Genomic DNA, 57,671 nt, shown 5'->3' on the forward strand with positions numbered 1-57,671 from the left:
TTATTTTATCACTTAAATTACGCTACCGCTACGCGTCGATTCTTTGACGCTTACGCTTTTTTATGTTAGATTAAATTAATTAAGAAGTTGTATAATCTCTTCCTTTGGAACAGGCTTGCTTACTAGATAACCTTGAAATAAATCACAATTATAACTAGAGATATAATCTAACTGTTCTTCGGTTTCAATACCTTCAGCTATGACTGTAAATTCAAGTTGTTTCATAAGTGTTATTATTAAGCCTGTAATACAAACTTTTTCATCATCGATTAAAATATCATCTGTAAAAGACTTGTCAATTTTCAATACGTCAACAGGAAGATTTTTTAAATATGTTAATGAAGAATATCCACACCCAAAGTCATCTAATGCAATTCGTATTCCTTTATTTCTAATTTCTGAAAATAAAATAGACATATCTTCAAAAGATTCCATAAAGACAGACTCAGTAATTTCAATAAGTATACATTCAGGAGGTATTTCAGCTTCTTTTATTATATTAAATAATATATTTTTGAAATCTTTTTGCATAAGTTGAACTGCTGAGACATTGATTGAAATATAATAATTAGTATATCCAAGATCTAAAAGTTCTTTAGCGAAATTACAAGCGTTTTTTAAAACCCAAGTTCCAATTTCAATAATTTGGCCTGATTCTTCAGCAACTTTTATAAAATTATCAGGCGAAATAAATCCATCTATAGGACTATGCCATCTTATTAAAGCTTCCATACCAACTATTTGACCAGTGATCACATCTGTTATTGGTTGATAATATAAAATAAATTCATTATTCTGTATAGCATTATGCAAGTTGTTGTGTAAATTTATTTTTTTTAAGGTATCTTCACCCATAAATGCATTAAAAAATGTATATTTATTTTTACCCGATTCTTTTGAATAATACATTGCGGTATCAGCATTTTTCAATAATTCATTTTCATCAGAACCATTATCAGGGTATATGGATATTCCAATACTTGAACTGATATGAAAATGACTTCCGTCTATACTGTAAGGTTCTGATATTTTATTCAAAACTATATGGGCTATATTTTCAAGCACTGATTTTTCTGTTGAGCCAGTATAAACTATAATGAATTCATCACCGCTAAGTCTAAAAGCAGTAAATTCATTTTGGTCCATTGAACTTATACGCTGCCCAACAAAATTTAATAATTTATCACCAATTGGATGACCAAAAGAGTCATTTATTATTTTAAAATTATCTAAATCTAGAAAGAAAAGAGAAAATTCTTTACTTGATTCGATTAAATTTTTAAGAGTATTATTTAGAGATACTCTATTTGGGAGTTTTGTAATTGAATCATAATAAGCTAATGCATTAATTTCTGTTTGTTTTTGCTTTAATTCAGTTACATCTTTATAAGAACCATACATTTTAATCAATTTTCCAGTTTTGTCATATTGCATTTTTACATTAGCAATTAGCCATTTATATGTTTCATCTTTACATTTTACCCTGTAAATAACATTATTATTAATAAAGCCATTTATCTGGTGGACGCTTCTGGTTTTGATTACAGAGTCCCTATCCTCAGGATGAATAATATTTAACCAATCATCAAAACTTGGTAATTCTTCGTTTGTATAACCAAGGATTTTAAACAATTTATCAGAGTAGGTTCTTTTATTTGTTTTTAAATCTTCTTCCCAAATTATGTCCAGAGAGGATTCCGCAACCAATCTGTATTTTTCTTCACTTAATAGGAGCTCACTTTGTTTATTAGTTAATTCAATATAATTTTCATTTAAAGATTCTTCAGAAGCAACTAGTTCTTCATATAGAGTGCTAATTTCTTCATTGTTTTCCATAAGTGTATGTTCAACTTTAATTCGTTTCTTTATATTTACCATGAGATATAATATTAAACTAATTAAAATTATAAAGATTAAAGCGACAATATGAAGTTGAAGTTTATAGGTTTCATAGAAAGAAAAAGGCTTATTAATAATTGTACTATTTTCAGGAAGAATTGCTGAAGTTAAGCTGTATTTTTTTAATACATTATAATCATAAACAGAGTGGACTGATTTTTTATCTATAAAAGAAATTGAATTTATATCTTCACCTTTAAGATATCTAAGAGCAAGGTTACCTATATCAGTTCCATGAACTTTTGGACTAATAACACTTCCTCCAATGCAACCTTGGCCAATTAAAGGCTCTGAAGTAGTGAAAATGGGTACTGAACTACTAGTGGAAATAATATTTAGTAGTTTATTAACAGGAAGTACAGATTCTTTTGAGTCTAAACTGTAAGCATCAAGAATGATAATGCTATCATCCTTTAAGGAGGAAGAGATCCTAGATATTTCTTCAATAGAACTGGTACTCAAATTATAAACTGTAAGATTTTCATTAATTGAGGCTGCTGTCTTTTTAGCTAAGTTGTAATAACTTATTCCAGTTTCAGTATTTTCAAGAATCATATAGACATTTTTTATTTTAGAATTAATTTTTAATGCAGCTTTAATAGTACCTTCTGGGTCAATGGATTCATAAATGCCAGCAACATTTGTAGTGTTATGCAAAATTTTATCGGCAGAATCTTTATGTACCCCCCCAAATATTAGAGGTGCATCTGAAAATATTTCTTTTCTATGTTTTATTGCAAAATTTAATGCAGCATCGTCCGTTGTTATAATTAAATCTATTTTTTTGTTTGAATACTTGTATTTATAATATTCGTATAATTTTTTTAAATGTTCTTCTGAATTATATCTTTTCCAATCCATGTATTCTACATACTTAACTAAATTTTCTTGAGTTTTTAAAGCATCCAATATACCTTCAAATTCTCCATTTGTCCAATAAAAATCTGTATTATAAGAATTCAATATAAGCACATTTTTATCAGCAACATCTGCTTTTGCATTAATTGGCTGAAAGTTGCTTAAAACAAAAACAATTAGGAAAAGCAGGAGAAAAATTTTATTATTTATTTTAAGTTTTTTTATGTATATCATGTAATAAATCCTCCTATTTTCTTCTTTGGAATACTTATTTGGCATATTTTAAGTCATTTGGTATAAATATAATTATAATTCAAAGTTTTCTGAATTTCTATATAAAATAGATAATCATTAAATTTTATAATATACATATTTTAATTGTAATTTCATTTATTAACATAGATAATTTGCTAAAGTATTTACTAGACATGTTATAATAAATTTGGGAAAATAAAGTAATAAAGTTGATTTGCTAATGTAAATTTTTGTTAAAGAGAGTAAAGTAATTAGAGGATTAAATAATTTTTTCTAGAAAAGAATTCTAATAGAAAATATATGGTAAATATAAAGAAAAGGGGAAAATTATATGAGAGAAGATATTGAAGAAAAAATAAAAGTATTTTGCAAAAAAGGTAATATGAAAATGGAGAAGCTTTCTATTAAAGCTACGGAAGAGGGATATGTTGCAACAGATGGCTATATGTCAATTATTTTTGATAAAGAAGGAAAAGTAACTTCATTGCCAGTACACAAATTATACGGAAATAAAATGACAGGGCCAGTAAACAAAATACTATCAATTTATACCTATGTTATTATTGCAATATTTATTTTTGGAGGGATAGTATGGTTAATAAGTGTTTTAAAAAAATAAATTTAGAATAAAAACTTCATCTTATAATTTTTTACTGAGTAGAATAAAAATAGCTTTTTGTCATTAAGTGTTAGCTAACATTATTATTAGAGTAAGGTTAACTGTTTATATAATAAGTATTTATATAAACAAGCATTTGGAATAATTCCAATTGAAACTTACTAGCTTTTAGGAGGAATTATTTATGTACAATTTTGAAGAACAAATATATTTAAATGAGGAAAAATGCACAGGCTGTAATAAATGCTTAACTAATTGTCCAGTTGCAGGAGCTAATATTGCATATCTTGTAGAAGGGAAAAATAAGATAAGAATAAATTCAGAAAAATGTATTCATTGTGGTAAATGTATTAAAGTATGTGATCATAATGCAAGAGATTTTAGAGATGACACTGAAAGATTTTTTAATGATTTATCTAATGGGAAAAAGTTATCAGTAGTTGCAGCGCCTTCTCTTATTGTTAACTTTAAGGAGTATAAAAAGCTACTAGGTTTTCTGAAAAAATCTGGAGTGAATTTTATTTATGATGTATCATTTGGGGCGGATATAACAATTTGGGCATATTTAAAGACAATAGGTAAGAATAAATTAGATACAATAATAGCTCAGCCTTGTCCTTCTATTGTTACCTATATACAAAAATATCAACCTGAATTACTAGACAAGCTTGCACCTATACAAAGTCCTATGATATGTACAGCTATTTATATGAAAAAATATAAAAAAATAGAAGATGAAATTGCATTTTTGTCTCCATGTATAGCAAAGGGTGATGAAATAAATGATAAAAATACTTATGGATATGTTAAGTACAATGTAACATTTAAAAAACTTACAGAATATTTACAGAAAAATAAAATTCATATATCTGAATTTGAAGAAATTGATTTTGACTATATTGATTGCGGATTAGGTTTTCTTTTTAGTAGACCAGGAGGTCTTAAGGAAAATATTGAAGCGAGACTAAAGGATGCGTGGATAAGACAGATAAATGGACCACATCATGCATACAGCTATCTTGAGGCGTATAACAAGAATATAAAAATGAACAGACAAATGCCATTAGTTGTTGATATTCTTAATTGTACATATGGATGTAACTTTGGTACAGGAACCTGTAATAAATATGAAGATTCAATGAATATAGATGAAGCAGAATATAAATTTCAAAAATTAAAGAATATTAAAAATACACATAGTGATAAATTTGATTTGGAATATAATTATTTTGATGAGAATTTAAACCTTGAGGATTTTAAGCGGTTATATAGCAAAGATGATGTTATAATTGACATTATTGAGCCAACATATAATGAATATGATGAGATATTTAGAAAAATGAATAAATTAACAGAAGAATCAAGAAATATTAATTGCTCAGCTTGTGGTTATGGGTCTTGCAAAACTATGGCAAAATGCATTCATAATGGACTTAATATTTTATCAAACTGTATTGATTATAATAAAAAGGAAGTAATAAATGAGCATCATCTGTTAGAAGAGAGAAATGAATTTTTTACAAATATTTCTCATGAATTAAGAACACCACTAAATGTTATTTACTCTGTTTTGCAAATGGAAATGAATTACTATAATAATTTAACTGCGGAAAACATTGAAAAGTATAATAAGATAATTAAGCAAAATTGCTTAAGGTTAATAAAACTAGTAAATAATATTATTGATATATCAAGAATAGATGCAGGATTTTTTAAACCTTTGTACAAGGTTGAAAATATTGTTAATGTAATTGAAAATATAACTATGTCTATTGCAACATATGTAAAAAATAAAAAAATGAGTTTAGTTTTTGATACTGAAATAGAGGAATTATACTGCAACTGTGATAGCAATTTAATTGAAAGAATAATTTTGAATTTATTATCTAATGCAGTTAAATATGGAAGAGAAAATGGAACTATTACAGTATTGATTTACAAGAATGATTTTAATGTGGTTATAAGCGTGAAGGATAATGGAATTGGAATACCAGAAGAAATGCAGAAGAAAATTTTTGAAAGATTTCAAAAAGTTGATACAAGTTTATCTAGACAAAGTGAAGGTAGTGGGATAGGATTATCCCTAGTAAAATCATTAGTAGAAATTCAAGGAGGAACTGTAATTTGTAATAGCAAAATAAACGAAGGAACTGAATTTTTAGTAATGCTTCCTTTAATAATAGAAGAAGATGGCTTGCTGTCAGATATAAATAAACATGTACTTTATGAAAAAGACAGAAATGAAATAGTAAAGATTGAGTTTTCTGATGTGTACTAAAAAAGTAACACCTAATTTTCAGATTTTGTTTGAAAATTAGGTGCTTATTATTTTTATAATAATTATTAAGTTTATGTTTAACTAATTACTCTTTAAAAAAATAAATAAGTCATATTTTTTTGAAAGTCCTAAATAAATAACTATTGTAGTTATGCAAGTTAATGCCATTAATACTAGGCTGCTTTCAAATGACAGCATAAGGTTTAAAAAAGCAAACTTTGTTTTTAATAATGATATTAACACAAATGGAAGTAATACAATTATTAATATTGAGAGAAGTTGAATTTTTGATTTGCAAATCTTCTTAAATCTTGAAAGTGTGCTTAAAGTGAAATAACCAGCAAATACTAACATACAAGTGATTAATGTGCTTATTAATATTCCTTTTTCAAATATGACATCAAGAGAAGTAAATAAAAACATCAATAATGAAAAAGTAAATATTCCTTCAAAAACCTGCTGTTTAATTGAAATAGATTTATTATATTTATGTATTAAGTTATCGCAGAACTTATTTATATCTTTATGACATTCTAATTTTTTTGTTGGAACTTCTTGCTCTTGGGCAGTAAGCATAATATCAAAAACTTGATTTTCTATTTTTCGTGGCAATAAAAAACTAAAGTTATGCTTTAATAAGCATCTTTCCATTTTACGATAAGCCTCTAAGTAAGTAGTTTTTAGCAAAGACGTATTAGGTCTATTATTCATATTCTCACACCTCTAATAAATTGAACCCTTTAATTAAAATTGCTATTTTTTAAGCCTATTTTTATGACCAATATTATTTTAGCAGAGGACAAGCGATAAGTAAATAATATATCTATGCCTAAAAATCGAAAAAATATCTTAAAAGATTGTATGAAATTAGCTTATAATATATAATTTATAGTAGATTTATGTAATTTTAAGTGTAAATAAAACAATAAAGGTTGGGTTTAGATGGAATTAAAAAGATTTAATCAAAAAGATATAATTTTTGCGTTAGATATAGGAACAAGATCCATTATAGGGACAGTAGGGATTATAAAAGACAAGAAATTTCATGTTGTATGTGAGAAATACTTAGAACATGAAGAAAGAGCTATGGTAGATGGTCAGATACATGATATTACCTTAGTTGCATCAGTTGTTCAAAAAGTTAAATCCTACCTTGAAGATGAACTTCAAATTCAGCTTAATGAGGTATCTATTGCAGCGGCAGGTAGATTTTTAAGAACAATTGATATCAAATCAGATATTGAACTTAATGAAGAAGAAGAAGTAGATAAAGAAATAGTGAGAAGTCTTGAATTAAGTGCTGTAAAGAAAGCTGAAGAAGAAATAGCTGCAACAACTGAAGGAAAATTATATTGCGTTGGCTATTCTATAAAGAATTTTTATTTAAATGGATTTTTAATATCTAACTTAATAGGACACAAGGGACAAAATATTGGTGCTGAAGTAATAGCAACTTTCCTACCAAGATCAGTAATTGATTCACTTTATTCAGTTATGAATAAAGTAAATTTAAAAGTTGTAAATTTAACTTTAGAACCAATAGCAGCAATGGAGGCTGCTATTCCAAAGAATTTAAGACTATTAAATATTGCTTTAGTGGATATAGGAGCAGGTACTTCAGATATAGCAATAAGTTCAAAAGAAAGTATTTCAGCATATGGAATGGTTCCTATGGCTGGTGATGAAATCACAGAAACTATTGTACAAGAATACTTAGTGGATTTTAATACAGCTGAAAATATAAAAAGGTCTGTAGCTAAAGAGAAAGAAATAACATACATTGATGTTTTAGGAATGGAAAATACTATTTTATCAGAAAATGTATTCAAATTAATAAGCTCAATTGTAAATAAAACATCAGAAGAGGTTTCTAAGAAAATTCTAGAATTAAATGGAGGGAAGGCTCCAAGTGCTGTTTTTTTAGTTGGAGGCGGAGCTCATACTCCAGGAATTTTAGAAGCAATAGCAGATAAGTTAAAACTGCCACCTCAAAGAATTGCTATTAAAGACAGACAATCTGTTACTGAATGTGTTTCAGATAACGGTTTGGGTTCAGCAGGGGTAACTGTGCTTGGAATTGCTTTAACTGCATTAAGAAGCTTAGGGAATGATTTTATTGATGTTGTGCTAAATAATGATCCAATAAGTTTATTTAATTCTCATAAGCATACTATAATGGATGTATTACTTCAGGCTGGGATTAACCCGTCTTTACTCATAAGCAAAAATGGGAAAAGTGTCAGATTTAATTATAATGGCTGTAAAAGAATTGTTTTTGGTGAATATGGAGTTAATGCTAAAATAACAATAAATGGAGAAGCTGCTACTCTTGAAACAGAAGTTAAAGCAGGTGATAATATTGTATTAGAATATGCTCAAAATGGGAAAGATGCAGCTCCAAAATTATCAGAGCACATTAGAAATATAAATTCTATTTCTGTATATTTAAATGATGAAATTATAAACATAGATCCAGTGATTCTTGTAAATGGAAATAATGAAGGTGTAGATTATACAATACAAAGTGGAGATGAAATAGAAGTATTTTTACCAGCTAAAGTTTCTGATTATAAAAAGTATATATTAAAAGAAGAGGTAAATTTATTAAAGGATAATATTTTATTGGAGGACAATTATGAAATTCTTGATGGAGATCATATTGTTAAAGAAATTAAAGTTCATGAGGATTCTGAAAAGACAGAAGAAATTGATCTAGAAGAAAAACAAGAGAAAATAGAAGAGACTGATAAGAAAATAAGTTATGATAATGAAATAGATATTAGCTATGAAAATACATATAATATAGAAAAAAATGAAAGTGTATTTGAAAATCAACCCGGTATTATTAAAGAAGAATTTTCAAGTATAGTAGTAACAGTAAATGGGGAAAATATAACTTTAATAGGCAAAAATCAATATATAATTGTTGATATATTTGACTATATAGATTTTGATTTAACAATAGCAAAAGGAATAATTAATTTAACTTTAAATGGTGAAAAAGCATCATATACAGCTAAGATAAGTAATGGAGATGTAATTGAAGTTTTTTGGAGTAATAATTAGTTAATTAATTTTAAGTAGATATTAAGCCTTTTAATAATTAGTAATAGCAGTATAAAATAAGCAATATAAATGGAGGAAATATAAAAGTGATAGATTTTAATAAAGAAGCTAATGAAATAAAGGAAGAACTTATAGAAATAAGAAGGGATTTTCATGAGAATCCTGAAATAGGATTTGAAGAAGTTAGAACTTCAAAAAAAATAAAGGAATTCTTAAAAGCAAATAATATTGAATATATTGAAATTGCAAAAACAGGGGTATGCGGTATTATAAAAGGAACTAAAGAAGGTAATAATAAAACTGTGGCTTTAAGAGGTGATATTGATGCGCTTCCAATTCAAGATATGAAAACTTGTGAGTTTAAATCAAAGGTTGATGGTATGATGCATGCCTGTGGTCATGATGCCCATACTACAATACTTTTAGGAGCAGGAAAGCTTTTAAATAAGCATAGGGATAAATTCTCTGGAACAGTTAAATTATTGTTTGAACCTGCAGAGGAAACCACAGGTGGAGCAACACCTATGATAAATGAAGGTGTTTTAGAGAACCCAAAAGTAGATTGTATCTTTGGGCTTCATGTTGATGAAGAGACGGAGTGTGGAACTATAAAGATAAAAAAAGGTGTAGTTAATGCTGCATCAAACCCATTTAGTATAAAAATTACAGGGCAGGGAGGTCATGGTGCATCACCTCATACTACTGTTGACCCAATAGTTATTGCAAGTCATATTGTAATAGCGCTTCAAACAATAGTAAGCAGAGAAATATCACCAGTAAATCCAATAGTAATAACTGTTGGAACTTTACATGCGGGCACAGCTCAAAATATTATTCCAGGAGAAGCTACTTTAAGTGGAATGATTAGAACTATGACTAAGGAAGATAGAGCATTTGCTATAAAGAGATTAAATGAAATTGTTAATGGAATTGCAGAAATGTCAAGAGCAAAGGCTGAAATAAAAGTAGATGAAAGTTATCCTTGCCTTTATAATGATGATTTATCTGTAGATTTAATAAATGAAAGCGCAAGTGAAATCATAGGAAAGAAAAATGTATTAGAACAAAAAGCTCCTAAAATGGGAGTTGAAAGTTTTGCATATTTTGCAAATGAAAGACCAGCCGCATTTTATTTTCTAGGTTCGGGTAACAAAGAAAAGAAAACTACAGAGCCTGCTCATAGTAATTTATTTAATATAGATGAAGACTGCTTGCCTATAGGAGTAGCAATTCAAGCATTAGCAGCTTTCAATTATTTAACTAAGTAATTTTATTTGACAACAGCAGATATACAAGGTACAATTCACAATGGATTATAAAGTCATTTATTTATAATCCATTGTGAAAATTTACGCATGTATAAGGTAACTATATTGTAATTAAGACCTTAATAAAAAACGTATCTATAAAAAAGAATGTAAAGCGTAATGCAGAACATATTAAGTGTAACTAATAACTTTTAAGGAATTTATAATACTTCTCCTTCATGTTGTATTGTCGATTAATATTTATTAATACAGCATGAAGGAGTAAATCTTATTAAATAAAAAATATGAATAAGAAGTGAGTTACCAAAATTGTTAACTGTAAAATTGTAAGGTGTTAACTGAATTAAAGGGGAGATTAGATTTGAAAATAGAAATAGGACCAAACGAAGCAGGTCAGAGATTAGATAAATTTTTAAGAAAACTTTTAAAGGATGTACCATTAAGTGCTATTTTTAAAGCACTAAGAAAAAAGGACATAAGAGTTAATGGTGCAAAGCAAAATGAAAAGTATTTCCTACAAGAAGGCGACTTAGTAGAAATTAAGTACATACAATCTAAGAAGGAAGATAAGACACAAAAATTTATTAAGGTTGATCCTAAAGGACTAAAAATTGTATATGAAGATGATAACATAATAATAGTTGAAAAATGGATTAATATATTGGTTCATTCTGATAGTAATGAAGGAAAAGAACCAACTCTTACAGATTATGTTCTTTCATATTTAAATGATAAAGGTGATTATGTACCTGAAAATGAATTGACTTTTACGCCAGCAGCGTGTAACAGGTTAGATAGAAATACCTCTGGTATTGTTATTTTTGGTAAAAGTTTTGAAGGGCTAAAATGTATAAATGAAGCTATTAGAGAAGATGAAATAAAGAAATATTATTATGCTTTAGCAAAAGGTAAGGTAAAAGATGGTCTTTATGAAGCTTATATACTAAAGAATCCTGATACTAATACTTCAACAGTTCATGATAAAGAAGTTAATAATTCTAAAAAGATAGAAATGGAAATAAGCACAGTAGAAACAAACGGAGCTTATTCGCTTTTAGAAATTAATTTAATTACAGGTAGAAGTCATCAGATAAGAGCCCACTTAGCTCATTTAGGGAGTCCTATAATTGGAGATAATAAATATGGAGATAAGAAATTAAATTCATTTTTTGAAAACAAATATGGCTTAAATTATCAATTTTTGTATGCATATAAATTAAACTTCAGAAATATTAATGGTAAGCTTAATTATTTAAAAAATAAAACAATAGCAATAGCATTACCTCCAATATTAAAAAAAATAAAGCAAGATGTGTTTAAGTTTTCACTTAGATAGGAGGTAAATATGGAGGAAAGATCAGCCCATAGCAGTAATAGAGGGTTTTTAATTCTTTCAATAGCAGGACTTTTAACTAAGGTAATATCAGTGTTTTATATACCTCTTCTTCAAAGGATAATTGGACTTGATGGATATGGAATATATCAAAATTGTTATGAGGTTTTTTTGTTTGTTTATGCAGTTACTAATTTAGGTACTCAGCCTGCCATTGCAAAAGTAGTTGCTGAGCTTACTGCTTTAGAAAAACCAAATGATGCTATAAGAACTCTTAAAATAGCGAGAACTCTTTTAGCTTTAGTTGGTGCTGTATTGACTATACTTTTAATGTCATGTGCATTTCCTATTGGAAGATTGATTGGAAATCCAGCGGCGTCATATGGAATATTAATGTTGGCACCAAGTATATTTGTCACCTCGCTGTTATCTTCCTATAGAGGATATTTTCAAGGTAGAAACAGCATGACTGCAATAGCAGTATCTCAAGTTTTAGAACAAATTATAAATATACTAATCAGCTTAACTTGTGCATTTTTCTTAGTGAAAATAAGTGTTGAATATGGAAGTGCAGGGGGAACTATAGGAACTTCAGTAGGAGCCTTGGTTGCCTGCCTTTATATGGTTTATATTTATACTTTGAAAAATTTTGAAGAAGATTCTGTAGAAGGTCAAGGTAGTAACAAGAGGGTTAGAACAAAACATATAATTAAAAAGTTATTTAAATATGGATTACCAATAACCTTAAGCGCTGGACTTCAAAATTTCGGAAGCCTTGTTGATATGGTAAATGTTAATGCAAGACTTGCAGCAGCTGGTTTTAATTTGCAGCAATCACAAGTGCTTTATGGAGTTTTAGGAAGATACAAAACACTATTATCTGTTCCACTTATAGTTGTAACAGCGCTTGGGACAACTGTATTGCCAGCAGTTTCAGCTGCTATGGCTTTAAAGGATAAGAAGGAAGTAAGAAGAAAAACTACATTTGCATATAGGCTAACATTTTTAATAACAATACCAGCAGCAGTAGGTCTTTCAGTACTTGGTAAAGAAGTATTTGAATTGCTTTATGGTACTGACCAAGGCTTTGATTTAATGGTGATGGGATCAGTAGTTCTCGTACTTATGGCAATTGTTCAAATACAAACTGTAATTTTACAAAGTATGAATAAACTTTACTTCGTACTTGGCACTTTTAGTATTGGTATAGTTGCTAAGATAATTGCAAATTATATTTTAGTAGGAATTACTGAAATTAATATTTTAGGAGTTGTAGTAGGTAACTTTTTATGGTTTGTAATACCTATGTTGTTAAATCAAAGAGCATTGAGAAAGGCTCTTAGAGTGAAAATTCCTTTATTTAGAAATTTGACAAGACCTTTTATTGCTTCGGGGTTAATGGCAATGACAATATATGCGATGAAAATGCCTATAGGAATAATAATCCAGATTACAAATGGAGGAATTGTTTTAAGAGGAATGACAACAATATTTATAATTGCAGTTGGTGGATTTGTTTATTTATATTCAATTATATTAATTAAGGGAATTATAAGGAATGACTTAGATAGTATATCTCCAAGAATATTCCATATGCTTCCAAGATTTTTAAGAGTAAAGCTTAAAAATTAGTTGATAGAAATATGATATTATCGTAATTAAATCATAGATTTCTTTATCTGCTTAAAGCAGGTGTTTACTGCTGTTACTAATTGTAAAATGTAACAGTAATAAATACCTGCTTTTTAATTATCATTTTCTCCAAAGGTGGCCAAGTAGGCAAAGATTATAAATACAAGACAAATGACTATAAAATTATTTATTATTATTGAATTTGCAAATATATGCTTTGAAAATATGTTTATTATTATAAAAGTTAAAAAACCAAGTAAAGTATAAATAATAATATTAGATTTGTTTAGATTGAGTTCAATATGCTTGTTTACTTCACACATATTAAGGAAAAGACTTATTGAGCAAGCTATGAGCATGGTTAAACTATATCCGAAAATATTAATTGAAGGAATTGCAGTAAATATGTATAAGCATATTAATTCCACTATAGCTTCAATTAATGAATTTCTAAGGATTATGTTTTGTCTATTAAGTCCATTTAAAATCCCAAACATGGTTACTGCAGGGAAAAATATTGGTGCAGTGGCAGAAGCAAATCTGATGTATTCTCCTAAGTCATTCCTGTTATAAAACATTTGCCCCAGATTATTTGGAATTACATTGCATATTATGGTGGTTGCTATTCCAAGTAAAAAAGCAAGTTTTATAACTTTTTTAATTCTAATGGAAGCTTCATATTGTTTTCCAAGCACCAAGGTCTGAGACAAATCTGGAATTAATAAAGTATTGATTGTACCAACTACAATTAAAGGAATTGTAATTATACTTAAAGCCATACCATTGTAACGTCCTATCATACTTAAAGCTTCATTATAATCAAAACCAGCAGCAAGTAAACGCCTAGGAACAATTAGTGTAGCAAGAGTTCCCAAAATATTTGTTAAAAAACCATTTATAAGTAGAGGAATAGATATTATTACAACATCAAAAAGAAGTTGAAAGCCACTTTCGGGAATTTCGTGTGAAGCAGGCTCTTTTTTAAGAGAATATTTGTAATAAATATAAAGAAAAAATAAGCTTTGAAATTCACCAATGCATAATGCAACAGTAGCTAAAGTAACCATAGTTTCAAGACTGTTTGCTTGTGTTAAAAAAATAAGCAAGCTTACAGTTAGAATTCTCATAGCTTTTTCGAAAATGTCAATTACAGCTGGTACAGTAATTTTTGAAGTGCCATAAAAGTAGCCTTTAAGTATGTTTGAAATTGCAATGCACACCATAGCAGGGCAAATAACTCTTATGGCATTTATTGTTCTGATATCATTAACCCCATAGGTACCTATTAATGGAGCTGAAAAGAAGACTATAATTCCTATTAAAAATGCCCAAGATATATTAAATAATGAAACGACTCTTATAGTTTTTACAATATTTTTATGTTCGCCTTTTTGAGTGTATACAGCAGTGATTTTTGATATTGAAGCAACTATTCCGGCGGTCATAAGACATATAAATAAATTGTAAATAGGCATGACTAAATTATAAAGTCCCATTCCTTCAGCACCTAAGACTTTGGAAAGATATATTGAAAATATAAAACCAAGTATACCAGTAGTTATGTTAGATACTATAAGTAAAAAAGAATTTTTTAAAAAATTATCTTTATCCAAACCTTATTCACTCCTTTAAATTACTATAAAGCATATTCAAATTAATATTTAAATATGAATTTATAGACTTTTTAAGTATTCAACAAAAGAGTACAAAAAGTAAGAAGAGTTTACAAATTAACTTAAAAAAGATATAATTGTTAAAGTAAAGAATATAACAAATAATGGGTATAAAGGGGGATAATATAATGGATAGAATTTCTGATAAAGAAATGATAAATTTTTTCTATAATGCAATTCCACTTATAGAAGTTCTTTTTGATGATGATATTTCTATGGCAATAACAGATACAGAAAAATACTTATATACCAAATATAGTAAAAATTTAGAATTAAGTGCTAGAGAAGGCGAAAGAATTTCAGAAGGCGGTGCGGTAGTAGAAGTTTTAAGAACTGGAAGAAGTGCTATAAAGGTTGTACCTGCTCATGTATATGGAATGGAATTTAAATCTTATGCTATTCCAATAAAAGAAGAAGGCATAATTGTTGGAGTTTTAGTAGTAGCAAAAAGTTTAGGGAAAAAGAATTCAGTAACAAATATTACGAAAAAGTTAACGGAATCACTTTCGCAAATATCAATAGGCATAAATGAAGTTGCTAAAGGCGTTCAAGAATTAGCAACTATGAATGAAAAAATCTTAGGAGAAACCATAGAAGCAAATGAAAGAGCTAAAAATACTGATGATGTATTAACTTTCATTCAAGGGGTTTCAACTCAAACAAACCTTTTAGGATTAAATGCTGCTATAGAAGCAGCGAGAGCAGGTGAAGCTGGAAAAGGCTTTAATGTGGTTGCTCAAGAAATTAGAAAATTATCTAATTCATCAAATGAATCTATTAAAAAAATTGATTCAGTTATAAAACACATTTCAACTTCAGTTGAAAGTATAAATTCTAATGTAAATAAATCAAACGATATTTCTCAAAATCAATCTGCAGCTTTAGAGGAAATAGCTGCATCTATTTCAGAATTAAATACAACTGCTAAAACATTGGAAGAATTAGCAGATAAATTATAGAAAAATATAGTGCATAGAAATATGAAGGAGGAAAATTAACCTCCTTCTTTTTGCTTGATTAAAAAGCCTTCCTTACAGTTTCATATTGGTAATGTGATTTAGAAATATATATTTCTATGGGATTAGATTTGAAAAATAACATTCCAATATGTCTTTTAATTTACATATATACAAAATGTATTATTTTCTTTTTTTCTAAATATAAATAGATAAGAAGATTATTTGTGATACATAATTGAAATATGGAAGTTTTTAAAAGGATTAATAAAAAGCAGTAAGGAGAGAGTTGATTGAAGAGGTTTCTAAAGTTTATTTTTTATTCAGTTATAATTGTTGTTTTAGCTTTTGGTTTATATAAATTTTCTAACCAATACAAGATGAATATTTTAAAAAATAATATTAGTTGGAGCGTTGAATGTAAGAATTGTAAAAATGCAGTAGCATTTGTAAAAGATGAATATAAAAATACTTATATAGCTTATGATGATCACATTAAAGTAATTAAAGAAGATGGAAGAGAAGAAGTTTTGCTTCAATCTAAATTATTTAAAATCCAAGATATAATCTTTTGCGATGATAAATTATATTTTATTACAAAGGATCAATTATATAAATATGATTTAAAGAGTAAAGATTTAAAATTAATCCTAGAAAACATACCCTCTGAAGGAAAATATTTAGACCGAAATTTAATTATAAAAGATTCAAAGCTTTTATTGTCAATTGGAAGTGCAACTAATTCAGGAATAGCTTCTGATTATGGAGTTTACTCAAAAGATAAAATTCCTTATGATAAAAGTTCTATAGATATAACCTTAAATGGAGTTAATTATGGAGAAAATAAAACAGGAGCTTTTATGCCATATGGTAATACATCAGAAAATGGACAAAAGGTAAGGGCGGAAAGTTTGGCTAATTCTTGTGTGATCGAAATTAACTTAGAGAATAATAAGCCAGCTTTATATGCTTCTGGAATAAGAAATATAAAAGGCTGGGATTTTGATAGTGAAGGAAGGCTAATTGGTATTGTTGGAGGTATGGAGAATATAGGTGAAAGGCCTATAAAAAGAGATTTTGATTACATTTATAAAATTGATAAAGGAAAATGGTATGGATGGCCTGATTTTAGCGGTGGAGATCCAATAAGTTCACCAAGGTTTAAAGGAGATAATACAGTTTTGCCACTTATAGCAAATCCTCCTAATAAAATAGTATCAGCACCTATTTACCAATATAATAATGTAGGATGTATAAGATATTTGGCTATAGATAAGGAAGGAAGAATTTTAGATAAGGATACAAAAATATATTATGATGATAGTGAAAAAACTATAGGTGCAATAACAAAAGATAATATTAAGTTGGATATATTAAAATTGAGAGATGAAAGCAAAATAAGAGGAATAAGATATTCAAAAGGGGATATCTTCATATTAGATAGTGGAGTAGGATGTATTTATAAATTGCAGTCAAATGATTCTAATTATAAATTTAACCTACCTAAACCAGTATGGGTATTTATTGGGGGATTTTTATTTATATTAACTTGTTTATTTATAGTTAGATCGTATTTAAAATATAAGATTAAATAAAAAATATTAAAATAAAACCACTGATTGTTAAGGAAATATTTGAATTAGAACAATGACAATATTGACTTGTAATACAGCAAAATATAGAACATGAAACTGCTTTATAGTGATTTAATAATCACTTTAGGGCAGTTTTATTGTTTTTGGAAATAGAACAAACAAATAAAGTTTATTCTGATGGTAAAAAATGTTAAAATGGATTTATAAGATTAATATTATTTTTAGATTAGTTTTCATAAATATTAATAAGTAGGGAGGAAAGGTAATGGGGAAAACGCTAGTAATTGATTTAGAGGATATTATTTTAAAAGGCGATATATTAGATGTTGGAGAAAAAAATCTAGGAGTTATATATAGTATTTCAAAGGAAGTTAAAGAAGAACTATCTTTAGATTATGTATCTGGAGACAGTAAAATAGAATTAAAAGATAGAAAATATGATGCGTGTACTTTCTTTTTTGAATTAAATAAATTATGGACCAATTTAGAAAAAGAAAAATTAATAAAGGAAGTAAGCTCTTATTTAAATGAATTTGGGGAGATTTATATTTGGGATATAAATAAGGAACGAGGAAAGGTATTTAATAATAAGGTAAAAGTAATACTTCCTAATGGAAAAATCAAAGAATTTGTTTTCAAAAATTTAAACTTGCTTTTAAATTCAAATCTTGAAGAAATAAAAAAGATATTACAAAAACATTTTGAAATAGTGGAAACTAAAGCATGGGAAGATGTTTTTTTTATTAAAGGAAAAAAATTAAGCAGGTAGTAAAAAAGAAATATTTAACTATAAAACAGTTTAAATATTTTAGTAGATAAATACGAAAATAGATAAGTATGAATATATAAAAATATGTATATATGAAACTAGATAACAATAAAAATATGAATATATATAAATATTTATAGATTTTATGAGGGTTAAAGAGGAATTGCATAATTTTGTAAAAGATTTGTTTTGAATATTCGAAAACAATGTAATATTGAATTAAAGCATATTTATATATTTTAATTATTTTTCTTACTTAAAGTAATTTACATGGATATAAATATTTAATGGCGGCATACTTGAAATAAATACAACTTAGTTCTTTTTATTAAAAACTTAATAATGTATACTATTAAAGTGATGAAAATTATTATTGTTTTCAAGTTCAAAGATAAATGAAAGGACGAGTTATAGATGAAAGTATTGATTACAGCAATTGACTCTAAATTTATTCACAGCAACTTAGCTGTTAGATATTTAAAGAATTTTACAAGGGATCTTAATTATGAAGCTAAAATAAAAGAACTTACTATAAATGATAGAGAAGAGAGAATATTAGAAGAAATAATTAAAGAGAAACCAGACATTGTTGCATTTTCAACTTATATTTGGAATGTTGAACTTATTTCAAGGGTAGCTAATTTAATAAAAAGAGTAAATCCAAAGATAGAAATTCTTTATGGTGGACCAGAAGTTTCATTTGACTCAAGAAGCTTTTTGAAAAATAATGTGGGAGAATATGTTATTGAAGGTGAGGGGGAAAAAACTTATAGGGATTTTATTTTGTATAAGTTAGGTAAAATTAAGCTAGAAGAGATTAAGGGGCTTCATTATAAAATAAATGATGTAATTTATTCCAATGAAAAACGTCCACTTATGTCCATGGAGGAAATAGTTTTTCCATATGAAGAAGACGAAGATCTGAGCAATAAAATAGTATATTATGAAGCATCACGGGGCTGTCCATTTAATTGCCGTTACTGTCTTTCATCTACAAGTCATGGAGTTAGATTTTTGGATATAGATAGAGTCCTAAATGAGCTAATGTATTTTATAAATAAAGAAGTCAGATTAGTTAAGTTTGTTGATCGTACATTTAATTGTAATTCTAAATTTTCTATGGCTATATGGGAATTTTTAATAAACCAAGATACAAATACTCAATTTCATTTTGAAATATCAGCAGATATATTAAATGACGAAGAAATAAAACTTTTAGCAAAGGCTCCAAAAGGAAGATTCAGATTTGAAGTTGGAGTACAAACAACAAATGATGAAGTGTTAAAAAATATAAATAGATTTGTTAATTTTAGCGATATTAAAGAAAAAGTTTTAGAAATTGAAGCATTAAGAAATATTGATCAGCATTTAGATTTAATAGCAGGACTTCCTGGAGAAGATTACGAATCTTTCAAAAAGTCCTTTAATGATATGTATGAAATAAAACCAGAGGAAATACAACTTGGTTTTTTAAAACTGTTAAAAGGTTCTTCTATGAGAGAAGATGCTGATAAATATGGAATGGAATACTCGCCATATCCACCATATGAAATTTTGAAAACAGATAAACTTTCATATGAAGAGCTGCTAAAGCTTAAAAAAGTAGAAGAAATGGTAGATAAATATTATAATTCTCAAAAATTTAAGCTTATTATCAAGTATTTTGAAAATAAATTTGATTCTCCGTTTGAGTTTTATTATAGCTTAGGAATGTTTTTTGAAAAGCAAGGATACTTCAGTAAGAACATAGGAAATTCTGAATACTATAAGGTATTTTTAGACTTTAATGAGAGTGTTTTAGAAGAAAGTAATGAATACTTAAAAGAAATTATAAGGTTTAATTACTTAATATTTAATAAGAGACGTGGATTGCCAGAATTTTTAAGAAGTGATATGGAAAAAGAAGAAGAAAAGAGCATTAAAGAAAAGCTTAAAGAAGAGTATTCATTTAAAGAATATCATTTAGAAAAGTTTGCTATAAGCATAGATAAATATATCAAAAGTGGAGAGATATTAGAAAAAAAATCATATTATATGTTTAACAATAACAATGAATATGTTTATTTAGAGAATATATAAAATATGTTAGATTCCTTTGCAAAAAAATGAAGAATAACCTCTGGAGGAGAGTATACTTATTAAATCTTGGGCATATTAATAACGTAATATAATAAGTAAACAAAGGAGGAGAAATATGGATAGTTCAACTATGACCATTTCAACAAAGCAAAAGTTAGAACATAAAGATAATAATGCTATAATAACCAATTCTACATCTGAAACTTTAATAGTATATGGACCAAGAAGAGAAACTGATGGAGGAAACTATGATAATTCATGGTATGTTCTTCATCCAGATAAGAGCACTTCGAAAAAATGGCAATGTGATGGCGTTTTTATACCAAAGGATAGAAAGCTTATGGAGATAAATGGGGAAATAATCCAAGGTCCAGTGGCTGTAAAGTACAGCAGTTTAATGCCTGTTACAATAATACAAGATGGAGATAAATATATAGAAAAGAATGGGCATAATGAGGGTGTATTTAGATCTGAAGAAATAGATTGGGATGTACCTGATTTTAGTGCTGAATATTGTCAAAATATAAGCATGGAAAAGTATCAAATTCCTTAATAGCTAATTAAACTTAATTTTTATACCTAAAATCATTTATAAAAATAACTATCATAATTATTTTAAGTTTTGTAAAGCATAATATGATGACTTTATATTATTTTTGAATAAATAACTCAGTTTATAGTTTGATTTTAACTTTATAATTATTAGTTTTCTATATATTTCAAAAATACATAATTGCTATTAAGTTAAATCTTGAGAATTTTCATATTCTTCTTGAAGTTGTTCCATAGGTTGTTCTTGCGCAGGATACCAACCTCTGTCTATAACTATATCAGACAGATCAAAGTGTTCTGTTATAGATTTGTCTAATTGTTGTTTTAGCATTGTTCTTAATTCAGGATTAACAGCTTCTGCTACAGCAGCAGATAAAGAAGTTGCACCAAACTTTGAATCCTTTATCATGTCTAATGCAATATCTTTATCGTTTAGTTTATTGTCATTTCCAAGTAAAGCATCTAAAAAAGACATACTATCACTCTCTTCCTATTCTATATTTGTATTATTTTCAATAAAAGTTTGCATTAAATTTATATTTTCTTTTTTACTTTCTAAACATTTCTCGGCAAAACTTTTTAATTCATCATCTTCTACCATAGGAATGCTTGCTTGAATTTTCTTTATACCAATAATATTAGTATCCATAAGCTCTCTTAATTCAAGGATTTCATGTGGTGTTAGAGTAGTAGTATTATTATTCATAAATTCACCTCCAAGGGTTATAAAATAAGATTAATATAGTTTACGTAGTATAATTTATTTATTGAGTAATTTCATTAATACATGATAAATCTTGTTGAAGTTGCTTGTCGGGAGTTTCATGGGCATTATACCAACCCTTATTAATTGAGATGTCAGAGAGTCTGTGATGTGAATTAACACATGCAGTTAGTTCATTCATAAGGGTGTTTCTTAGCTCTGAATTCGTTGTTTCTGTTAAGACTTTTGTTAATGTTGTTATTTCAGATTTTGAACTTGTCATTAAATCAAGCGCAATATCTTTTTCTGTTAATTGATTATTTTGAGGCATATGACATTCCTCCTTTCTATAATGTTTTTAATGCAGATTGTATATTTTTTAGAGTAGCTTTCTTAGAAGATAAGGTATCTTGCATATAATTTTTTAAATCTTGATCATTTACCATATTTATGCTAGCACTTACTTTTTTTATACCTAACATTTCTTGACTTATAAGCTCACGAACTTCAAGAGTTTCATGTGGTGTTAATCCCATATTACTCATACATATCACCTCCTAACTGTAATAGTATTGCACAAAAAAAAGTATAGATGTGTGGCAAATTAAGCCATATATTCAAAAGAAGTACTATGAGAGCATGTGTTTTTGAATCTACTCTTCTATTGTTGCTTAATGCAAATATGATTTTGAAATATATATGATAAATTGTGAGCAAAATAAGATTTTTACTATTTGTTGAGTAATGATTAATTAATATGTTTATTTCAAGGTCGGAAAATTATGTTTAGGTTTACTAGAAAAATATTGTTGTTAAATAAATTGTAAAAAAAGTATAAATAATTGAAAAAGTGGTATATTCCGTGTATAATAAACCTTATGAAGTAATCAATACCATATATAAAAACTGAAAAATTATTTAGCTTAATTGACATATAGGAGGTGATCTTGTGGCATTAAAAGCAATTGAAGAAATTAAGAACTCCGAAATAAAAGCAGAAGAAATAGTAAAAGAAGCAACAACCGCTGCAAAAGAAATGATTCAAAAATCAACAGTAGACGCACAAAAAAAATATGAAGACATTTTACTTAAAGCTAAAGAAAAGGCAGAAAACATTATTAATAAAGCTATTGAAAGTGGTAATAAAGAAGCTAAGCCTATTTTGGATAAGGGTGAAAAGGAAGCAAAGGAAATTAGAAATATATCTGAAAAGAAAATAAATCAAGCTGTAAATTTAGTGGTTGAAAGGATAGTGGGAATTCATGGCAATAGTTAAAATGAATAAGTTCACTTTGTTAGCCTTTGAATCAAAAAAGGAAGAACTTCTTGAAAAGCTACAGGCTTTTTCAAATGCTGAGTTAATTAATTTGCAGGATGAAAATCTTTTGGAAAACAATGAAATTCTTAAGGACTTGACTAAGGAGCAAATTGATTCTGATTTGGCAAAGTGGGAAGAGCAATTAGTAAGAATTAAGCTTACAATAAGTTTTTTAGAAAACTATATGCATAAACAATCTCGGATAAAATCTTTGACTAAAGAAAAGACTTCTTTAACTATGTCAGAACTCAAAGATAAGGTTTTAAATAGCAAGTTAAATGAAGTCTTTGAAAAAATAAGAGAATATGAAGTGTTATTAAATGATTTAGATAAGGAAAAAACAAGGCTTAAGGTAAGTGTTGAGAAATTAACACCTTATGTAGGTTTTAATGCTCCTTTTAGTTCTTTAAAAGAATTGAAGCAGGTTTCATACTTTTTGGGAAGCGTCCCAAGTTTTTATGAGGACAATATTATAAATGATTTAAAAGATTGTTATATAGAAATTATGTCTAAGGATGATAAAGAAACTTATTTTTTTGCATTAGTTTATAAGGAAGATGAAAAAGATGTTTTAGATGTTCTAAGAACTTTTAGTTTTACTCCTTTTAAGTTAGAAGAGGAAGATTCTCCTTTAAAAATAATTCATGACTATAATGAGAGAATAAGTATTATTGATGCAGATAAGTTTATAATAAAAGAACGTTTGGCTGGATATGAAGAAGAAATGAAAATATTGCAGCTAGCTTATGAATATTATAATAATTTAATTATAAGAAAAAATATTAGTAATAATTTGTTGAAAACTGAAAATGTTACTGTAATACAAGGATGGATACCAGAAAGTAAAAATGATGAATTTACAACAATAATTCAAAATATCCTAGAAGAAGAATATTATTTGAATTTTGAAGAGGTTAAAGAAGAAGAAATAGATGATGTTCCTATAAAGCTTGAAAATAATGATTTAAATGAATCATTTGAAGCTGTTACAGGAATGTATAGTCTTCCTAAATATAATGATATAGATCCAACCCCATTTGTAACACCATTTTATTTGACGTTTTTTGGAATGATGGTTGCTGATGCAGGATATGGACTACTGATGTTAATATCAACCTTGGTATCATTAAAATTCTTTAAGCTTGAAGAAAATACTAAGAAGATGGTTAAATTTTTTATGTATTTAAGCTTTCCAACAATTACTTTTGGTTTAATGTATGGATCAGTTTTTGGAGACATAATTAAATTTAATGGCTTAATTGATTCAAGCAAAGACTTTATGACAATATTAGTATTGTCCTTCGTATTTGGTATTATTCAAATATTTTTTGGTATGGGAATAAAAGCTGTTTTATTAATAAGAATGGGAAAGCCATTAGAAGCTTTTATGGATGTAGGCTCTTGGGTTATAACTTTATTATCTTTTGGAGGAATTGGAGCAGGAACAATGCTGAACATTCCTGTGCTAAAGACAATATGTACTTTTTCTGCAATAGTTGGAGCACTTCTCATTGTATTTACTCAGGGAAGATCAGCTAAGACAGTGGGCGGTAAAATTGGACAAGGATTATATCAATTATATGGTATTACAAGTTATCTTGGTGATTTGGTATCATATGCAAGACTTATGGCTATAGGCCTTTCAGGAGGTTCTATTGCAGGTGCAATTAATATGATTATTAAAATGCTCCCAGCACCAATTGGATTATTTGTTATAGGACCGATATTATTTGTAATATTTCAAACAGTAAATTTATTATTATCATTATTAAGTGGATATGTTCATAGTTTGAGACTTACTTATGTAGAATATTTTTCGAAGTTTTATGATGGCGGCGGCAAACCATTTAAGCCATTTGAAACCCAAACTAAGTATATTAATTTAAAGAGAGATTAGGAGGAAATTTAAGATGGAAATGACATGGATACAATTTCTTATTGATAACAATGGAGGATTTATTTTAGGGGCGTTAGGAGTGGCATTAGCTGCTGGAATGTCAGGAATAGGCTCGGCTAAAGGTGTGGGGATAGCTGGAGAAGCTGCAGCAGGCTTATTATCGGAACAACCTGAAAAATTTAGTAAAGCATTAATTCTTCAATTATTACCTGGTACACAAGGTCTTTACGGTTTTGTAATTGGATTATTAGTACTTCGTCAATTAAAACCAGAAACAACACTTGCACAAGGTGTATATTTATTATTTGCTTGTTTACCAATAGCAATTGTTGGATTATGGTCAGCAATAGCACAAGGTAAAACGTCTGCAGCAGGTATGCAGATTTTGGCTAAAAAGCCAGAACAAAATACTAAAGGAATACTTCTAGCTGCAATGGTTGAAACATATGCAATATTAGCATTCGTTGTATCATTCTTATTAGTAAATTCAGTATTTAAATAAGAATAGGATGTGAAAATAATGGCTAGTATAAATAATTTAACTTCTAAGATTATTAAAGATGCAGAAGATAAGAAGGAAGTTATACTATCAGAGGCTGAAAAGGAAAGTAAGAAAATATTTAACAAAAAAGTAGAAGAAGCAAAAGCAGCTGAAAAGATTATTATAGAAAAAGCTGAAAGAGAAGCTGGTTCAAGAAAGGAAAGAATAATTTCAAATGCACACCTTAAAAGTAGAAATGAGAAATTAAAAGCAAAGCAGGAGATTATAAGCGAAGTATTTGAAGAAGCCATAAAATCTCTTTGCAATTTGAGGGAAGAAGATTTTGTTGACTTTGTTAAAAAATTTACTTTGAATAGCAGAATTACAGGAGAACAAAAAATTATTTTAAATAATGAAGGGAAAAAAATTATTTCTAATGAGATATTATCTGAAATAAATGAAGAGCTTAAACCAAAAGCAAGTATAATTTTTAGTGAAGAAACTAGAAATTTTAAAGGTGGATTTATCTTAGAGAAAGATGGTATTGAAATAAATAATACTTTTGAAGCTTTGGTTAATTCTCTAAAGGATGATTTAAGCCTGGAAGTTGCAAGAGATCTTTTTTAGTTAAGGAGGTTAACTAATGGATAAAATGATATTTAATCAGGTTATACCAAGAATCAGAGTATATGAAACAAAACTCCTTGATAAATCAAAATTGGATAGGATGATAGAGTCAAGTTCTGCTGAAGAAGCTTTGAAGGTACTTCAGGAAACTGAGTATGGAAGTCTTGTTTCCAGTATTAAAAGAGCAGATGAGTATGAGATTATATTAAGTGAAGTGTTAAATAGATTATTTAACTTAATGTATGAAATAAGTCCCGTAAAAGCTCTTGTTGATTTAATGAGTATTAAATATGATTACCAAAATATAAAAGTGATTTTAAAAGGAATATTTCTTAAAGAAGATTTATCACATTTAATAATATCTGTTGGAAGTCTAAATACTTTAAAGTTGAAAGAATTAATAGAAAATAAAGATTTAAGTGATTTTCCGGAAGTGATAAGAGAGGGGATAAATGAGTCCATATCTACCTTTGAAACTACAAAAGATCCTCAAACAATTGATATTATATTAGATAAATATATGTTTAAATCATTACTACATATTAAAGATGAAATAAAAGATTCTTTTATAAATAAATATGTAACAGCATTAATTGATTCTACAAATTTAAAAACACTTTTAAGAGTAAAAAAACAAAATAAAGATAGAGAATTTTTAGATTCTGTTATCATTGAAGGCGGTCTCATAGATAAAGATAAAATACTAAGTATGCTTAATGACGATGCCGAAAATATATATGGGAAAATTTCCACTAGCAGTTATTCAGAATTTATTAAAAGCGGTCTAGAGTATTATTCTAAAACTGGTTCAGTTAGCCTATTAGAAAAATTAATTGACAATTATATAATGCACCTAATGAAGGATGCAAAAATAATTCCTTTTGGTGTAGAGCCATTACTTGCTTATATTTATGCTAAGGAAACAGAAATAAAGATTATAAGAATTATAATGGTTAGTAAAATCAATAATATTTCTGGAGAATTAGTTAGAGAAAGGCTGCGTGATATTTATGTTTAAGAAAATAGGTGTAGTTGGAGATAAAGATTCAGTTTTAGCCTTTAAAGCTTTAGGAATAGATGTGTTTCCAGTTAATCACAGTGACGAAGCAAGAAAGACAATAGATAAATTAGCTATGAATGACTATGCAGTTATATTTGTTACTGAACAGGTAGCTCAAGGAATAGAGGAAACTATAGAAAGATATACAAAACAAATGCTTCCTGCTGTAATACTAATTCCAAGCAATCAAGGAAGCTTAAATATCGGGATGCAAAGAATTAATGATAATGTAGAAAAAGCTGTAGGCGTTAATATTTTGGGCAATTAACAATGAAGAATAAAATTCCTTAAAGGAATTTTTGTAATATATTTAAAGGAAACCAAAGGTTTGCATTCATAGTTGTTAACTGTTAATTGTCAATTGTTAACTGAAAGAAAGGTGGTTGAGAAGTTGAAGACCGGAAAGATAATTAAAGTTTCAGGACCTTTAGTAGTTGCAGAAGGTATGGAAGAAGCAAATATATATGATGTTTGTAAGGTTGGACAAAATGGACTTATAGGTGAAATTATTGAAATGAGGGGAGATAAGGCATCCATTCAGGTTTATGAAGAAACATCAGGAATAGGACCTGGAGATCCAGTTGTAACTACTGGTGAGCCATTAAGTGTAGAGCTTGGCCCGGGGCTTATAGAAGCAATGTTCGATGGAATACAAAGACCATTAAATGCTTTTATGGAGGCAGCTAAATCAAACTTCTTAAAAAAGGGGATTTCGGTTCCATCATTAAATAGAGATAAAAAATGGAAATTTAATAGTATTGTTAAAGCAGGAGATAAAGTAACAGCTGGAGATATTATTGGAGTAGTTCAGGAAACACCAGTTGTTGAACATAAAATTATGATACCAATTGGTATTGAAGGCAAGGTTAAAAAAATTAAGGATGGAGAATTTACTGTTACGGATACAGTTTGTATTATTGAAACATCAAATGGTGAAAATGAAGTAACCTTAATGCAAAAATGGCCAGTAAGAAAAGGCAGGCCTTATACTGCTAAGATTAATCCAGTTGAACCAATGCTTACAGGGCAGAGAGTTATAGATACATTTTTTCCAGTAGCTAAAGGAGGAGCGGCTGCAATTCCTGGTCCATTTGGAGCAGGTAAGACAGTTACTCAGCATCAAATAGCTAAGTGGGGAGATACTGAAATAGTTGTTTATGTTGGCTGCGGAGAACGTGGTAACGAAATGACAGACGTTTTAAATGAATTTCCAGAGCTTATTGATCCCAAAACTGGAGAAAGTTTAATGAAGAGAACGGTTCTTATAGCTAATACTTCAAATATGCCAGTTGCAGCAAGAGAAGCTTCAATATATACAGGGATTACTATAGCTGAATATTTTAGAGATATGGGGTACTCAGTATCCATTATGGCTGACTCAACATCAAGATGGGCAGAAGCTTTGAGAGAAATGTCTGGAAGACTTGAAGAAATGCCGGGAGATGAAGGATATCCAGCATATTTAGGTTCAAGACTTGCTGAATATTATGAAAGAGCTGGAATGGTTAAATGTCTAGGTGATGGAGAAAGAATTGGATCAATTACTGCAATTGGTGCTGTATCACCTCCAGGAGGAGATATTTCAGAGCCAGTTTCACAATCTACTCTTAGAATAGTTAAAGTATTCTGGGGATTAGATGCTGGTCTTGCTTATCAAAGACATTTTCCAGCAATTAACTGGTTAAGCTCATATTCATTATATGAAGGTACTGTTGACAAGTGGATGAATGAAAATGTAGCAGAAGATTTTGGAAAGCTTAGAATAGAAGCAATGACTTTACTTCAAGAGGAAGCAAGTCTTCAGGAAATTGTACGACTTGTTGGTATTGATGCTCTTTCAGAAAAGGACAGGTTAAAGCTTGAAGTAGCTAAATCTATTAGAGAAGATTATTTACAACAAAACAGTTTCCATGATGTTGATACCTATACTTCCTTAAATAAACAATATAAAATGTTAAAGCTTATTATTGAATTTAAGAGGGAAGCTGAAAGAGCATTAGGAGAAGGTGTTTATCTAAGCAGCATATTAAATCTTGAAGATATAAAAGATAGAATTGCAAGAAGTAAATATATAGATGAAAAAGATATAAAGAAGATAGATGAAATTTCTGTGGACTTAAAGTCTGCAATTGAAGAGCTTATAAACGAAGGAGGGTCATTAAATGATTAAAGAATACAAGACAGTAACAGAAGTTGTTGGCCCTTTGATGGTAGTTGAAGGTGTTGAAGGCGTTAAATATGATGAATTAGTAGAAATAGAACTTCAAACTGGAGAAAGACGAAGAGGTAAAGTTCTTGAAATAAATGGCTCAAAGGCTATGGTGCAAATTTTTGAAGGCTCTGCAGGTATTAATTTAAAGAATACAAAAGTCAAATTTTTAGGCAAACCACTTGAAATTGGTGTGTCTGAAGATATGTTAGGAAGAGTTTTTGATGGTATGGGAAGATCTAAAGACAATGGCCCTGATATAATACCTGAAAAAAGATTAGATATAAATGGTGAAGCTATTAATCCTGTAGCTAGAGATTATCCCTCAGAATTTATTCAAACAGGAGTTTCTGCTATTGATGGTCTTAATACCTTAGTAAGAGGCCAAAAGTTACCTGTTTTCTCAGGAGCAGGACTTCCACATGCGGCTCTTGCAGCACAAATAGCAAGACAAGCTAAAGTTTTAAATTCAGATTTTAAATTTGCCGTTGTTTTTGCAGCTATAGGTATTACCTTTGAAGAAGCTCAATTTTTCGTAGATGAATTTAAGGAAACAGGAGCTATAGATAGATCAGTTTTATTTATGAATCTTGCATCTGATCCTGCCATTGAAAGAATAGCAACCCCAAGAATGGCGCTTACAACTGCAGAATATTTAGCATACGAACTTGGAATGCATGTGCTTGTTATAATGACAGATATAACAAATTACGCAGAAGCTTTAAGAGAAATTTCAGCAGCAAGAAAAGAAGTTCCAGGAAGGCGTGGATATCCAGGATACTTATATACTGACCTTTCAACTTTATATGAAAGAGCAGGAAGAATTAGAGGAAAAGCTGGCTCAATTACTCAAATTCCAATACTGACAATGCCTGAAGACGATAAAACTCACCCTATTCCAGATTTGACTGGATACATTACAGAAGGTCAGATAATACTTTCAAGAGAATTATATAAGAAGGGTGTTACACCACCTATAGATGTACTTCCATCCCTTTCGAGACTTAAAGATAAAGGGATTGGAAAAGGTAAGACAAGGGAAGATCATGCAGATACTATGAATCAGTTATTTTCAGCATACTCTCAAGGTAAACAGGCAAAAGAACTATCAGCTATACTTGGAGAATCAGCTTTAAGTGATACGGATAAAAAGCTTGCTAGATTTGCAGAAGCTTTTGAAGAAAAATATGTATCACAAGGATTTGATGCTAATAGAACAATTGAAGAAACTTTAAATTTGGGATGGGAATTATTAAAGATGATCCCAAGATCAGAGCTTAAGAGAATTAGAGATGAATACCTTGAAAAATATATGCCAAGAGAGGAAGCGTAGCTTATGGCAAAGTTAAATGTCAATCCTACCAGGATGGAACTCTCTAAGCTAAAAAAAACCTTAGCAACGTCAACTAGAAGTCATAAACTTTTAAAGGATAAGCAGGATGAATTAATGAGGCAGTTTATTATTCTTGTTAAAGAAAACAATAAACTTAGAAAAGAAGTAGAAGAAAAACTTCAAAGTTCATTAAAAGATTTTGTTATGGCAAGAGCTGTAATGAGTTCAGAGTTTTTAGAAGAAGCAATTGCTTATCCCAAAGAACATATTTCAGTGGAAGTTGCAGAAAAAAATATAATGAGCGTATCTGTTCCGGTAATGAACTTTAAAAGACAGCTTGAGGGAGATGAAGGGAGTATATATCCTTATGGATTTGCTAACACTTCTTCTGAACTTGATGATACACTTTCTAAGCTTTATGGAATTCTTCCACAGCTTTTAAAGCTTGCCGAAGTAGAAAAAGCTTGTCAGCTTATGGCTGATGAAATTGAAAAGACTAGAAGAAGAGTTAATGCTCTTGAATATAGAACTATTCCAGATTTAGAAGAAACCATAAAATACATTAGAATGAGATTAGATGAAAATGAAAGAGCTTCTATAACAAGATTAATGAAGGTCAAAAGCATGATTGAACAAAGAGGTTAAGTTATTAATCAATTAGATGAAATAATAATAGACCAGTTAGGATATAATTTATATCTCTGGTCTATTTTTAATGTATATCAAAAATATTGTTATAGATTTATTAGTTCAAATGATTTTATGATGGCATTATATTTTGTGTTCTAAGCTTAATAATTTTGTAATTGATATAAAATATCTTTAATAGTATAATCTAATAGTGAGTTAATCGAAGTGGAAGACTTGGATATAATTTACTGAAATAGACTGAATAAACTAAGGAGCAGGAATGATGAATTATATATTAGCAATGGTAGTTTCACTTATAATTGCACTAATTACCATGCCATTTCTTATGAAACTAGCTAGTAAGTTACATTTTACAGATAAACCTAATAAGCGTAAGCAGCATAAAAAGCCAACACCTCTATGTGGAGGAATTGCTTTATATATAGGATTTTTTATTTCATATTTTATATTTAAAAGAGAAAATTTTAATCAACAGATAACAATATTTATAGCAGCAACAATGATAGTGTTAATTGGATTAATTGATGACTGGTATAAAACAAAAGGAAAGGAATTTCCTATATTACCTAGATTAGTTGTTCAGATATTTTCGGCAATTCTGGTGTTTAATGCAGACATTGCATTTAAAGGTTTTACTAATCCTATTTCGGGAGTTTTCATAGAATTAAATCCAACAATACAATTTTTGCTTACAATCACATGGATATTTGGAGTTACTACTGTAATAAACTGGTCAGATGGAATGGATGGTCTGGCAGGAGGGTTATCATTAATATCAGCAGCAACTTTCTTTTTTGCAGCAATAATATTAGGTCAACCTGAATCAGCATTAGTTTCTATAATACTAGCAGGTGCCATTTTAGGATTTCTTTATTATAATAAATACCCTGCAAAAGTATTTATGGGTGATTCGGGAGCAAACTTTTTAGGCTTTATTTTAAGTATTACAGCATTAGAGGGTGCATTTAAGCAAGCTACAGTATTTAGTTTAGTTATACCAATACTTGCTTTAGCTGTACCTATATTCGATAATTTATTTGTTATTTTTAAGAGATTTACAGAAGGAAAGCCAGTATATCAAGCAGATAGAAGTCAAATACACTTTAGACTTGAAGAAAAAGGCTTTTCAACTGTTCAGATTATAAATTATATAATGGTGATTAGTTTTACTTTTAGTGCAATTTCCATAGTTTTGCTGTTACTAAGAGATAAGTAGATAAGTGAGAGTCCAAATCTTGCATTTGGATACTCGAACTTAGCTAATAACCGAAGGGCATTAGCTTCATATAAGAATGATTTTGTGTGAATCACTTACTTAGGGAACGAACGTGAGTCGAGTTTCTATGCAAAATTCTTTACAAAAAAGTTTTTATAATATATAATGAATTAAATATTATACTTATCAAGAGTGGTGGAGGGACTGGCCCGATGAAACCCAGCAACCGATGTATTCCTAAAGGATATATAAGGTGCTAAATCCTGCAGTGTAAGAACTGATAGATAAGGTGTTTAAGAGCTTTTAAGCCTAAAGGAAATACCTTTAGGCTTTTTTTTATAAGCTATATGAGTGATATTAAGTTATATCATACAAAAATTATTTAATAAAATGGAGGAATAATTAATATGGGTTAAGACTTGACATCTATAAAGCAATAAGCTGATAATTTATTAAACTGTTACGGTTAAGAGCAATAACAAATATAGAAAAGTGTTAAATAATAAGTATCAAAGAGAAAGTAGATTTGAAGAAAATTCACTTAAACTATTAGTTCTTAACTCATAACTGAATTGGGGGTGCGTATATGGAAAACTTTGAACTTGAGATAAACAAAGATGAAGTACTAAGATATTTAGGTCATAAAGGCCAAGATATAGATGAAACTTTATTAAATACAATTGATGAATGTAGAGACGAAGTGAAAAGAATAATCCAACCAAGAGTAGTATATACATATAAAAATATAAAACCAGTTGATGAGGGAGTAGAAGTTATTACTACAAACTTAATTTTAAAGGGAAATGACATAAGAGAGCATTTAAAGAATTCAACAGAATGTGTATTAATGGCAGTAACCTTAGGAAACGAAATAGAAAGAAAAACGCGGCTATATGAAAAAACAAATTTAACAAAGGCACTTATTTTAGATGCTTGTGCTACAACAGCAGTAGAAGAAGTGTGTGATATAGTAGAAAATGGTGTTAAGGAAAAAGCAATTTCAAATGGAATGAATATAACATTTAGGTATAGTCCAGGATATGGAGATTTACCGTTAGATGTTCAAAATAGCTTTTTAAGAGCATTAGATGCTGGCAAGAAAATAGGGCTTACAGTATCAGAAAATAATTTATTATTTCCTAGAAAGTCTGTTACGGCTATAATAGGAATAGTGAATAATGGAAAAGAAAAGAAAAGAAAGAGCTGCAAAGAATGTAGTAATTATGAAAATTGCAGTTTTAGGAGAGAGGGAGAAAGTTGTGGGGCTTAAAGAATATATAAAAGACAACATTTTGATTTTTGATGGAGCAATGGGGACTATACTTCAAAAGAAAGGCTTAAAGCTTGGTGAAAATCCAGAAGTTTTGAATTTAAAGGAACCCAATATAATAGAAGAAATTCATAGAGAATATATAGAAAGTGGAGCTAATGTAATATCTACAAATACATTTGGAGCTAATGAGCTAAAATTAAAGCTTTGTAATTTAGAAGTTGAAGAGGTTGTTGATTCAGCAATACAAATAGCTAAAAAAGCAAAAGGAAGCAGTAATACATATATTGCATTAGATATAGGACCTATAGGAGAATTATTAGAGCCTATGGGAACATTGAGCTTTGACAGAGCTTATGAAATCTTTAAACGTCAAGTGGTTCAAGGAAGTAAGTCAGGTGCAGATATAATTTTACTTGAAACAATGACAGATTTATATGAGCTTAAGGCAGCAGTGCTTGCAGCAAAGGAAAACTCTGATTTACCTGTATTTGCTACAATGACTTTTGAAGAAAATTTAAGAACATTTACAGGCTGCTCTCCAGAAGCTATGGTACTTGTTTTAGAAGGCCTTGGAGTAGATGCTCTTGGAGTTAATTGTTCACTTGGACCAAAACAATTAAAGCCTATAATTGAAGAAATATGCAGTTTAGCTCATATTCCAGTAATGGTTCAGCCTAATGCAGGTCTTCCAACCTTATCAATAGGAAATGAAACAAAATACGATGTTACAAAAGAAGAATTTGCCGATACTTTATGCAGCTTTATTAATTCAGGTGTTAGAGTAATTGGAGGCTGCTGTGGTACAAATCCAGATTATATAAGAGAGTTGGCTGACAGAGTAAAAGATAAAAAGCTTGAGCCTGTAAATAACGAAAGTTATGCAGCAATTTGCACACCATCAAAAGTAGTAAGAATAGATGGAGTTAGAATTATTGGTGAAAGAATTAATCCAACTGGTAAGAAATTATTTAAAGAAGCATTAAAAAATGAAGATTTAGATTATATTTTAAAGCAAGGAATCGAGCAAGTAGAAGCAGGAGCTCCTATTTTAGATGTTAATGTAGGGTTACCTGAAATTGATGAACCTAAAATGATGCGTAAAGTAATAAAAGAAATTCAAGGAATAATGGATACTCCACTTCAAATAGATTCATCAGATATTAATGCCATAGAAACAGGTTTAAGATATTATAATGGAAAGCCTATATTGAATTCAGTAAATGGAGAAGAGAAGGTTTTAGATACAATACTTCCATTAGTAAAAAAATATGGAGCTAGTGTTGTTGGATTAACTTTAGATGATAATGGAATTCCTACTAAAGCTGAACAGAGATTTGCTATAGCAGAAAAGATTGTAAAGAGAGCTGCTGAATATGGTATAAAGAAGGAAGATGTTTTTATCGATTGTTTAGTACTTACTGTATCAGCACAACAAGAAGAGGTTCAGGAAACATTAAAAGCTGTAAGAATGGTAAAGGAAAAATTAGGAGTTAAAACTGTACTTGGAGTTTCAAATATATCTTTTGGGCTTCCAAACAGAGAACTAATAAATGAAACCTTCTTAGCTTTAGCTCTTGCAAATGGATTGGATATGCCTATAATGAATCCAAATGCAGAAGGAATGATGAGAGTCATACATTCTTATAATGTTTTATATAACCATGATAAGAATGCTGAAGTATACATTAGTAATTATGCAAATGTTGATTTAAAGAGTACTGTTACTGTTAAAAATGGCAATAATTCTAATGGCAGTAATGATTCAAATAGTGAACATGATCTGAAATATATTGTAATAAAAGGTCTAAAAGAGGAAGCTAAACAGGCTACAATAGATCTTTTAGCTGATCATGAAGAACTTGAAATAGTTAATAAATATTTAATCCCTGCCTTAGATGAAGTGGGGTATAAATATGAAAAAGGTGAATTGTTCCTGCCTCAATTAATACAGGCTGCTGAAACTGTAAAAAATGCTTTTGAGGTATTAAAAGCACAAATAGCTAAGAGTAATTCGAAGTCAATTTCAAAAGGTAAGATTATAGTTGCAACTGTAAAAGGTGATATTCATGACATAGGAAAAAATATAGTTAAGGTTATTTTAGAGAACTATGGCTATGAAATGATAGATTTAGGAAAAGATGTTCCTATTGAAACAGTAGTAGAAGAGGCTAAAAGGCATAAGGTTTCCTTAATTGGATTAAGTGCTCTTATGACGACTACAGTTAGAAGTATGGAAGAAACCATAAAAGCACTAAAGGAAGATGGCTATAAAGGTAAAATTTTTGTAGGAGGGGCTGTTGTGACGGCTGATTCTGCAGAAAGAATAGGAGCTGATTTCTATGCTAAGGATGCAAAAGAATCAGTTGAAATAGCTAAAAAAGTATTAGGATAATAGCGTAAAATCTTGTAAGAATAAAATAATATGCTTAAGGAAGAGAGTGCGTGAGCATTCTCTTTCTTTACTGGAATTTTACAATTTATAGTATTGTGTTATAATAATATTTGGTTTTGGACAAGCAGTATATAGATGCAGTAATTTTTGTAGAAAAGAGGATCAATATGAAACAGGAACGATTACGTGAAATAGATATTTTAAGGGCTATAGCTTTTATTTTTGTTGTAGTTCAGCATACTTTAGGGGGATATTCAAATATTGAAGGGATTCCATATAACAGTTATATTGTTATGAAAATAATTTATATAATGGCTACTCCTGCAGTACCAATTTTTCTATTTATAAGTGCAGTTGCATTATTTTATTCACACTCTAAAAAGTTAGATTATAAAAGTTATTATTTAAAAAGGATAAAATATATACTTATACCATATATAATATGGTCTGCAATAAATATGATAGAACTTGGGAATGAAGATAGATTCAAAGATTTTGTAACTGAAGTCATTGGAGGAAATGGTGGATTTCATCTTTGGTATATGGGAATGGTAATAAGAATATTTCTATATTTTCCTATTATTCTTTGGTTAGTTAAGAAAGTTCATTCGTTGAAAGTTAAGTTTAGAATTGGAATTTTTATTTTATTATCTGGTATTTATTATGAAGTTTTGAAATTTCAAGGGGATATTTCAGATAATATGGGAAAACTAATATTTGGGATTCCAACAGAGATACAACAAAGAATTATAGATATATCGCCATTGTTTTGGTATTTATATTTTTTAATTGGTATTTGTTTTATTTTAAATTATGATTACTTAAAGAAAAAAATTATAAAACACAAAATTATCATTTTAGTAAGCTACGCATTTTTACTTTCATATGCTTTTTTTAATGAAATAGGGAAAATTGATTCTATAAAAGGTGCTTATTTGCTATATATGATATTTTCAATAATTGTATTTTACCTAGCAGCTGTAAAATTGGTAGAAAAAGATATTATTTATAGGATGGTTAAAATTATAGGAGATTATTCATTTGGTGCATATATGGCACACATTATTGTAGTTAATTATGTATCAAATCAAATTATTATTGAATTTAATACTAGAAATTATCTGTTCATAGGTACATTAACTTTAATAATAACTGTAATAGTAACTCCTCTACTAATGAAGATGATAAGTTATATTCCTTTTTCAGAATATTTAACAGGTGCTAAAAGATCTCATTTAAATTTAAAAACAATAGTGGATTATAAAGAAAATTTGGCAGAAAAAAATATTAAAACAAATTACTTGCTAAAAAAGTTTATAAAGCAATAGAAAGTAATTAAATTAATCTACAAGAGCCCTGAAATAAACGGAGTAATCAATATTTACTTCATTTATTTCAGGGCTCTTATTTACAATATTATAATAAATCTATTATATCTAAATCATCAGGCATATAGATTTTACCATTAAACTCTTCTTGTCCTTCTTTTATGTAAAGCTCTTTTCTGTTTGCTAAATTCTTATCTTCTGTATGATATAAAATAACATTTTTAACATTTAATTCCCTTGCATTTTTACAAGCATCTTTTGCAGTAGCATGGTGCTTTTCGTAAGGCTTGAATATTTCTTTTTGAGAATAAAGACAAAAAGCTTCATGAAATATATAATCTACATTTTCGCTGTAAGCTTTTATTGTTTCTCTATAAGGTTCATCACCCAAAAATGTCAAGGATTTGCCATTAGTTAAAATTGTTTTAAATCCATGTTGAAGATCTTTTGTGCTTTGTATGTTAAAGAATGTTGTAGCTCTATCAAGAATAATTGCAGTAGAACCATCTTTGATTTCATTAAATACAATTCGTGAATCAAATAAATTTAAGAATTTTTTTTGAAGAACATAAGAACAAATTGTTTTAATTGCATCTATTGAAGTTTTATGACAATAGATATTGAAGCTCCCTGTATATTTACCATTTAATATACTTTGAGCAACAGCACGGATTATCCAAACGCTGCCTAATATGTGATCATTATGATTGTGAGAAATAAACATATTATGTATTTGATTAATAGATATATTTGATTTTTCCAAATTAGTTAAGATAGTATTACCACCACCTGCATCTATAAGAAAATGCTCCTCATCCTTTGATAATGTGAAGCAGGTATTATAACATTTTGTAACCATTGCAGAGCCAGTGCCGAGTATATGTACTTTTTCCATATTTACATCTCCTATTGTATAAAAAATATTTTTCAAATTAAAACCGAAAATTGTATATGTAGAGCATAAAATTTTTATAAAAACAAATTATATTATAAAAGGTATATAGAATAATTACAACAACATAACAATATTTCATTATGATTAAATTCTTTAATTTAGTACATTATAACTTAGTAAGTTGCGTAAAGTTTAAATTCCATGAAGGCATTACTTCTTAATATGAATAAATATCCAATATAAAAAAATATAAAGATATTTACTTGTGAGTATATATAAGATATACTTGTGTATATACAGTTAAAGTTTAAGGAGGAAATAACTAAAATGAATAATAAAATAAAACAAATGGTATATGCAGGATTGCTTACTGCGCTTGCAATAATAATTCCTATTCAATTTGGATTTTTAAAAATTATAATTCCGCCTTTTACAGCTACACTAGCAGCACATGTACCAATGATGTTAGCGATGTTAATATCGCCAGTAGTGGCAGTTGTAGTTGGGGTTGGATCTACGATTGGATTTCTAATATCGGGAACACCTGCACCAGTAGTAGCTAGAGCTGCAACTCATATTGTTGTAGGATATGTGGGAGCACGTATTATTATGAGTAATCAAAGCTACATAAAAGCGGCTATTATTACAGCTCCAATTCATGGTATATTAGAGATGTTGGTAGTGATACCATTTATAGGATTTAATGTGTATCAATTGCTTATTGTAACAGCAGTAGGAAGTATGCTCCATCATGCTGTTGACAGCACAATAGCTTATGCAATAGTTAAAGCAGTAGCAAAAGCAAGAAATAAAGATATTTATAATGTTTTTGGTGAATTTAAAAGTGAAAATCAAGGTTTATTAGTTGAAAATTCTAAAATCTAATATATTGCAAAGCAGAGCTTAATTCTTAAAAAAGATGAATTAAGTTCTTTTTCTGTTTTGAATTAATGGAAAATGTTAAAAAGATATAGACAAAAATGTTAAATATCATATAATAAGGTTAGAATTAATTTAAAAATTGGTTATAGAAAGTTCGGTTATTGCTTAAATTAATTAGAGATCTATAAAGTTAAATGAATTTTAAATAAGCATAAGGCATTTGAAAATAATGTGTCATGCTTAAAATTAAAAAATGAGGTGAACGTTTTGGAAGAAAAAGAGATAATGTCATTTAAAGATGAAGATGGAAATAAGGTTGATTTTGAAGCTATAGCTAAGATTTACTTAGAAGAGCAAGGTTACTTACTATTGTCACCACTAGAAGAAGGCTGCGACGATATGTTTGCTTTTAGAATAGATGTTGATGAAAACGGTAATGAAGAATTAAATCTTGTAGAAGATGACAAGGAATTTGAAGAGATAAAAAAGGAATATAAAAAATTATTATACTAATTATAAGAGGTGAAATTTATGAAGAGTTCAGAGATAATAAGCTATTTAGAAGATAATGATTTAGAAGACATAGAAGAATTAAAACGGAAAAGTGATTATATTGTTTTAAAATTTTACTATGATTTTGATAAAGAAGAAATCAATGCAGCTAAAGCTTATTCAACTGAAGAAAGTGATTTTGAGCCTGAAAGTGATGAGTGGTATAAGGAATATTATCTTCCATATTTAAAAGATATTGCCGTAGATAATGTTGAATCAATATTAGAAGAAATAATGGAAGAATATGAAATTGAAGCTAAATATAAAGAGCTAGGAATGGAAAATGTAGATAGTGATTACTTTAAATTTATAACTATATTTTCAGAGGATTTAACAGATTTAGAAATGGAAGATATATTAAACGATTACTATGAGTAAAAGTACCGGTAAAATCCACTTGAAAATATAAAATGTTATGCTATAATATGATTATAGATTTCCTGAGATGTGCGATAAGCTTATGATATTCAACCTACATTACATTATCGGGATTTACGACAGTATTCATGAATGTCAGGCTTTATTTAAATCACATATTGTGATAAAAGAAGGCAGAAGTGGATTGAGTTTAACCCACCTGCGAGGCGCAGGCTTTGAATATATAGGTGAACGGCATGTTGGGAACTATAATTGAGATCAACACCTCAGTAATGAGGTGCTTTTTTGTTGTATATAAAATAAAAGAATATGAAATTGCAAGCGTGAACTGTACGGTATAGCCTAAAATGTGGAAATTTATATGAAAAGTAAAAACCTAGCTAAAAATTATTTAACTAGGTTCATTAATGAATAGTAAGTTTTTGGAACTTGATAGTGAATTTGTGAAATAATCTTAAATCATTTGAATTAATAAAAATAATGTAAAAGAATATATATTAAGCTGCTACTTCGCTGACTGATTTTGAAGCATGTTGTTTGAGGTCATATGAAGAAAATAATTCTTTTTGATATAAAACAATATACTTGTCCAAATTTTGAGATAAAGTAATCATAAATTTGGTTCTTGGTGAAAAGAATAATAATAAAAGGTTAAGCAAGTGCTTTCTAATGAATATATTACATTTTAGTTTCGAAAATACATATTTTTTCATAATCACACCTCCTGCAAATAGGTTTATTTGTTACTATAAATTTATTATAACCAAGAAAGGAAAAAATGTAAAAATATTTCATATTACAATTAATGACAATAGTTAGCAAAAAGAGTAAATTTACAAGTATATAAGATATTATTCTGAATAATAAGTGTCATCTAAAAACACAAATGGATAAAATTTACAGGCGAATCGTTCGACACAAATCAAATTAAGTAAATGAAGTATGTCGAAAAAATTCGTATTGATTATATTATTTAAAATGGTAAAATTATTGTTAGATGTATAGAAAGGATGAAAAGTAATGGATGTTCAAAATGCTAAAATAGAAGATGTTGTAGAAAAAATTAATTCATTATATAGAATTAGTCAAGAAAGAGAATTAACAGTAGAAGAAAAAGAATTACAGGGAAAACTTAGACAAAGATATATAGATAATGTAAAAAGAAATTTTAAGGCACAGTTAGATGGAATTGAATTAAAAAAAGGGAAAAAGGGATGATAAGAAGTGGGCGTTTCAGTTAAGAAGTTAATAGATGACTTAAATTTAGAAGTTTTAGTAGAAGGTAAAGAAGATGTAGAAATATCCGTTAATGATATAAACAGACCGGGGTTACAGCTGGCTGGATTTTACAATTACTTTGCTCCAGAAAGAATACAAGTTATAGGAAAAGCTGAATGGAGTTTCTTAGATTATATGCAAATAGAATTAAGAAAGAAAAGAGTAAAAAAATATTTCAGCTTTGATATAAATTGTTTAATTATAACAAGAGGTTTAGAGCCTCATCCTGAATTTATTAAGGAAGCCACAAAACATAAAGTTTGGGTAGTAAGAAGTGATTTAGTAACTACACAATTTATAAGTAAAACTACAATATATTTAGCGGATAAACTTGCACCAGAAACTAGATTGCATGGTGTATTATGTGACGTTTCTGGTATAGGTATTTTAATTACTGGAGAAAGTGGAATAGGAAAGAGTGAAACAGCATTAGAACTTATTAAGAGAGGTCATAGACTTATTACAGATGATGCTGTTGACATTAAAGAAATAGATGGACAGTTAATAGGAAGATCACCTAAGATAACTATTGGTATGCTTGAAGTCAGAGGAATTGGAATTATTGATGTAACTACCTTATATGGATTAAGTTCTGTAGTTGAAGAAAAAGAAATAAAATTAGTTATGCACTTTGAACATTGGAAAGATGATAATGACTATGATAGACTAGGAATAGACAATGAATATATGAACATATTAGGGGTAAATGTTAAAAAGCTTACTGTTCCTGTTAGACCAGGTAGAAATATTGCTGTAATTATAGAAGCAGCGGCAGTTAATTATAGACATGCATTAATGTCTAATATTACGCCTGTAGATGTAATAGAAAGCAGAATGAATGATATTAATGAAGCGTAAAAGCTTTAAATAAAAGGAGTGACAGTTATGAAAAATGACAAGAAAGAAATGAGTAAAAATGCATGGAATAAATATAGCTCTAAAGAAGTTGAAGATATATTTAACTTCTGTGAAGGTTATAAAGAATTTATGTCTAAATGCAAAACGGAAAGAGAATGTGTTAATGAAGTAATAGAATTAGCAAAAGCACAAGGATATAAAGATATAGAAGAGTATATTAAACAAAATAAAAAGTTACAGTCTGGAGATAAGGTTTATGCAAATAATAAAGGAAAGACTATTGCTTTATTTATTATAGGAAACGAGCCTATGGAAAAAGGACTAAAAATATTAGGTGCTCATATTGATTCTCCAAGACTAGATTTAAAACAAAATCCATTATATGAAGATAGTGAATTATCATTGCTTGAAACACACTATTATGGTGGAATTAAAAAATATCAATGGGTTACATTACCATTAGCATTACACGGAGTTGTAGTAAAGAAAGATGGAACTGTAATAGATATTTGTATTGGTGAAGAGGATAGTGATCCTGTTGTTGGAGTTTCTGATCTTTTAATTCATTTAGCTGGTGATCAAATGGGTAAAAAAGGTGATAAGGTAGTTGAAGGTGAAGACCTTAACGTATTAGTTGGAAGCATGCCTTTAAAGGATACAGAAAAAGATGCTGTTAAAGCTAATGTTTTAAAACTACTTAAGGAAAAATATGATTTTGAAGAAGAAGATTTCTTATCAGCAGAAATAGAAGTTGTTCCAGCAGGAAAAGCTAGAGATTACGGCTTAGATAGAAGTATGGTTATGGCATATGGACATGATGATAGAGTTTGTTCATACACTTCATTATTGGCTATGTTTGATATAAAAGAAACTGACAAGACTTGCTGTTGTTTATTAGTTGATAAAGAAGAAGTAGGAAGCATTGGCGCTACTGGAATGCAATCTAGATTTTTTGAAAATGTTGTGGCTGAAATTATTGACAGCCTTGAAGGATATTCAGATCTTAAATTTAGAAGATGTCTTTCGAATTCAAAAATGTTATCATCAGATGTAAGTGCAGCTTATGATCCTAATTATCCAGCTGTAATGGAAAAGAAAAATGCAGCCTTCTTTGGAAAAGGTATGGTATTCAACAAATATACTGGAGCTAGAGGAAAATCAGGCTGCAACGATGCAAATGCTGAATATATGGCAGAACTCAGACACATAATGGAAAAACATAATGTTTCAATTCAAACTGCAGAACTTGGAAAAGTTGATGCTGGTGGCGGCGGAACTATTGCATACATTTTAGCTCAATATAACATGGAAGTAATTGATTGTGGTGTTGCTCTTCATAATATGCATGCACCATGGGAAGTTGCTAGTAAAGTTGATATATATGAAACAATGAAAGGGTATAGAGCCTTTTTAATAGAAGCTTAATGAAATAAAAGATATCATAAAATGACTGGATTTTAGTTATTTTATGATATCTTTTGTTATTTGTATAAGTTTTGCATAGTAAAATTCGTAATATAAATTATCCATACATTGATTTATATTGTATTAATTTTACTCAATACTGAAGATAAATTTAAAGCTGAAAGTAAGCTTGATAAGTATTCAGCTGGAAGTTCCATGGAACCAATATCAGTATGACGTGTATCAGTTTCTAGACTGCCGTGAAAATCGGAGCCACAGGAAATTAATAAATTATGTTCTTTTGCAAGATTCACATAATACTCATTTTCTTCTTTTGTATTTTGGCAATAGATACTTTCTATACCATCTAAATCTAAGGATAAAAATTCATTTATGTTAGATTTTTGAATTAACTTTGGATGTGCTAAAAATACTAGGGCATTATATTTTTTTAAAAGAGCAATCCCATCAGAAGTAGATAATTTTAAAGTAGGAACATATGCTTTACATCCTTTTCCAATGAAATTATCAAAAATTTCATCAACAGTATAAGGATATCCACATTTTATGATTTCTCTTGCAATATGAGGTCTAGCAACTGTATCACTAGCATTATTAAGTATTTTTTCAAAGTTAACTTCAATGGTGAATTCTTCTTTAAGTTTATGAACCATTTTTCTTGCCCTAATTACCCTGTGATTTTTAATCTTGTCCAGTTCTTCTGTAAATTCTTTACTTTTATAATCAGCGTTTTTGAAAAAGCCTAATATGTGAATACTTTCATTATTGTGCTGTGTTGATAATTCGATTCCAGGAATTAGTATAATGTTATGTTTAACACTTTCTTCGAGAGCTTCATCTAAACCAGTTAAAGTGTCGTGATCAGTAATAGCTAATACTTTAACATTGTTATTATAAGCTCTTTGAATAACTTCAGCAGGAGATAGGGTTCCGTCCGAAAAGCTGGTATGAATATGAAAATCTGATTTTAGCATATAATAAAACCTCCGACTATGCTGGATTTTAATTCAAAAATTCTAATATATTAAAATAAGCATTAATATATTATTTATAATAAATACACACACAACTATGCGAGAATTAACGTGATTTATTTAAATATTAGAAGTGTAACATTTATTACAATGATTAGTATGGGATTAATAATAGTATAATATCATAAAGAGGTAAAGGAAAGAAATTATTTTATCAAACTTTTCTGTACATTATATAAATAGCAAAAAAATGAAAATTGTTAAACTATAGTAATAAATGTCTATAATTAGATAATATATTGCGAGATTTTTTTGCAAAATATATGTAATATAAAATAGAGTAAATATGATAACAATTACAATGAATTTAACATATGACATATTTAAGTGAAAAATCTTTCTTGTATTTTTAATTATTTTCTAATGGAGAAAAAAAGCCATAGAGAATATGCTTATAAGAAATGAGATAAGGGGTGAATAAGTTGGAAAAGATAGAAAAAGAGGTTTCTAATACGTCTTCTATAAAAAATAACCTTTTTGCTTTAAAAATAGGTTGGGGGATTAGTAAAGCTAGAATAATACACGAATTCATATTAGTATCCTTGGGATATTTTGAATGGATTTTTTTTAGTGCAGTTTTTATGAGGTATATAATTAATGCAATCGAAAATGAAAAAGGTTTTGAATATATATTTCAATTTATTTTAGTTACTTGTGCAATATTTGCTTTAATTGCACTATATAGAAGCTATACTAGCAATGTTATTTTTCCATTAAATGATACTGTAATATATCAGGGGCTTTATGAGAAACTTTATCAAAAGGCAAGGAATGTTGAACTTAACTGTTTTGAAAATCCGGAATTCTACAATAAATATACTATGGCAATTGATGGTTCAGGAGAGAAAATTACAAGTGTTATTAAGAATGTCTGGGGGGTTATTACAGGTGTGGTTGCAACGGTTATTGCTTTTTATTCAATGTATTCAATTGATAAAGTGGCAGTGTTGTTTGTTATTTTTCCGATAATAGGTAATTTCTTCTTTGGTGGTATTTTAAATAAGCTGGAACTAAAAAGATATGAAGAAAATATACCAAATGAAAGAGTGTCTCAATATGTAAATAGGCTCATGTATCTTGCCGAATATGCTAAGGAAATGAGGCTGTCCAATATTTACAAATTGATTATGCAAAAGTATAGGACGTCTGTAGATAGAAGCGTATCTATTGCAGTAAAGTATGCACCTAAGATTATGCCTATAATTGTTTTAAAAGTTGTTTTTACCTTTTCAATAATTTTTGAAGGTGTATTGTTATATGGTTCATATAAAGCAATTGTAGTAAAAAGTATTTCGCTTTCGGAAATGGCTGTTCTTTCAAGCATTATGGTTTCTTCTACGTGGATCTTAATTGGTCTTTTTGATGCAATAGTACAAACTATGAAAAATGGTTTATTTGTTAAAAATCTTCGAAGCTTTATAGAATATAAAGAAGTCATTCCAGAAGACTGGGATGGAATTATTCCAGAAGCTATTATTTCATCAATAGAGTTTCATAATGTAAGTTTTTCATATAAAGGCAAGGAATGTACAATCAAAAACTTGAATTTTTGTATAGAGGGAAATAGTGTAGTAGCTTTAGTAGGTCATAATGGAGCTGGTAAGTCTACTATTATAAAATTACTATTTCGTTTGTATGACCCAACAGAGGGGGAAATTTTTGTGAATGGAAGAAACATTAAGGAATATAATTTGAGGGCATATAGAAAATTGTTTGCTGCTGCATTTCAAGATTATAAAGTTTTTGCACTTCCTATTAAAGACAATATATTAATGGGGTATTCTTGTGAAAATGAAAATGAGATAGTTATAGATGCTTTGAAAAAAGCTGGTGTTTATGACAAGATAGAGACTCTTCCTAATGGTATTAATACCACTTTGACTAAGGAATTTGATGAAAATGGAGCTATACTTTCTGGAGGACAATATCAGAAAATTGCTGTTGCAAGAACCTTTGTTCAGAATTGTCCAATTAAAGTTTATGATGAACCTTCTTCAGCATTAGATCCAATTGCGGAGTATGAGTTGTACGAAAGTATAATGAAGGAAAGCAAGGAGAAAACAATGATATTTATTTCACATCGTCTATCATCTGTACGTAGTGCCGATAAAGTATTCATGCTAGAGCAAGGAAAACTTATTGAACAGGGGACACATGAAGAATTGATGAAGATCAATGGAGTCTATGCAGATATGTATAAAAAACAAGCAATGAATTATCTCGCTTTAGATAATGTTGAGGGGGTAGAGTTATGAAGGAAAAACAATCCTTTAAGCAGGTATTAGATAATAATTTATTTATATTTAAAATATGTTTTTCAGCTGCACCTTTATATATTATTACATATATTATTGATGTGGTGAGAAATCAATTTTTGATTTTTTTTGAACATACCTATGGGATTGGATTTGTATTAGAATCTGTTGAATTTGGAAGACCATTTCGTGAAGTGGCCATATTTATAGTAATTTTATTCTTTTTAATACTTGCAGGAATGATTTATGGTACATTTGCGCAAGAGTTATTTGGAAAAAAAGGATTGCCTAAAATTAAACAAAAGGTAAAGTGTATGCTTTATGAAAAAGCTCAGGAGCTTGATTTAGAATGCTATGATAATCCTGAATATTATAATGAATTTGTTTTAGCTGTTTCTGAAGCGGATAAACAAGTGGACAGGATGTTGGAGCTTTTAAACAAGGTATTTTATGGATTGACAGTATTTATTACAACAGGTGCTTTTTTCATATCAAAAGATTTAGTTTCTGTATTTTTTGTTTTACTTTCATTTTTGAGTTCTTTTACTTTTATGCAGATAATTAATAAGATTAATTATAAGATTCGCTTAGAAAAAAACCCCAATGAAAGAAAAAGATCTTATATTAATAGAGTTTTTTATCTAAATGATTATGCTAAAGAGTTACGATTAAATCCAGATGTTTCAAGTAAGTTGTTTAAGCAATTCAAAGAAGCAAATGATGCAATATATAAAATTGATAAAGCAAATGCTAAAAGAAAATTCATAATTACATTTATTAAAGATTATGTATGCAATGATTTTATTAGTGATGTATTGTATATTACATATTTAGTGTATAAAACAGTAGTATTGCATGCAATTTCCTATAGCAGTGTTGTGATTTTATTTAATTCATTTGGAAGATTAAAATCAAGCCTTCGTGTGATTACAGAAGTTTATCCATATGCTAGTGAAACTAGCTTATATGTTGATAAAATTCGTAATTTTTTAAATTATGAACCAGAGATTGTAAGTGAAAAAATGCTTGGAGTACCAAAGGAGTCAAAGAAAATTGAATTTAACAATGTTTATTTTTCTTACAAGGAGGAAGATGGAAATATTATTAATAATTTAAATATGACAATTCGTCCAAATGAAAAAATTGCACTTGTAGGCTATAATGGAGCAGGTAAAACTACCTTAATAAAATTGATTATGCGTCTGTATGATACTAAAAGTGGAAATATTCTTTTAGATGGAAGAAATATTAAAGACTTTGATGTTAAGGAATATCACAATTATATTGGAACAGTTTTTCAAGATTATAAACTTTATGCAGCAACCTTAAGTGAAAATGTTTTGATGGATAATGTAGAAAATGTTTTTGATGCAGATATTATTAAAGCATTAAATCAAAGCGGCTTTGGAGAAAGGTTTTTAAGTTTAGAACAAGGACTTAATACTCCAATAACCACTGAATTTGATGAAAAAGGATTAGATTTATCTGGTGGAGAAGCTCAAAAGATTGCTATTTCAAGAGCGTTTTATAAAGATTCAGGATTGATTATTTTAGATGAGCCATCTTCAGCTCTTGACCCAATAGCTGAATATCAACTAAATCATTCAATGCTTAAGGCAACTGAAAATAAAACAGTGATTTTTATTTCTCATAGATTATCTACAACGCGTTTGGCAGATAAAATTTTTATGTTAGAAAATGGAAGAATTGTTGAAGCAGGAAGTCATGAGGAGCTTTTGAAACTAAATGGGAAATATGCGGAAATGTGGCGTGTACAAGCAGGACAGTATTTAGCAGTGTAAGTTTTACAAAGAAATAATTGAGAATATACGTTAAATAACCATGCATAAGGGTTTGAATGCCTTATATGCATGGTTTATTAAATTAGTTTAAATATTGTAATAAAACTAAGAGTGTAACTACAGATATTAACTTGAATAAATCTAATTAGATAGGGGCTTATTTGCAATATGATTACAAAAATCAATTAAATTATATCTCAAAGGTAAATCTTTTATAAGAATAATATCTTCTTTATAGTTACCATCCCAAGGAGAAAGGGAAATTGTAGAATTGTCAAATACTTTAATTAAGTATTTATCATTACTAAAAACAATTTTTATTCTGTAAATTTCTTTGTTGCTTATTTCGCTATCAGTATAATTTTCTAAAACCAATGAGGATAAAAAATTTTTAATTATATTATTTTCATCTTTTGGTACTTCCATCTCTTTATATAAATTTGTATCGAAAACATATAGGGTAAAATTATCATCTGTTAAAATTTTATTTTCCAATTGGTCTGTGTAATAATGATTATTAGGTTTTGCAGAAAAATTTATGTATTTTGGGTTTTCAATGCTGCAGCTAGTTAATGTAAAAAAGAGTAGTAAGATTATAATAATTAAATTAGATTTTTTCAAATTAACTCATCTCCAATAAAAATATTTATATCTTTTATATATGAAAAATAATAAATAAGTATGATATTAGATTTGATCTCAATTGGCGAAATTGTTGACATCATATTTAATTATAAGTGTTAGAACATAAAGTCATTAAATTTTCTTTATATGTCAAAGTGATAATTGGCTAGTTTTAATAATATTATAAACAGAGTAAGGATAATTTGGAGGACATTATGTATATAATAGGAACAGTGGGGCCAAATATAAAAGATAGAACTGTGCTTAAAGGAATAATCGATAGTGGAGTAAATGCATTAAGGTTTAATTTTGTTCATGGCAGTACAGTTGAGTTTTTAGAAATATTAAAAAACGCAAAAGAAATAAAAAACGAGATTAAAATAATATTAGATCTTTCCGGTACAAAAGTGAGAGTATCCAATAGTTTTGAATATATATATAAAGTTTACGATGGTGAGGAAATATATTTTTGCGGTGAAGATAAATATGAAGAAATAAAAGATAACATAAGTAAAATGAAAATTAAAATTATTCCTCTCAATATAGAAAATAAAATTTTATCAATAAGTGATTATGATCAAATTGGAATAAAGGAAAATACTATGATTTTTAATGTTATAGATAAAAAGAATGACATTATTAAAGTGTTTACACTTAGAGGTGGAATAATTAGAAAAGGAAAAGGATGTAATATAAAAAATTTAGAAAGGAGACCCTTTATCCTAAGTGAAAAAGATAAAGAAGCAATTAATTGGGGAATAGACAATAAGGTTGATGTTATAAGTCAGTCATTTGTTGAAGACAAGGAAGACATTATCGAAATAAAAGAATTTATTAATAAAAACAAATCAAATAGAGCAGATGTTAAGATATGGGCCAAAATAGAGACTTTAAATGGCGTTAATAATATAGAAAAAATTATAAATGAATCAGAAGGAATTGTAATAGGACGGGGAGATTTGATTCCTGAAACATCAATAGAAGACACTCCAATTTATGAAGAAATTATATTAAAAGAAGTATTAAAAAAGAAAGGAAAAGAATTAATTATAGCAACCCACATTTTTAATAGTATGAAAAATGGGAAGATGCCATCAATTTCTGAAGTTGAAAGTATATATAATTTCATAAAATCAGGTGTAACAGGATTTATTTTAGCTGGTGAAACTTCTATAGGAAAAGCACCAGTAAAAACTGTTGAATTTCTAAAAAAACTAGTTGATAAATATAACATTTAAATATTTTCTAGAGACTAAAATGATTAAATATCAATTATAATAAAAAAATACAATACATAATTTCAGACAAATAATTGTTTTAAAATTTGTATTGTATTCATAATATAAATTATATTTTATTAAACCTATTAACAAAAAAAGATATTGCGAGTGTTAAAGCATAGTCATATATTAAGAAAACTACTTGCGCAGCCATCCACAAAAGCCACAAAGAAATACTAGGATATATAAAACTTAAAAAAGTTTTAGTTATTAGGTAAATTATCCCCAATAATATATTAAATAAAATTAACTTCAGTAATATTTCTGTAGGCATATTTCTTATTTTTTCTATAAAATACTTAAATATTCCATATACTCCAAAAAATAAAGTATAATATATTGCTATATTAGTTGGCACTAGTAAGAAGCTAAGGATGCTTGAAGCAATATATACTAATATAGCATTTTTTACTGAAGTCCTTATAATAGCAATAGGAATTAAACATGAAGCTATTGTCATAATGGATAAAGTGCTGATGGGTAAAATGGAGGTGGAAAAAAGAACGACAAGGGTTAGTGCTACTAAAACTCCACTTTCAGCCATATTTTTTGATTTCATAAAAGCCTCACCTCTTTAAAATAAAGTTAATTTTCATATATGTAAGATTAAACTTTAAAATAGAGGATTAACAACAACTGATTAAATCACCACCAAAACATTCACACAAACTGTCTAAACACCAAAGATTAATACAACAGTTGCACAGGTCTGCATTATTTGTATTTGTAGTTCTATAATATGGATTTGAATAATTGTTACCTCTTTGTCTTAATGAATTCAAACCTTGTCTGTATTCAAAGTTATTTGGATCCATTGAAACGGCTGTATTCATGTGCTCAAGAGCAGAATCAAACCATCCTTTATTAAGTAATACAGCACCATATAAATAATGCCATTCTGCAGTCCTATTAGTCATAGAACTTAATTTACTTTCAGCAAATGCATAATTACCAGATTGAATAGATCTTCTTATCTCTTGGAAATCAAGAGAACTATTTGAAGAACTGTTATAGTTGTAGGAATTATTAGAATTGTTATAGTTTGAAGAAGTATTTGAGCTATAACTATTATTATCTCCAGAATTTTTTGTTAGCATATCATAAGCTTTATTAATCTCCATCATTTTTTCTTCGGCCAAATTCTGTAATGGATTGTCAGAGAATTTATCAGGATGGTATTGTTTAATAAGCTTTCTATAAGCGCTTTTTATTTCGTCTTGGGTTGCATTAGGCTTTACTCCTAATACTTCATATGGATTCATTATAAATCTCTCCTTTTAGTTTCATTTGAGCTTTCAGGATTTTTAGTAACAGTTATGTATTTATCCATTAAGCCTAATTCTATTATGTTATATAGTATATCTTTGTTTCTAGTAAGCTGTAGTCTATCTAAATTTGATTTAGCATTGTACCCACAGTTTAAAATAGTAAATTCTATTTTAGGTTTTATAGCATCAATAAATTTATCATACACCAAGTTATCTTTATTATACAAATAATTTATAGGATTAAATTTTTCTTTTTCCATGTCAGATTTTAAATCATCTAAAGCATCTATTAAATAAATCCATTTACCAATAGAATAACCTAAGTTATATAATGAACTTCTAAGTTCTTCAGAATCATTGATTAATTCAAAAGGATAATCATGTAGTATTATACCAACTAAATTACTAAATGGATCACATATTTCATCAATAGAATTAAAAGATTTACTATTTTCCAACGTGGAAAGTTTATTTAAGCATTCTTTTATACTATTATTTATTTTATCTATTGAAGAATTGAATTTCTTTTTATATGGCGATAAAATAATTGAAAAAAATCGGCTTTTGAAATTTTTATCATCATTTACATCATCCAAAAGTTTGTAATAGAATAATGAAATATTCATAGCTGCTGCATAAGATAAAGCTCTATTGTTAGCTATTATAAGCTTCTTTTCAGCTGGGTGAAGAGCACATCGATGAGAAGAAACTTGTAATTCATCCGGATTTAATCCATCTAATAATAAACCTAAAAAGGTCATATCATAATTTAAAGACATTCTAGGTATATTTCCAAATTCTTTTTTTATATGACAACATAAACCACAATAATAGCATTTAAATCTAGCAAAATCCTTTACTTTCATTTCAGCTTTCAATGGAGTAACATATCCAAACAATAAAAACACTCCTTAATATATTAGAACTTCCTTTAGGTTAGAGTTGCTTAATAAAAACCTAAATGAAGATAAGTAACCTATTTATAAAATTAAGTATAATCCAATTATACAGTAAATTTTGGCATTGGAACAATAGTGTTTAGATATATATAATAAAAAGTTCAGATAAAATTCATATTTATAATATATCAAAGACTTAAAAATAGAAAAACTTTATAATAGATAAATGCGGTTTTATATATTTTTTAAGTGCATTTTGAAAAAATAAGGTATAATATATTTATAAATGAAATTAAGGGATATTTTATAAAAATATAAAAATTTTTTTGAAAAAGTATTTACAACGGATAATAATTATTATATAATAACAAATGCAGTGAGAAACAAATAAATATATAAATAATAAATTAATAAATTTAAATTTTAGGAGGAGAAAAATTATGAAAAAATTCGTTTGTACAGTGTGTGGTTATATTTATGAAGGAGAAGCAGCTCCAGAAAAATGCCCAGTGTGTGGAGTTGGAGCAGAGAAGTTCGTTGAACAAAGCGGAGATTTAGCTTTTGCAGATGAACATGTAATTGGAGTAGCTAAAGATGTTGATCCTGAAGTTATAGAAGGTTTAAGAGCAAACTTTGTTGGTGAATGTTCAGAAGTAGGAATGTACTTAGCTATGTCAAGACAAGCTGATAGAGAAGGATATCCAGAAGTTGCAGAAGCTTATAAGAGAATAGCTTTTGAAGAAGCAGAACATGCTGCTAGATTTGCAGAATTATTAGGAGAAGTAGTTGTTGCTGATACAAAGGCAAACTTACAAGCTAGAGTTGATGCAGAACATGGTGCATGCCAAGGTAAGAAGGATTTAGCAACTCTTGCTAAAAAACTAAATTTAGATGCAATTCACGATACAGTTCATGAAATGTGTAAAGATGAAGCTAGACATGGTAAAGCATTTAAAGGTCTTTTAGACAGATATTTTAAATAAAATATAATATAAAAAAATATATTTAGATACAATTTTCAATATTGGTAAGTGGCTATAAATAAGGCTTTTGAGTTCGTAGTCATGAAACTAATTTTGAAAATTGTATTTTTTTATCTCTTGATATATTTTGAATGTATTTTACTTTTAGTGGGAACATCGTGGGATATCTACATTATTATTTTAAAAATATTTTTATTTTCCCACATTTCTTGTTATTCTTTGAAAACACTAACTTTATTCAATGTATATACTTTTTTCTTGGGGGAAATGTAATTGACACGATTTCTTTTGATGATATAATGAGCTTATTAGTAATTTGAAAGCTGGTGAAATATTGAAAGGTAGTGTTAGAAAAAAAGGAGCAACTTGGTCATATAGAATTGACTTGGGCAAAATTGATGGTAAGAGAAAACAAATAGAACGTAGTGGCTTTAAGACAGAAAAGGAAGCTAATTTTGCATTATCAGAAGTTATTAATGAATATGGTAAGACAGGAACTTTTATCGAAAATAAAAAAGTAACTTTTCAAGAAGTATTTAATGAATTTATAAACCTTGAAGCTCCTACTACAAGAGCATTTGCTACAATTTTGCGTTACAAATCATTATATAATAATCATTTTCAAGAATTTGCGCCAAGATACATATTCCAAATAACAGAAAACTCAATTCAAGATTTTATAAACTCTAAATGCAAAACACATAGTGATGAGTATGTTCGTTCTATTTATAATTTTTTCCTTGTCTTATTCAATTATGCAATAGAAAAGAAGTATTTAAAAATATCTCCCATGAAAAATGTTAAACCTCCTAAAAGCTATAGAGCATATGGAGAAATTAAAGCTTATTCAAAAGATGAACTTGAAAAAATGGAAGAAAGGTTTAAAAGTACAAATTTACTTACGGCTTTTATTCTTGGTATTAACTTAGGTATAAGAGTTGGAGAATGTTTTGCATTAAGATTTTCAGATATAGACTGGAATAAAGAAACGATTAAAATAGATAAACAATTGCAGTATCAAGATAAAATGTGGAGTTTGGTTTATCCCAAGACAGCTAATGCAGTTAGAACAATTAAATTAAATAAAAATCTAGTTGAATATTTAAGAAATTTAAAGATTCAATATGAAAATGATAAACATGAATACGGACTTGCATATAAAATCAATACTGTTATGGAGAAGCGTGGGAAAAGCTCTGAATTAATGGTTATAGATAATTTTATTAATATCAAACCAAATGGGGTAATGCTTACGACAGATAGTCAAAAGGTATTATCTAGAATATGCAAAAATGAATTCAACATAGATTTTAAGTTTCATAACCTTAGACATACTCATGCAACGATGTTGGCTGAAAAAGGAGTTAATCCTAAATATGTACAACAAAGGCTTGGACATGGAAAACTAGAAATAACTTTAAGGTATTACACTCATGTAACTGATTCCATGCATAATCAAGTTGCTGAGATTGTAGATGATTTATTTTAAATAAATATATAAAACAGACTTAAAATGATATTTAAGTCTGTTTATTTAACGTAAATCAGTTAATGTTATAAACTGTATAATACTTAGGGTCTTCTATCAAAATATCGCATTTATTTAGAATCATTTCTCTTTCTTGATAATTTAACGAATAATAATATTCTACCAATTGCCAATCAAATAAATCAAGTGTTGGCAAATACGGAATTTCCAAATTGAGTTGATCCAAATAAATACCTCTTGCAACATTCAATTTTATTTTTAATTGTTCTGATAGACTGCGATATATTTCAATATCATCAGCAAAATTATTTTTTTCATATAGTTCGCTTAAAAGTTGCGAATCATTCTTATTAAAACACTTTATATCTAATCTTACAACATTTTGAATATTCATAGAAAAAATAGAATTTCTAATTTCTGTTTTTCCATCCTCATTTAGCAATGCATAACTACATATTAAATTCCAAGCATCCTCACTAATTTTTTCATAATCATCATAAAATTTTAAAATTTTATAACAATCCAAAATTGCCATATTATTATATTTTTCAAGAATAGATTTTATGCAGTCGTTTCTTTCATTTTCTTCATTCATCTCATCAATTCCATCATCAAATTGTAATAACTCGCTATTAGGTGATATTTTATTTACTTTTTCCAACTTCATTCTTACTCCAACTTCTGTTGTAAAAAAAATATTATGTTTAAGTTGTTCTAATGAAATACCTAAAGTTTCCGAGAATTTTTCCAAAGTTCTATTTATTCTTTTATCTTTTCCATTATAATTATCATATTTACCACTTAAATATCTTTCGAAAGTTCTTTGAATGCTTTTATCCTCCTCACCTGGAAATTTTTCTTCATATATCTCTGCAAATTTTTCATTAGTTATTGACATTGCTTTTTTTAGAAATTTTAATTTATCCGAAATTTTATCGCGTTTCATATTATATCTCCTCATATAATTAATTTGTATTATAAACAAATCTCACTAGAATATAACCACTAAAATATGTGGTATATTTATGACATCATCCTCCTAATTACAAACAAAATTGAAGATTAAATTGTAGTAAAGGCCAGGCTGCAAGCCTGTTTATTCAGCCTTTACGACAATTTAATATTCGATTTATAATTTTGTATTAGGATGATTAATCGTATATAAAGTTATTTTACAATATATTTATATTAATTTAATTCATTATAATCTATTAAATTCTATTTTCAACGACATATTCCAAAAAAATATAGACACATATTATTAATATTGTGTCGTTTTAAAGTTATTTTTTAAGCTTTAAAATATAAGTACGGTTAGCTAACCTAGGATGTGAGAGAAAAATTATAATACAAAAATTATTTTTTATGAAAGAGGATGTGGAATGAATGATAACTTTAAATAAAATTATAGTAACATTAATACAAGTAGCTGGTTCGGATACTGTTTTAATTACAGATGTTAAACCACTAAGGACATTTGTAGATGGGAAAATAACAGATGATATATCTAATTATTCTTATACAGTTGTGTGTCCTGATAATAAGTATGAAACTTTTTCTGTAAAAATCGAAAGTAAACAACCAATTATCACCCTTGAAGAACTTGAATCTGAAGGTGCTATTAAAGCTAAAATAAAAGGCTTTGAAGGTAGGTTTTACTTAAACAGAGATAAAGAAGTTCTATTTACTTCAAAAGCAACAGGATTGGAGATAATAGGATGATAAAAAAATTCTTTGATATGTTAAATAAATTATATGATGATGGTGAATATTTACAATTTATTCTTTATATCATATTAGTCGTCATGTTTTCTTTTGTGTTAATAATACCAACTTACTATGCATTTGAAAATTTATTTTTATTTGTTGAACAAAGATTTGATGAAATACTTGTTATTGTTGGTGGCTATGTAATGTTTTACTTATGGTGGAAGGATAAAACAAAAAATAGAGAAGAAAAAAACATGAAGCTATTAAAAGACTCTTCTTTAGCTAAAGAAAATAATGAAAAAGTTTTATGTGAAAGTAATTATGTAACTATAAGACAATGCCTATTTTCTACTTTATTAGAAAATGCTGAAATCCTTAATCTGAAAAAGCCTGAAAAATTAAGTGAGCTTGATTCTCCTAGTAAAATTATATCAAAAGGCAACGTTTATATGTGTCAGTTTGTCCTAGTGAAAAATGGGGAAATAAATTCAGATAAAATACAAGAAATGCTCCAATTAAGAATTGTTCAAAAATTAAATACTTTTGAATACGCTGGAATACAACAAACATCATTTATTTATAATGGAAATGCCTATCCAATATTATTGATCGATGAAGTATGTGATAATGGAACTTTTGTACAAATTGATATAACTTGGGCAAGCGAAAAGTATTGTGATTTATTAAACACGAGAGCACATGCAAAAATGCAACAATTGCAACCTAGAAACGTAAATGT

52 protein-coding genes, 1 other RNA gene and 1 riboswitch (1 of these 54 running past the window's edge) are annotated in these 57,671 nt (G+C 28.2%); of the genes, 38 read left to right on the forward strand and 15 right to left on the reverse strand.

Annotated elements, in window-relative coordinates:
- Window positions 1–75: 75 nt before the first annotated feature.
- Window positions 76–2,991 carry an ABC transporter substrate binding protein gene (locus GXK56_RS19850; protein WP_160690645.1) on the reverse strand — a complete coding sequence of 972 codons (2,916 nt, stop codon included), beginning with the start codon at window positions 2,989–2,991 and terminating at the stop codon, window positions 76–78.
- 352 nt (window positions 2,992–3,343) lie between these two features.
- Here GXK56_RS19850 and GXK56_RS19855 point away from each other — a divergent pair, with 352 nt between their 5' ends.
- Both GXK56_RS19855 and GXK56_RS19860 read left to right on the forward strand, forming a co-directional pair.
- Complete coding sequence (locus GXK56_RS19855) at window positions 3,344–3,631, forward strand: hypothetical protein (protein ID WP_160690647.1); 288 nt, start codon at window positions 3,344–3,346, stop codon at window positions 3,629–3,631.
- Between the two features lie 184 nt (window positions 3,632–3,815).
- Window positions 3,816–5,909, forward strand: a complete 2,094-nt coding sequence (locus GXK56_RS19860) for a [Fe-Fe] hydrogenase large subunit C-terminal domain-containing protein (RefSeq protein WP_160690649.1) — start codon at window positions 3,816–3,818, stop codon at window positions 5,907–5,909.
- An 81-nt stretch (window positions 5,910–5,990) separates the two neighbouring features.
- On the opposite strand, the gene GXK56_RS19865 is transcribed toward GXK56_RS19860, so the two are convergent.
- Complete coding sequence (locus GXK56_RS19865; protein ID WP_160690651.1) at window positions 5,991–6,620, reverse strand: hypothetical protein; 630 nt, start codon at window positions 6,618–6,620, stop codon at window positions 5,991–5,993.
- A 231-nt stretch (window positions 6,621–6,851) separates the two neighbouring features.
- On the opposite strand from GXK56_RS19865, the gene GXK56_RS19870 reads away from it, so the two are divergent.
- The 4 genes from GXK56_RS19870 (at window position 6,852) to GXK56_RS19885 (ending at window position 13,208) form a co-directional block, all read left to right on the forward strand.
- Window positions 6,852–8,975, forward strand: a complete 2,124-nt coding sequence (locus GXK56_RS19870) for a cell division protein FtsA (protein WP_160690653.1) — start codon at window positions 6,852–6,854, stop codon at window positions 8,973–8,975.
- An 86-nt stretch (window positions 8,976–9,061) separates the two neighbouring features.
- A complete protein-coding gene (locus tag GXK56_RS19875) occupies window positions 9,062–10,243 on the forward strand; it encodes a M20 family metallopeptidase (RefSeq protein ID WP_160690655.1) in 1,182 nt (393 codons plus the stop codon).
- Between the two features lie 361 nt (window positions 10,244–10,604).
- Window positions 10,605–11,579 carry an RluA family pseudouridine synthase gene (locus GXK56_RS19880; protein ID WP_160690657.1) on the forward strand — a complete coding sequence of 325 codons (975 nt, stop codon included), beginning with the start codon at window positions 10,605–10,607 and terminating at the stop codon, window positions 11,577–11,579.
- 9 nt (window positions 11,580–11,588) lie between these two features.
- Window positions 11,589–13,208 (forward strand): polysaccharide biosynthesis protein, encoded by a 1,620-nt coding sequence (locus GXK56_RS19885; RefSeq protein WP_160690659.1) that lies wholly within the window; start codon window positions 11,589–11,591, stop codon window positions 13,206–13,208.
- A 113-nt stretch (window positions 13,209–13,321) separates the two neighbouring features.
- On the opposite strand, the gene spoVB is transcribed toward GXK56_RS19885, so the two are convergent.
- A complete protein-coding gene (spoVB, locus tag GXK56_RS19890) occupies window positions 13,322–14,821 on the reverse strand; it encodes a stage V sporulation protein B (protein WP_160690661.1) in 1,500 nt (499 codons plus the stop codon).
- A gap of 188 nt (window positions 14,822–15,009) precedes the next feature.
- On the opposite strand from spoVB, the gene GXK56_RS19895 reads away from it, so the two are divergent.
- From GXK56_RS19895 to GXK56_RS19915, 5 genes are all read left to right on the forward strand, one after another.
- Window positions 15,010–15,840, forward strand: a complete 831-nt coding sequence (locus GXK56_RS19895; RefSeq protein ID WP_160690663.1) for a methyl-accepting chemotaxis protein — start codon at window positions 15,010–15,012, stop codon at window positions 15,838–15,840.
- Between the two features lie 290 nt (window positions 15,841–16,130).
- The gene (locus GXK56_RS19900) at window positions 16,131–17,432 is read left to right on the forward strand and encodes a PQQ-dependent sugar dehydrogenase (RefSeq protein ID WP_160690665.1); all 1,302 of its coding nucleotides are present in this window, start codon (window positions 16,131–16,133) and stop codon (window positions 17,430–17,432) included.
- A gap of 265 nt (window positions 17,433–17,697) precedes the next feature.
- Window positions 17,698–18,201: a hypothetical protein gene (locus GXK56_RS19905; RefSeq protein WP_160690667.1), complete on the forward strand. Its 504-nt coding sequence runs from the start codon at window positions 17,698–17,700 to the stop codon at window positions 18,199–18,201.
- Window positions 18,202–18,615: 414 nt separating this feature from the next.
- A complete protein-coding gene (locus GXK56_RS19910; RefSeq protein WP_160690669.1) occupies window positions 18,616–20,280 on the forward strand; it encodes a B12-binding domain-containing radical SAM protein in 1,665 nt (554 codons plus the stop codon).
- Window positions 20,281–20,395: 115 nt separating this feature from the next.
- Window positions 20,396–20,833: a hypothetical protein gene (locus GXK56_RS19915; protein ID WP_160690671.1), complete on the forward strand. Its 438-nt coding sequence runs from the start codon at window positions 20,396–20,398 to the stop codon at window positions 20,831–20,833.
- A 186-nt stretch (window positions 20,834–21,019) separates the two neighbouring features.
- On the opposite strand, the gene GXK56_RS19920 is transcribed toward GXK56_RS19915, so the two are convergent.
- Genes GXK56_RS19920 through GXK56_RS19935 form a run of 4 tightly spaced genes read right to left on the reverse strand, consistent with a single transcriptional unit; the run spans window position 21,020 to window position 22,080 of the window.
- Complete coding sequence (locus tag GXK56_RS19920) at window positions 21,020–21,307, reverse strand: spore coat protein (RefSeq protein WP_160690673.1); 288 nt, start codon at window positions 21,305–21,307, stop codon at window positions 21,020–21,022.
- Between the two features lie 15 nt (window positions 21,308–21,322).
- Window positions 21,323–21,538, reverse strand: a complete 216-nt coding sequence (locus GXK56_RS19925; protein WP_160690675.1) for a hypothetical protein — start codon at window positions 21,536–21,538, stop codon at window positions 21,323–21,325.
- Window positions 21,539–21,596: 58 nt separating this feature from the next.
- Window positions 21,597–21,866 carry a spore coat protein gene (locus tag GXK56_RS19930; protein ID WP_160690677.1) on the reverse strand — a complete coding sequence of 90 codons (270 nt, stop codon included), beginning with the start codon at window positions 21,864–21,866 and terminating at the stop codon, window positions 21,597–21,599.
- 16 nt (window positions 21,867–21,882) lie between these two features.
- Window positions 21,883–22,080: a hypothetical protein gene (locus GXK56_RS19935; protein ID WP_243156193.1), complete on the reverse strand. Its 198-nt coding sequence runs from the start codon at window positions 22,078–22,080 to the stop codon at window positions 21,883–21,885.
- Between the two features lie 404 nt (window positions 22,081–22,484).
- Here GXK56_RS19935 and GXK56_RS19940 point away from each other — a divergent pair, with 404 nt between their 5' ends.
- From GXK56_RS19940 to GXK56_RS20000, 13 genes are all read left to right on the forward strand, one after another.
- A complete protein-coding gene (locus tag GXK56_RS19940; RefSeq protein WP_160690679.1) occupies window positions 22,485–22,811 on the forward strand; it encodes an ATPase in 327 nt (108 codons plus the stop codon).
- Window positions 22,798–24,750 carry a V-type ATP synthase subunit I gene (locus tag GXK56_RS19945; protein ID WP_160690681.1) on the forward strand — a complete coding sequence of 651 codons (1,953 nt, stop codon included), beginning with the start codon at window positions 22,798–22,800 and terminating at the stop codon, window positions 24,748–24,750. Before GXK56_RS19940 ends, GXK56_RS19945 begins: the two co-directional genes overlap by 14 nt.
- Before the next feature lie 13 nt (window positions 24,751–24,763).
- Window positions 24,764–25,252, forward strand: a complete 489-nt coding sequence (locus GXK56_RS19950; RefSeq protein WP_160690683.1) for a V-type ATP synthase subunit K — start codon at window positions 24,764–24,766, stop codon at window positions 25,250–25,252.
- An 18-nt stretch (window positions 25,253–25,270) separates the two neighbouring features.
- A complete protein-coding gene (locus GXK56_RS19955) occupies window positions 25,271–25,858 on the forward strand; it encodes a V-type ATP synthase subunit E family protein (protein WP_160690685.1) in 588 nt (195 codons plus the stop codon).
- 16 nt (window positions 25,859–25,874) lie between these two features.
- Window positions 25,875–26,876: a V-type ATP synthase subunit C gene (locus GXK56_RS19960; RefSeq protein ID WP_160690687.1), complete on the forward strand. Its 1,002-nt coding sequence runs from the start codon at window positions 25,875–25,877 to the stop codon at window positions 26,874–26,876.
- A complete protein-coding gene (locus GXK56_RS19965) occupies window positions 26,869–27,186 on the forward strand; it encodes a V-type ATP synthase subunit F (protein WP_160690689.1) in 318 nt (105 codons plus the stop codon). Before GXK56_RS19960 ends, GXK56_RS19965 begins: the two co-directional genes overlap by 8 nt.
- A 123-nt stretch (window positions 27,187–27,309) precedes the next feature.
- Window positions 27,310–29,088 carry a V-type ATP synthase subunit A gene (locus tag GXK56_RS19970; RefSeq protein ID WP_160690691.1) on the forward strand — a complete coding sequence of 593 codons (1,779 nt, stop codon included), beginning with the start codon at window positions 27,310–27,312 and terminating at the stop codon, window positions 29,086–29,088.
- Window positions 29,081–30,460, forward strand: coding sequence for a V-type ATP synthase subunit B (locus GXK56_RS19975; protein WP_160690693.1), 1,380 nt, complete (start codon window positions 29,081–29,083; stop codon window positions 30,458–30,460). The genes GXK56_RS19970 and GXK56_RS19975 overlap by 8 nt, the downstream gene beginning before the upstream one ends.
- Before the next feature lie 3 nt (window positions 30,461–30,463).
- Window positions 30,464–31,105: a V-type ATP synthase subunit D gene (locus tag GXK56_RS19980; protein ID WP_160690695.1), complete on the forward strand. Its 642-nt coding sequence runs from the start codon at window positions 30,464–30,466 to the stop codon at window positions 31,103–31,105.
- A 268-nt stretch (window positions 31,106–31,373) separates the two neighbouring features.
- Window positions 31,374–32,327 (forward strand): MraY family glycosyltransferase, encoded by a 954-nt coding sequence (locus GXK56_RS19985; RefSeq protein WP_160690783.1) that lies wholly within the window; start codon window positions 31,374–31,376, stop codon window positions 32,325–32,327.
- A 180-nt stretch (window positions 32,328–32,507) separates the two neighbouring features.
- A riboswitch (SAM riboswitch) is annotated at window positions 32,508–32,618 on the forward strand.
- A 295-nt stretch (window positions 32,619–32,913) separates the two neighbouring features.
- Window positions 32,914–33,597, forward strand: coding sequence for a methionine synthase (locus tag GXK56_RS19990; RefSeq protein ID WP_160690697.1), 684 nt, complete (start codon window positions 32,914–32,916; stop codon window positions 33,595–33,597).
- Window positions 33,587–35,992 carry a homocysteine S-methyltransferase family protein gene (locus GXK56_RS19995; protein ID WP_160690785.1) on the forward strand — a complete coding sequence of 802 codons (2,406 nt, stop codon included), beginning with the start codon at window positions 33,587–33,589 and terminating at the stop codon, window positions 35,990–35,992. Before GXK56_RS19990 ends, GXK56_RS19995 begins: the two co-directional genes overlap by 11 nt.
- A 167-nt stretch (window positions 35,993–36,159) precedes the next feature.
- Window positions 36,160–37,320: an acyltransferase gene (locus tag GXK56_RS20000; RefSeq protein WP_160690699.1), complete on the forward strand. Its 1,161-nt coding sequence runs from the start codon at window positions 36,160–36,162 to the stop codon at window positions 37,318–37,320.
- 88 nt (window positions 37,321–37,408) lie between these two features.
- Here GXK56_RS20000 and GXK56_RS20005 read toward each other — a convergent pair whose 3' ends face one another.
- Window positions 37,409–38,215, reverse strand: a complete 807-nt coding sequence (locus GXK56_RS20005; RefSeq protein ID WP_160690701.1) for an MBL fold metallo-hydrolase — start codon at window positions 38,213–38,215, stop codon at window positions 37,409–37,411.
- Between the two features lie 327 nt (window positions 38,216–38,542).
- On the opposite strand from GXK56_RS20005, the gene GXK56_RS20010 reads away from it, so the two are divergent.
- The 4 genes from GXK56_RS20010 (at window position 38,543) to ssrS (ending at window position 40,277) form a co-directional block, all read left to right on the forward strand.
- Window positions 38,543–39,100 (forward strand): ECF transporter S component, encoded by a 558-nt coding sequence (locus tag GXK56_RS20010; RefSeq protein WP_160690703.1) that lies wholly within the window; start codon window positions 38,543–38,545, stop codon window positions 39,098–39,100.
- Window positions 39,101–39,364: 264 nt separating this feature from the next.
- Entirely contained in the window at window positions 39,365–39,610 is a 246-nt protein-coding gene (locus GXK56_RS20015; RefSeq protein ID WP_160690705.1) for a DUF1292 domain-containing protein, read from the forward strand.
- Between the two features lie 18 nt (window positions 39,611–39,628).
- Window positions 39,629–40,027: a hypothetical protein gene (locus GXK56_RS20020; RefSeq protein ID WP_160690707.1), complete on the forward strand. Its 399-nt coding sequence runs from the start codon at window positions 39,629–39,631 to the stop codon at window positions 40,025–40,027.
- Window positions 40,028–40,083: 56 nt separating this feature from the next.
- A non-coding RNA gene (gene ssrS / locus GXK56_RS20025) (6S RNA) lies at window positions 40,084–40,277 on the forward strand.
- A gap of 247 nt (window positions 40,278–40,524) precedes the next feature.
- Here the strand turns inward: ssrS and GXK56_RS20030 are convergent.
- Window positions 40,525–40,740: a hypothetical protein gene (locus tag GXK56_RS20030; RefSeq protein WP_160690709.1), complete on the reverse strand. Its 216-nt coding sequence runs from the start codon at window positions 40,738–40,740 to the stop codon at window positions 40,525–40,527.
- Between the two features lie 307 nt (window positions 40,741–41,047).
- Between GXK56_RS20030 and GXK56_RS20035 the strand changes: the two genes are divergently transcribed.
- From GXK56_RS20035 to GXK56_RS20045, 3 genes are read left to right on the forward strand one after another with little or no spacing between them, the layout of a single operon-like run.
- A complete protein-coding gene (locus GXK56_RS20035; RefSeq protein WP_160690711.1) occupies window positions 41,048–41,245 on the forward strand; it encodes a DUF896 domain-containing protein in 198 nt (65 codons plus the stop codon).
- A gap of 6 nt (window positions 41,246–41,251) precedes the next feature.
- Window positions 41,252–42,163 (forward strand): HPr(Ser) kinase/phosphatase, encoded by a 912-nt coding sequence (hprK, locus tag GXK56_RS20040; RefSeq protein ID WP_160690713.1) that lies wholly within the window; start codon window positions 41,252–41,254, stop codon window positions 42,161–42,163.
- A 27-nt stretch (window positions 42,164–42,190) separates the two neighbouring features.
- Entirely contained in the window at window positions 42,191–43,588 is a 1,398-nt protein-coding gene (locus GXK56_RS20045) for an aminopeptidase (protein WP_160690715.1), read from the forward strand.
- Between the two features lie 113 nt (window positions 43,589–43,701).
- Here GXK56_RS20045 and GXK56_RS20050 read toward each other — a convergent pair whose 3' ends face one another.
- Entirely contained in the window at window positions 43,702–44,562 is an 861-nt protein-coding gene (locus GXK56_RS20050; protein WP_160690717.1) for a PHP domain-containing protein, read from the reverse strand.
- A gap of 473 nt (window positions 44,563–45,035) precedes the next feature.
- Here GXK56_RS20050 and GXK56_RS20055 point away from each other — a divergent pair, with 473 nt between their 5' ends.
- Together GXK56_RS20055 and GXK56_RS20060 are read left to right on the forward strand one after the other, a co-directional pair.
- Window positions 45,036–46,877: an ABC transporter ATP-binding protein gene (locus GXK56_RS20055; protein ID WP_243156194.1), complete on the forward strand. Its 1,842-nt coding sequence runs from the start codon at window positions 45,036–45,038 to the stop codon at window positions 46,875–46,877.
- A complete protein-coding gene (locus GXK56_RS20060) occupies window positions 46,874–48,679 on the forward strand; it encodes an ABC transporter ATP-binding protein (RefSeq protein WP_160690721.1) in 1,806 nt (601 codons plus the stop codon). The genes GXK56_RS20055 and GXK56_RS20060 overlap by 4 nt, the downstream gene beginning before the upstream one ends.
- 141 nt (window positions 48,680–48,820) lie before the next feature.
- Here GXK56_RS20060 and GXK56_RS20065 read toward each other — a convergent pair whose 3' ends face one another.
- Window positions 48,821–49,300, reverse strand: a complete 480-nt coding sequence (locus GXK56_RS20065; RefSeq protein WP_160690723.1) for a DUF4883 family protein — start codon at window positions 49,298–49,300, stop codon at window positions 48,821–48,823.
- A gap of 218 nt (window positions 49,301–49,518) precedes the next feature.
- Here GXK56_RS20065 and GXK56_RS20070 point away from each other — a divergent pair, with 218 nt between their 5' ends.
- Window positions 49,519–50,541: a pyruvate kinase gene (locus tag GXK56_RS20070; protein WP_160690725.1), complete on the forward strand. Its 1,023-nt coding sequence runs from the start codon at window positions 49,519–49,521 to the stop codon at window positions 50,539–50,541.
- 109 nt (window positions 50,542–50,650) lie between these two features.
- Here the strand turns inward: GXK56_RS20070 and GXK56_RS20075 are convergent, their stop codons facing one another.
- The 3 genes from GXK56_RS20075 to GXK56_RS20085 all read right to left on the reverse strand — a co-directional run bounded on the left by GXK56_RS20075 (window position 50,651) and on the right by GXK56_RS20085 (window position 52,750).
- Window positions 50,651–51,142, reverse strand: coding sequence for a hypothetical protein (locus tag GXK56_RS20075; protein ID WP_160690727.1), 492 nt, complete (start codon window positions 51,140–51,142; stop codon window positions 50,651–50,653).
- A gap of 67 nt (window positions 51,143–51,209) precedes the next feature.
- Window positions 51,210–51,845, reverse strand: a complete 636-nt coding sequence (locus GXK56_RS20080; protein ID WP_160690729.1) for a DnaJ domain-containing protein — start codon at window positions 51,843–51,845, stop codon at window positions 51,210–51,212.
- On the reverse strand, window positions 51,845–52,750 hold the full coding sequence (locus tag GXK56_RS20085; RefSeq protein ID WP_160690731.1) for a DUF5685 family protein: 906 nt from the start codon (window positions 52,748–52,750) through the stop codon (window positions 51,845–51,847). Before GXK56_RS20085 ends, GXK56_RS20080 begins: the two co-directional genes overlap by 1 nt.
- A gap of 440 nt (window positions 52,751–53,190) precedes the next feature.
- Between GXK56_RS20085 and GXK56_RS20090 the strand changes: the two genes are divergently transcribed.
- Together GXK56_RS20090 and GXK56_RS20095 are read left to right on the forward strand one after the other, a co-directional pair.
- The gene (locus GXK56_RS20090; protein ID WP_160690733.1) at window positions 53,191–53,733 is read left to right on the forward strand and encodes an NADH peroxidase; all 543 of its coding nucleotides are present in this window, start codon (window positions 53,191–53,193) and stop codon (window positions 53,731–53,733) included.
- A gap of 316 nt (window positions 53,734–54,049) precedes the next feature.
- Window positions 54,050–55,222, forward strand: a complete 1,173-nt coding sequence (locus GXK56_RS20095) for a site-specific integrase (protein ID WP_207710279.1) — start codon at window positions 54,050–54,052, stop codon at window positions 55,220–55,222.
- Between the two features lie 55 nt (window positions 55,223–55,277).
- On the opposite strand, the gene GXK56_RS20100 is transcribed toward GXK56_RS20095, so the two are convergent.
- Window positions 55,278–56,168: a hypothetical protein gene (locus tag GXK56_RS20100; protein WP_160690737.1), complete on the reverse strand. Its 891-nt coding sequence runs from the start codon at window positions 56,166–56,168 to the stop codon at window positions 55,278–55,280.
- Between the two features lie 440 nt (window positions 56,169–56,608).
- Between GXK56_RS20100 and GXK56_RS20105 the strand changes: the two genes are divergently transcribed.
- Together GXK56_RS20105 and GXK56_RS20110 are read left to right on the forward strand one after the other, a co-directional pair.
- Window positions 56,609–56,944 (forward strand): hypothetical protein, encoded by a 336-nt coding sequence (locus tag GXK56_RS20105; protein ID WP_160690739.1) that lies wholly within the window; start codon window positions 56,609–56,611, stop codon window positions 56,942–56,944.
- Window positions 56,941–57,671, forward strand: partial view of a hypothetical protein gene (locus tag GXK56_RS20110; RefSeq protein ID WP_160690741.1) — the 5' portion only. 19 nt of this gene lie beyond the right edge of the window; the window shows 731 of its 750 coding nt (coding positions 1–731); it begins with the start codon at window positions 56,941–56,943; its stop codon lies off the right edge, out of view. The genes GXK56_RS20105 and GXK56_RS20110 overlap by 4 nt, the downstream gene beginning before the upstream one ends.

The organism is Clostridium sp. C2-6-12 (assembly GCF_009928485.1).
Lineage (GTDB): Bacteria > Bacillota > Clostridia > Clostridiales > Clostridiaceae > Clostridium.

Excerpts from the sequence above, each read along its gene's own strand:
- GXK56_RS19850 (WP_160690645.1), bottom strand. The coding sequence starts at position 2,991 with ATGATATACATAAAAAAACTTAAAATAAATAATAAAATTTTTCTCCTG.
- GXK56_RS19855 (WP_160690647.1), top strand. The coding sequence starts at position 3,344 with ATGAGAGAAGATATTGAAGAAAAAATAAAAGTATTTTGCAAAAAAGGT.
- GXK56_RS19860 (WP_160690649.1), top strand. The coding sequence starts at position 3,816 with ATGTACAATTTTGAAGAACAAATATATTTAAATGAGGAAAAATGCACA.
- GXK56_RS19865 (WP_160690651.1), bottom strand. The coding sequence starts at position 6,620 with ATGAATAATAGACCTAATACGTCTTTGCTAAAAACTACTTACTTAGAG.
- GXK56_RS19870 (WP_160690653.1), top strand. The coding sequence starts at position 6,852 with ATGGAATTAAAAAGATTTAATCAAAAAGATATAATTTTTGCGTTAGAT.
- GXK56_RS19885 (WP_160690659.1), top strand. The coding sequence starts at position 11,589 with ATGGAGGAAAGATCAGCCCATAGCAGTAATAGAGGGTTTTTAATTCTT.
- GXK56_RS19895 (WP_160690663.1), top strand. The coding sequence starts at position 15,010 with ATGGATAGAATTTCTGATAAAGAAATGATAAATTTTTTCTATAATGCA.
- GXK56_RS19905 (WP_160690667.1), top strand. The coding sequence starts at position 17,698 with ATGGGGAAAACGCTAGTAATTGATTTAGAGGATATTATTTTAAAAGGC.
- GXK56_RS19910 (WP_160690669.1), top strand. The coding sequence starts at position 18,616 with ATGAAAGTATTGATTACAGCAATTGACTCTAAATTTATTCACAGCAAC.
- GXK56_RS19915 (WP_160690671.1), top strand. The coding sequence starts at position 20,396 with ATGGATAGTTCAACTATGACCATTTCAACAAAGCAAAAGTTAGAACAT.
- GXK56_RS19920 (WP_160690673.1), bottom strand. The coding sequence starts at position 21,307 with ATGTCTTTTTTAGATGCTTTACTTGGAAATGACAATAAACTAAACGAT.
- GXK56_RS19925 (WP_160690675.1), bottom strand. The coding sequence starts at position 21,538 with ATGAATAATAATACTACTACTCTAACACCACATGAAATCCTTGAATTA.
- GXK56_RS19930 (WP_160690677.1), bottom strand. The coding sequence starts at position 21,866 with ATGCCTCAAAATAATCAATTAACAGAAAAAGATATTGCGCTTGATTTA.
- GXK56_RS19935 (WP_243156193.1), bottom strand. The coding sequence starts at position 22,080 with ATGAGTAATATGGGATTAACACCACATGAAACTCTTGAAGTTCGTGAG.
- GXK56_RS19945 (WP_160690681.1), top strand. The coding sequence starts at position 22,798 with ATGGCAATAGTTAAAATGAATAAGTTCACTTTGTTAGCCTTTGAATCA.
- GXK56_RS19950 (WP_160690683.1), top strand. The coding sequence starts at position 24,764 with ATGGAAATGACATGGATACAATTTCTTATTGATAACAATGGAGGATTT.
- GXK56_RS19955 (WP_160690685.1), top strand. The coding sequence starts at position 25,271 with ATGGCTAGTATAAATAATTTAACTTCTAAGATTATTAAAGATGCAGAA.
- GXK56_RS19960 (WP_160690687.1), top strand. The coding sequence starts at position 25,875 with ATGGATAAAATGATATTTAATCAGGTTATACCAAGAATCAGAGTATAT.
- GXK56_RS19965 (WP_160690689.1), top strand. The coding sequence starts at position 26,869 with ATGTTTAAGAAAATAGGTGTAGTTGGAGATAAAGATTCAGTTTTAGCC.
- GXK56_RS19975 (WP_160690693.1), top strand. The coding sequence starts at position 29,081 with ATGATTAAAGAATACAAGACAGTAACAGAAGTTGTTGGCCCTTTGATG.
- GXK56_RS19980 (WP_160690695.1), top strand. The coding sequence starts at position 30,464 with ATGGCAAAGTTAAATGTCAATCCTACCAGGATGGAACTCTCTAAGCTA.
- GXK56_RS19985 (WP_160690783.1), top strand. The coding sequence starts at position 31,374 with ATGAATTATATATTAGCAATGGTAGTTTCACTTATAATTGCACTAATT.
- GXK56_RS19990 (WP_160690697.1), top strand. The coding sequence starts at position 32,914 with ATGGAAAACTTTGAACTTGAGATAAACAAAGATGAAGTACTAAGATAT.
- GXK56_RS20000 (WP_160690699.1), top strand. The coding sequence starts at position 36,160 with ATGAAACAGGAACGATTACGTGAAATAGATATTTTAAGGGCTATAGCT.
- GXK56_RS20005 (WP_160690701.1), bottom strand. The coding sequence starts at position 38,215 with ATGGAAAAAGTACATATACTCGGCACTGGCTCTGCAATGGTTACAAAA.
- GXK56_RS20010 (WP_160690703.1), top strand. The coding sequence starts at position 38,543 with ATGAATAATAAAATAAAACAAATGGTATATGCAGGATTGCTTACTGCG.
- GXK56_RS20020 (WP_160690707.1), top strand. The coding sequence starts at position 39,629 with ATGAAGAGTTCAGAGATAATAAGCTATTTAGAAGATAATGATTTAGAA.
- GXK56_RS20030 (WP_160690709.1), bottom strand. The coding sequence starts at position 40,740 with ATGAAAAAATATGTATTTTCGAAACTAAAATGTAATATATTCATTAGA.
- GXK56_RS20035 (WP_160690711.1), top strand. The coding sequence starts at position 41,048 with ATGGATGTTCAAAATGCTAAAATAGAAGATGTTGTAGAAAAAATTAAT.
- GXK56_RS20045 (WP_160690715.1), top strand. The coding sequence starts at position 42,191 with ATGAAAAATGACAAGAAAGAAATGAGTAAAAATGCATGGAATAAATAT.
- GXK56_RS20050 (WP_160690717.1), bottom strand. The coding sequence starts at position 44,562 with ATGCTAAAATCAGATTTTCATATTCATACCAGCTTTTCGGACGGAACC.
- GXK56_RS20060 (WP_160690721.1), top strand. The coding sequence starts at position 46,874 with ATGAAGGAAAAACAATCCTTTAAGCAGGTATTAGATAATAATTTATTT.
- GXK56_RS20070 (WP_160690725.1), top strand. The coding sequence starts at position 49,519 with ATGTATATAATAGGAACAGTGGGGCCAAATATAAAAGATAGAACTGTG.
- GXK56_RS20075 (WP_160690727.1), bottom strand. The coding sequence starts at position 51,142 with ATGAAATCAAAAAATATGGCTGAAAGTGGAGTTTTAGTAGCACTAACC.
- GXK56_RS20080 (WP_160690729.1), bottom strand. The coding sequence starts at position 51,845 with ATGAATCCATATGAAGTATTAGGAGTAAAGCCTAATGCAACCCAAGAC.
- GXK56_RS20090 (WP_160690733.1), top strand. The coding sequence starts at position 53,191 with ATGAAAAAATTCGTTTGTACAGTGTGTGGTTATATTTATGAAGGAGAA.
- GXK56_RS20100 (WP_160690737.1), bottom strand. The coding sequence starts at position 56,168 with ATGAAACGCGATAAAATTTCGGATAAATTAAAATTTCTAAAAAAAGCA.
- GXK56_RS20105 (WP_160690739.1), top strand. The coding sequence starts at position 56,609 with ATGATAACTTTAAATAAAATTATAGTAACATTAATACAAGTAGCTGGT.